Raw genomic sequence first — 57,671 nt, 5'->3', positions numbered from 1 at the left:
ATCGCCCAGAAAGTCTGGGATGAGCACTTCAACGCTACACAATGGCAAGCGCCGCCGTACGGCCTTTACCGTCTCTGCAAAAATCGTAGCTCCTCCATCCTTCAGATCATCACGGGCTACACTTGTAATGACGCAGTGTTGCAGATTCATCTGCTCTGCTGCTTCTGCCACACGTTCTGGTTCCTGCAAATCAAGCTCCGTTGGCAAGCCTGTATTCACCGCGCAAAAACGGCATGCCCTTGTGCAAATATCGCCCAATATCATAAAAGTGGCCGTTCGATTGGCCCAGCATTCATAAATATTCGGACACCGCGCTTCCTCACATACCGTATGCAGCGTTTTGGAACGCATCATCGTTTTCATTTCCTGATAGTTATCGCCGGTTGTCAATTTGATCCGAATCCAATCCGGCTTCGGTTCTTTAACACGTTTTGCCAATGCATAAACCTTCTTTCTAACTGAAGTTAGGCTGTTGCTCGGAACATATTATACCATGAAAGCGTTGGAAAAACCCCCATTTGTCACATCTTGTGCATTCATACCCGATATGGACAATTTGGTTCATTCGATTCATTCCAAGTGCTTACATGGATAAAACGAGAACTTTTGAAGAACGCTAACCTTTAGCTTGGTTCATCGGGTACCTTGTATCATTCTATTGGAAAGGGGCTGCTTCCCAGTGCAACAACGCTTGACCTCCAGGCTCACGTACCGATTTTGGATCAAAACCTTACTTGCAGGTACGCTGCTTCTCCCATGTTTATCTGTTGACGTTTACAGTGAACCTGTCGGGGCTACTCCGAAACCACAGGCCACCGAGTTAAAACCCGCAGAAATTTTCGCTGCACGTCGCCATTTATATGAGACCATCGGTCAGATGACTCAGATTCCCTGGTATAGGCTAGCCGCAATTGATCAGTATGAACGAACAATTACTCGCGCACATCCAAAGGATCGCAAACATCCGGAGCGGCTTACAGGTATTTTCATGACTCCTCCGGCCTGGAGAGGATGGCTAAATCCTGATGAGACGGATCAACATCCGGAATCCATTCTTTTTTTCAAAGGATATGGACGTGATGGTTCAGGAGACGGGATCGCGGATGCCAACAATGATCAGGATGTACTATACAGCATAGCTTCTGTGATTCAGGGTTACGGAAACAAGCAAGAGGACTTCAACATTGCCTTGTGGGAATATTATCACAACTCCCGTGCTGTGCAACGGATACAGCAATTCGCGAAGTTATATGAGCATTTTGACAATCTCGATCTGTTTGGACATGCCTTTCCGGTTCCACTCGGAACCAATTACTCCTATCGTAGCACCTGGGGGACGAAACGAAGCTGGGGCGGCTATCGCATTCATGAGGGAACGGATATTTTCGCTCCGCATGGTCTACCTGTGCGTAGCACCTGTTACGGCGTTGTGGAAATCAAAGGCTGGAACCCGTTTGGCGGCTGGCGCATCGGTATCCGGGATTTGAACAATCATTATCACTATTACGCGCACCTGTCGGGTTTTGATAAAAGTGCTCGCATCGGTGAGGTTGTTATTCCCGGTCAGGTTGTTGGTTGGGTTGGCAGTTCGGGTTACGGTAAACCGGGAACACAAGGGAAATTCCCTCCGCATCTGCACTATGGGATCTACCGGGACAGCGGACTGCACGAATGGTCGTTCGATCCTTATCCGCAACTGAAACATTGGGAACAGGAAGAACGTAAACAAAAGAACAAGAAAAGCAAGTGAGATGAGAATATGTCCATATAAACGTTTCCGCTAGGAGTTCGATGAGCATTCGAAAAAAAGGGACCTCTTCATTAGAGGCCCCTTTTCTGATTTTGTGCCGAAAGTCTTTTACTAGTAATTAGTGTGTGTCACGGGTGTACGTCCTTGTTAGACTGAACGCCCCCATTCACATCAGGCAGATCATCCGGCTCAAATTGTTCAAGCTCGTTCCCTTGCAAAGGGTCTGACGGCGTCTGTTGCTGGTTCTGGCTAGGGGGATTCGCAGTCACTCCACTACCGCTTGATACACCCGTATGACCTGATGGCAGCGCAATAGCTGGGGCATTACTTCCGTTACTGCCTACCGGCTTGCCCTGATTATCGTAATAATACATCGGCACATCCCCGACAACCAGCAGGTAGGAGATCGGGATTTCCGTATCAACCGTTTCGGGCTCCATGTCGAAGGGCACCACGACGGCGACCTCAGCAATGATGTGAATGTACACTTCCACCAAGATCATGTTAATCCCCGCATTTTGCTGACGGGTGTTCAGGTCCACTTTAACAGCCCCTTGAGGCTCAATACGAACCGGTATACTCGGGCCAAATGAAGCCATCACCGGACTGCCCAGCGCCTGCCCCAGCGGGATTTTTTCTTTTAACATGTGTACATTCTGCAGCGTGGATTGCACAATATTCATTGTACTTGCGGTGATTCGCATATGCTCATTGTAGTTCAGCATGAAACCGGACACTTTCCCGGCGGTATCCGTCTTCCAATCAATCAATCCTTCGTTGGTTTTGCCATCAGCAACCTGTGCTGTAATCGCCTTATTGATTGCTTCGGTCGCAATCTGCTTCACTCTGATCTTGGCCAAGTGCATGATGGGGGGCTTCATTTTCTTATCCACATAAGCAAAGCCCTGCATCAAACAAAACGCAGTGACCAATAAAATGATCAACCACATTTTACGCTTGCCGCTTGGCGGCTTACGGCGTTTCCGGCTTCGCCATTTTCTTCTCATCATCGAAGTGTCCCTCCCCTGCGGGATGAGCTATAGGCTATAGTTAACCTTATGCACCGTTGTCCCGAAAAAGAAGGACAGTACGTGGACACTGGACAGAAAGTAACAACAACATTAATGAGACAAGTATCCCTCAACGACAACCTAACCGGAAATCTAAAACTACGTCAAAAGAGATAAAAAAACCTTTCGCCCGCAGATTACTCTGCAATGCGAAAGGTTTTATGTTCAGGCCGCCCAAAGACTTGGGCACTGGTAGCCATTTATTTCGGTACAGATTCCCAGTCTTTCAGGAAACGTTCAATCCCGCTGTCCGTCAGTGGGTGCTTCCAAAGTGTCGGCAGAAGCGAACCTGGAATGGTGGCAATGTGCGCACCGGAAAGGGCTGCATCTTCGACGTGTTTGATATTGCGAATGCTTGCTGCGATAATCTCGGAAGGCAGATCATACATGTCCAGAATCAGACGCAGATCACGAATCAGTTTCATGCCATCCACCGCAATATCATCCAGACGCCCAACGAATGGACTGATGTAGGTTGCACCAGCTTTCGCTGCCATCAGACCCTGTGCTGCGGAGAAGATCAGCGTGACATTGGTTTTAATCCCTTTTTGCGTTAACTCATGACAAGCATACAGCCCATCTTCGGTCATCGGCAGTTTAATAACTACATTCGGTGCCCATTCTGCAATTTCATAAGCTTCCTTCAACATATCCTCGGCTTTGAGACCGATAACTTCAGCACTGACCGGGCCTTTAACAACACCACAGATCTCCTGAATGACTTCTTTAAATACGCGACCTTCTTTGGCAATCAAAGACGGGTTAGTCGTGACTCCATCCACCAGACCCAGACGTTCGATCCGTTTGATTTCTTCCACATTCCCTGTATCCAAGAAAAATTTCATGATATGTTCCCTCCACTTGATGAATTCGTAAACACGATATAAGTTATTACCCGATGTCCATCATATGTTAACAGTTATATATAAAATTATTTTTTCTCTACAGCGTGACCGCCAAATTCATTACGCAATGCCGCTACCACTTTACCTGTAAATGTGTCTGTCTCCAGGGAACGATAACGCATCAGCAAGGACAAAGCGATAACCGGTGTAGCCGTTTGAAGGTCAAATGCCGTTTCTACCGTCCAACGTCCTTCACCGGAAGAGTGCATTACGCCTTTAATTTCATCAAGGTTTGCATCTTTGGAGAAGGCACGTTCTGTCAGCTCCATCAACCAAGAGCGGATAACAGAACCATTGTTCCATACACGTGCGACTTGTTCGAAGTCGAAATCAAATCCACTTTTCTCCAATACGTCAAAACCTTCACCGATGGATGCCATCATACCGTACTCGATACCATTGTGGACCATTTTCAGGAAGTGGCCGCTGCCCGCTTTACCAGCATACAGGTAGCCATTCTCTACGGAAGTATCTTTGAATGCCGGTTCAACGATAGCCCAAGCTTCAGGATCTCCACCGATCATATAACATGCGCCATTACGTGCGCCTTCCATACCGCCAGATGTACCTGCATCCATGTAGTGAATGCCTTTGGTTTTCATCTCTTCGTAGCGACGGATGGATTCTTTGTAGTGGGAGTTACCCGCTTCAATAATGATGTCGCCTTTGGACAACAATGGGCTAACTTCAGCCAATACAGCATCTACCACGTTGTGAGGAACCATGATCCACAATACACGTGGGGATTCGAGCGAAGCCACCATCTCTGCGTATGAAGATACGCCTGTAGCGCCGTATTCTTTCATTTCATTTACTGCTTCAGCGTTCAGGTCAAAAGCAACCACTTCATGTTTGTGATCAATCAAGTTTCTGCCCAGGTTCAATCCCATTTTTCCTAATCCGACTAGTCCAAGTTTCATTTTAAAATCCTCCTGTTATGAACAATTGTTTAAATTTAATCTTTGTTGCAGAGCGCCAGACTACATTCCCGTTTGCAGCAATCGTTCCGGTTACGGATCGTTCTTTCGATCGCTGTTGTATTCAAATTTCTTTTCATCAAGCTTTAAATTGATGAAATTTGGATACAAAGGCGAACGCTTTGCTTCTACAGAATCGATTCCGTCCCCTACACTACGTCGCTACTTAGGCAAAAAATTCAGTGCGTCCGCTAATCTATATTTAAAAATTTTCACGGCCTTCCGGTCACATAACCGGAAGGGCTTATGCAAAATTGGAACGGTAAAATTCATAATAAATACTTCATATATATCAGCATTTTGCTTCATCAATCAGTTCGCTCCAAGCACAAGCTCTAGGCGCATAGAAGCTTGTCGTTCTACATCATGCAACTTGGAAGACGCATTTGGATTGTGCAAAATGTATGTTCATTCGTGAGCAGAGCGGATTATACCGCCCCTATCTCTGTGCTCACTTCTTCGTTTCACTTACCACCAACGGAAGCCATCTGCTGCTGTCAGGCGATCTGCTGACTCTGGTCCATGCGAACCTGCACTGTACGTATCCAGTGGCACGCTGCCGGCTTCGAATGCTTCTTGAATCGGTTGAACCCACTGCCATGCCAGCTCCACTTCGTTCCAGTGAGCGAAGAAGGTGGAGTCTCCACGCATAGCGTCAAAGATCAGATTCTCATACGCTTCAGGAATGTTACGTTTACCTGAGTTGAAGGTCATATGCATTGGTTCAACTTCACCATGGTTCAATGGATTCTTCGCATTTAATTGAAGGGAAATACTTTCTCCCGGACCAATTTCAATCGTAAGCAGGTTAGGTTCCGTTGTGTTCTCGGATTCATGACCTGTTTTGAGTGGCGATTTGAATTCAACAACGATTCTCGTGGATTTCTCAGCCAGACGTTTACCTGTACGGATGTAAAATGGTACCTCGCTCCAGAATGGATCATCGATCCACAATCTCGCGGCAACATAGGTCTCGTTCTGAGAACCGGCAGGGATGCCAGGCTCGTCCAGATATCCAACAACCGGAGTGCCTTGCAGCTCACCTGCTGCATATTGCGCTCGAACCACTTCAGAAGCGATATTTTCTTTGGTCAAAGGACGAAGTGCTTCAGCAATTTTTTGCTTTTTGAATTGAATTTCTTCCGGTGTGCAACGTTTTGGCAAATGCAAACCAATCATCATCAGCAACTGGAGCATATGGTTTTGGAACATGTCACGAAGCGCACCACTTTGATCGTAATACGCGGCACGCTCTTCAACGCCCACCGTCTCACTTGCTGTAATCTGTACATTGGCAATATAGCGGTTAGACCACAACGCCTGAATTACCGGATTCGCGTAAGTGAGTGTCTCAATATTTTGAACCATCGGTTTACCAAGGAAATGGTCAATGCGGTAGATCTCTTCTTCCGCAAAGGTATTGCTCAGTTTTTCGTTCAGATCACGAGCCGATTGCAGATCGTGTCCAAATGGTTTTTCGATAATCAGTTTCTTCCAGCCTTTGGTGTTACCCAAGCCACTTTCTTGAATGTTTAATGCGATCGGCTCAAAGAATTCCGGTGCCACCGACATGTAGAACATGCGATTTTCGGGAATGTTAAGCTCTTGTTCACGCTGTTGAACGAGTTCCAACAATTTGGTGTAATCTTCAAGCTTCGTATTATTTAAGGAACAATAACGGAAAGCGCCAATGAAATCACGAACCTGAGATGCTTCTTCAGGGGTCTGACGAGAGAATTCATGAAGTGACTTTTCTACATTTGCCTGAAAGTCCGCATTCGACAATTCACGCCGTCCCAATCCGATAACGGAGAAGGATTTCGGCATTTTCTGATCCATGTACAAGTTATATAATGCAGGGTAAATCTTACGTTTGGCTAAATCGCCTGTTGCCCCGAACAGGACAAATGTCATTGCATCCATTGGAGTGCCTCCTGTGATCTGTGCAGTATAGTATATGATGTTGCAAAATGTTCAAATCCAAGCATGACAAAAGACGGAATAAGTGGGTGTCGTCCCCGCCTTGCCTCCGTTTATATAACACACCTGAATTTAACCATGGAACATTCCTTCTCTCCACAACCTGTATTTAGGTTATAAATTGTAACCTTTTGAATTAACGTTACCCATATTACACCTGTCGTCACAATTCGTCAATAATCGTGTCGAAGCTGTGAACTCCAGTGTTTATAGGCTTTTTATTTGATGATAACGCTTTATGTGGTAAGATTAATAACAATTGGTATGTGACATTTTACACATATGGCCTGTGGACAAGTAGGTTACAATAAGTATACTAATGATATTACAGGCAATACTAAATCAAAGGAGTACAATCATGAGCGATGATGAGAATGCCAAGCAAATATGCACAAAAGTGGAACAATCTTATCAGATCATTGGTCGAAAATGGGTAGCCCTCATTATTCATGCATTGATGGACGAGCCCAAACGCTTCAGTGAGATTCACGCTTATATCCCTGACTTGAGCAAACGTGTGTTAAATGAGCGAATGAAGGAATTGGAGGAAGAAGGACTTGTGGTTCGCCATGTGGTCACAGAACGTCCAGTTCGGACTGAATATATGTTGTCACGAAAAGGCACGGAACTGGGGAGAGCACTAAGCGCTGTGGAACGTTGGGCTGATAAGTGGCTATAACCTTTTGAGAGAGCCTTATCATATTAATTTAAATTTAAAATAATAATTGTGCATAGTAAGATAACGTAATAACGTCATTTCACAAATGTGAATGGATACAATTATTGTATTTTTAGAGCAAGAAGGTGTCTCAGACCTAAAAAAGATGCCCATTCTCACTTTTTTTTGTGAGAAGGCATCTTTTTCACATAAAAATACTATGAGTCCAACTTGCTACCCAGCGTAATACTCGAATCCTCGAAGTTCTCCACCGTCGTCTTTTTTTCATAAAAGTGTACAGCATGTTGCATAATTCCTTCTCTTGTGTAAAATGCGTCTTCCGCCCCTAGTGGAAAAACAACCTTTTCTCCCGTACTAGCAGATTTGTAGATGCCTACAATCAGTTCAAGTGTATTCCGACCACTTTGACCATCCACCAGAAGGGGTGATCCTGTCTCCATCGCGTTTAACACATTCTCCACTTGCCCAGCGTGACCGACATGAGTCACATCCGGCAATTCGTCAACAAGCTTCTGAATCTGTTGTTCCAACTCTCGATTGGGTTCCGGAAATCCGTTATTCCGTGCGTTAGAAGCAACCACTTTCCAAGGTGCCGATACACGGGCTTCTTTACCCTGAAAAATTAACTGCTGTTCCTCTCCGTGATGTACAACGGAACTGGTAATCATGCCAAGCGCCCCTTCCTGAAAGCGCAGCATCGCCATGGATATATCCTCAACTTCGGCATTGTCATGTGCCGTATTCGCCATCATGGCCTGCAATTCCACCGGAGGTCCCATCATCCATAACATCGCATCAATATGATGTACCGCATGATTAAGGGTACAGCCTCCGCCTTCTTTTTCCCATGTCCCGCGCCACCACAGATCATAGTAATTGTGGCCCCGCCACCAAAATGAATCAACCTGCACATGTACAATAGGCCCCATCCGTTTACTGTCCAGCACACCTTTTAAATTCATCATCGGTGTCGTAAATCGATTCTGTGCTACTACGGATAGTAACTTGCCACTTTCTTGCGCTACTTTCAGCATCAGATCCGCTTCCTCCAGGGAAGAAGCCATCGGTTTTTCGACCAATGCATGTGCACCTGCTTGCATGAAATCACACGCAATTGAAGCATGCGTATACGGCGGCGTACAGACGGATACCAGATCAATATTTTGCGCAAATAGCTCTGTGTAATCCGTAAAAGCTTGTGCTCCTTCCAGTCCATATTCGTTAATTCGCTTCTGTGCCTTATCCACGTACATGTCCACCACAGCAACAATCTGACATCGCTCAGGGAATGCCAAGTATGCTGATATATGCGCTCCACTAATTGCACCTGCTCCGATAATCGCCACTCTTAACATCGTTATATACCTCCCTTGTTCCCTTCACAATACACAATAATAAAGCGCTTTTATGTGTTCATCTTGTGGTAAAATATAACTATCTTGCGCATGATAGGGAGGTATTCATGATGTCCATCATTCTGGGAAACCAATTTGATCTGACCTGTCGTCGCATTACATCTAACACTACGTTTCGCGAAGTGTTCCATGCTCATTCCCAGATGGAGATAACCTATATCCACGAAGGTTACGGGCAGTTAATTATCGAAGGTCAGGTTTTTTCCCTTGAACCCGGTATGCTTTTGATTTTTCGACCTTTTCAATTGCACCACTTTCAGATTCAAATATCCAGTCAGCAGCCTTTCATCAGAAACGTGCTTATGTTTGAACTTGAAATATTAAAGACACATTGGTCGCATTTTATGACGACTCAGCGTTTCATACATGACCTGCTAGGAGAGCAATCTCCGATTCAGCCGATCCGACTTCCTGCCACTTCCCCACTCATTCAACGAATGGAACAATTTGATAAGACCTATCCGGAACTAATGCCTCATGAAGCTGTGGAGGATACTTGTCTCTTTATACTTGATACACTTACGCAACTTCGTTACTTATGGAAAGATGTTGTCATTCAGGATCTAAAGGCACATTCCGCGTCCAGTTCAGTAATGCTTCATCCTCATGCCGAAGCCATCATGCAGTGGATTGAACAGCATTACCACGAACCTTTTCGTTTGGATCATATCGCAGATACACTTCACTTATCCCCCTATCATCTATCTCATGTATTCAAAAAAGCGACTGGCACCACAATCGTTGCTTATGCCCAAGCTACCCGCATTCGTCATGCGTGTGTGCTGCTCACCCGTTCCTCGCTCACCGTTCCAGAGATCGGTCACCGTGTTGGTATGACGAGTCCGTCCTACTTTTGTAAAGTATTCCGTAAAGCCACAGGTTCTACACCGCATCAATATCGTTTGAAGGTGCAGGGGAGGAAGTAATGGATTACAATATTTAGATCACAACATAAAGAAAGAAGCGAAAGAATTCCCCCCGCTTCTTCTCCACTCTCACAGTTCACCTGACTCAACGCAAATTGAGCTCTAACCGTTTCAAATAGGGGATTAGGCGTCTCTCTAGCTGGTTTAAATCATCCTTCTGCTCCGCCGACAAACGTTCCTCATGAATACTTCCATCCTTGTCCATCACCATAACTTTGTATTTCTTCATTTGTTCATAGACAGACTTGAACTCACGATATTGTTCCTTGGTAAATGTCTTCTCTGCCTGTTCCAACTGTTCCGTCCAAAATTGCTCCTCGTCCATCCGTTTTTTGGAGGACCCTACACTTACAGCTTCCAGCTTCTCGAAAAACGGTTCCAGCTCAGCTGCAAGAAGGTTATATCGTTCCTGCTCCACTGTACTCCACTGCTCTGGATGCATGTTGCCTTGAGAATCGGCATACTCCAGAGCCATTTGTCCCATTTGCTTCAACAGGTTCATATATTGAACAAATTCTTCTTCGCTGAAATGCGCCTTGGCCGTCTGCAGCTTCGCTTCCAACCTCATATAATCCTCAGCTGTTCCGCCCATAGCAGCGATATTTTCCTGTGAACCATATATTCCGTCTGCGAGATAGGTGTACCCTGCGTAGGCTCCGGTGGGAATAATGAGTACAGCAGCCAATAGCCCAGTGACCAGCCATTTTTTTCGGTTTCTTTTGATGTGTGAGTCACGTCGAATACTATCCATCATTTTTTGTTTAATGCTCGCAGGAACGGACCAATCTTTGGTTTCTTCCTGGTAGGCTGTTCGCAACTGTTCATCGAGTTTCATGCAGATCCTCCACCTTTCCCCGCAACCTTGGATTCATCTTCTCTTTTTGTCTCAACTTCGCCAGCGCCGCATGAATGCGCGATTTTACGGTTCCAAGCGGAATCGCCAATATGCCAGCAATCTCCTCTTGCGTATATTCATTCAAATAATGAAGTGTGACCACCTGCTGCAGCTTGTACGGCAAACGGCGGACCTGTTCCAGCAGAGGACGATTAGCCAGTTTGTTAACCAAATCCGTGGAAAAATCATATTCCAATCCCACGTCAGATTTTTCGATCCGTTTGCCAAACCGAAACTGCATCAATCTTTTGCGTCGATAATTCTGAACCTGCCGCATCGTCACACCCATTAACCAGGGACGAAAAGCACGCTCCGCATCATATCGCGCCAATGATCGATACGCCTGAATGTAAATTTCCTGTACGACATCCTCCGCTTCAGACTTGTCCTTAATGAGAAATCGCACAGTTTGATATACACCCGTCACTGTTTTCTCATATAGTTCTCCGTATGCTTCTTCATGCCCCGCACGTATTAACGTTACAAGTTGTATGTACTCATCTTGATCACTCATTATCCATCCCCTTCCTCCTTACACTATATATTGGCATGCCCGCATCATATCGTTCGAATTATTTGCCTATTTCTAAATCCCACGAATTTATTGGTGTTTATCATGATATAATATACCTATTTTTGATATAAATGGATGTAAAACATCTGCATTATAAGATTATTTTTAAGTCTTTAATATGATTTAGAGAGTAACCTAGCGGAGGATGGTACTATGATGATTTTTTTCACCAAGTTGTACTCAGAATATTTACTGATTCCACGACCTTTACGTTTGCTATTTCTATGGGGATGGATAGCTTTGTTTGTTGTTGCAAGCATAAAATTTGGCTGGTTCTATTTCCTACAATAAATGGATTCCGAATATAGTCGCTTTTCATGGGACATACAGAAGAGCCGGGACGTCATTATGACGTCTCGGCTCTTCATTTATGCGCATCTATTCCGTGCTGATGCTCCTGAATATCCACCTATTCAAGTCTTGCCAGTACATGGGCAAGGCTTTTTCTCTTAAATCTAGTTGTTTGGCTTTGCTTATGTAATCTTTAGTTTTTCTTCAGAAATATACTCATTAATTCCTTAGTTTTATTCATTAAGATTGCTATATCAACTAGAGAGGAGGCAAAACAATGATCAGTAATACGATCTTAGAGCTGCTTCATCAGTATGGATATCTGATTTTTTATTTTGCCTTCTCATTAGGGCCTTTCGGCATTCCAATTCCGAATGAGATCACGATTATCAGTGGTGCCATTCTAGCCCACACTGGAGTTATCAATTCATGGATCACATACTTCTGTATTTTATCAGGACTACTAACGGCCATTACCTTTGCTTATTTTGCAGGGAGATTATTTGGAACCAAGATAAAACCCAAATTTCAACATCATAAACACTTCGTCAAGGCCGAACTGATTTTGAATAAGAGTGGTCAATGGGCGATGTGCATTGGTTTGTTCATTCCAATTGTGCGATATGTTCTTCCTTTGCTTATTGGAATGAGCGGTGTGCATTATCGAAAATTTGCTCTCATCTCATATTCCAGTGCTTTGTTATGGACCATAACGTATTTTACAGCGGGAATCTACTTCGGCGGTCCTATTTTATCCACGCTTCAATTATTACATCTCTAACTGGTTTTGCTAACACACCATCACATATACGGAGGAACCACACACATGAATTCCAATCAACCACTATTATTTCTGAAAAGCTTTCTTCAAAGCCCCAAACATGTTGGCAGCATCATTCCCAGTTCCCGGTTTCTCGCCAACAAAATGGTGAATCAAGCCTCTTGGCTGGAGGCAAAAGCAGTTGCCGAACTCGGATCGGGTACAGGGCCGATCACTCGTTATATTCAACAACAGGTGCAGGACTCCACCAAAGTCCTATTGTTTGAGATGAACGACACAATGAGGAATAATCTTCAGACAGCATACCCGGAGTTCTTCTGTTATCCAGACGCCGCTCGATTGGTAGAATCCATGAATCAAGAGGGCGTTCAGCAATTGGATTACATCTTTAGCGGGTTGCCCTTCTTCAATTTTGAGCCTGAATTAAGAGCTACGTTGGTAGAGCAGATCCATAAAGCACTCAAACCTGGAGGATTATTCATCGCCTTTCAATATTCACTTCAAATGAAAAAATTATTATCCGAACACCTTATCATCGAAAAAATAGAATTAGTGCCTTGGAATGTGCCACCTGCGTTCGTTTATGTCTGTCGCAAAAAGGAAACAATTTAAACATTCCTGACTATCGCTTACACTGATGTTATCCTCTTGATAAGAAGTTAAAATGTTATCTAGATTAGAGCAAAAAAGGAGTGTTGAATCATGAGTACCATTCTTGTTGTTGATGATGAACCCGATATCCGTGATGTCATTCATGTCTATTTACGTAACGAAGGATATCAGGTCATTGAAGCAGCCAACGGCGAAGAAGCGCTAAATATTATTAATACAACATCAGTCCAACTCGTCATATTGGATGTCATGATGCCCATCATGGACGGAATCAAAGCCTGCTTCAAAATAAGAGAAGTATCGACCACTCCGATTATTATGTTATCCGCCAAGGAAGAAGACATTGATAAAATTACAGGCTTGACTACAGGGGCCGACGATTACATGGTCAAACCCTTTAATCCGTTAGAATTACTGGCTCGCGTTAAGGCTCAGCTCCGACGTCAAACATTGATCGGGAAAGCTGAATTTGATTCACTTATTCTGATTAAAGACCTTGTCATTGATACAAGCAAACATTCTGTGAAGCTCAAAGAAAATGACATTTCACTAACCCCTCTGGAGTTCTCCATTCTGGTGTTGCTTGCCAGCCATCCTGGACAAGTATTCAGCTCCGAGAAGATTTACGAAACCGTATGGAAAGAACCTTACGGGTATTCAGATAATACGGTGATGGTCCATATCCGTAATCTGCGAGAAAAGCTGGAAGTGAATCCAAGAGAACCTCAATATATTAAAACGGTATGGGGAGTAGGTTATAAAATTGATTAAACGATTACAGCAATCCAAGCAAACGAAAAAGATACAGATTCATATCCTCAATCGAATGGTGATCAGTTTTGTAATTACAATTGTCGGATCAGTGATTATAAATAATATTCTTATTACGATTGTGGCAAAAATCAGTGAAGGCTTGGAATGGAACTGGCTTCTCAATTACTTCCCTTATATTGGGACACCTATATTTATCTTAATCTTTACGTTTACTTTTTTGGGTTCCACACGAAAAATTGTAAGAGACATCATTTCACTGGAGCAGGGGCTCCAAATCATATCTGAAGGTAATTTAAACTACAGGGTTCCTGTAGTTCGACAAGATGAACTTGGCCGAGTCGCTTCCAATATTAATCACATGACTGAACAGTTACAGATACAGATCATCAAGGAGCGCGAGTTGGAAAAATCCAAGATGGACATGATCACAGGCATCTCACATGACCTGCGCACACCGCTTACCAGCATAATCGGGTATATTGAACTACTTAGAACAGAATCCTTTCAAGACAAAGTAGAGTATGACCGCTTCATTCAAAACACCTATAACAAAGCAACGCATTTGAAGAAGTTACTCGATGATCTATTTGAATACACACGTCTTACCTCTGTAGATACCCAATTGGATTTGAAAAAAGTTGACCTGTATCAGCTATTAGATCAGTTATTGTTTGAGTTTGAACCGTTAGCTCAGGAAAACGGTATTCATATCGAGAAAGAGATTGGTAATGCTCCAATTATGGCCCACCTGGATAGTGATAAGATAGCTCGGGCTATCGATAATCTTCTCATGAACGCTCTGAAGTATTCCTTTAAACCTGGTGTAATTCATATTCGAATGGGCATGCACCATGAGCACATTACCATTCAAGTCGAAAATAAAAGTGCGCCGCTTACAACGGAGCAAAAAAACAAACTGTTTGATCGTTTTTATAAGGTGGATTATTCAAGAAGCAGCGAAGGCATTCAAACGGGGTCAGGTCTGGGTCTTTCGATAGCAAAAAATATTGCAGAACTCCATCAAGGTACCTTGACGCTTCAACACACGCATAACATATTTACCTTCGAGTTAAGCTTGCCTTGCAACATCAAGTGAACCATTCAATGAATTCAATCATGGAGGATACTACAATGAAAACACCCGAACCATTTCTTTTCCTGCAAGGATTTCTGAGGAATCCCAAACGAGTAGGCAGTGTCTTGCCCAGTTCTAAAGTTCTGGCTCGTAAAATCGTGCAATCTATACGATGGGATGAGATCAGAACTATTGCTGAGTTGGGGCCAGGAACAGGTGCCGTCACACGTCTCATGAGAGCACATTTACCGAACACGGCAACTGTATTTTTATTTGAAAGAGACCCCAAAATGAGAAGTAATCTGAAGAGGACATATCCTGAATTCAAGTTCCATTCGAATGCATCCTATCTGTTGAAAAGAATTCATCAAGAACATGTGCAACAGCTGGATAGTATCATTTGCGGACTGCCCTTCTTTAATTTTTCGAGAGAAATGAGACAAAATATCCTGTCACAGATCCATACAGCGCTGCGACCTGGAGGGACATTAGTTTTGTACCAGTACTCACTTCATATGAAGAAACAATTAGCTGAATTATTTGAAATGGAGAAAATTCAATTTGAACCCTTCAACTTCCCGCCTGCTTTTGTTTATGTTTGTCACAAAAAACAAGATGAAGGAACCAGTAAAACGAACGAATTGAGAGAAAGCTAATTGTTTTATTACTACAGAACTCAATTGATTTATACAAATGATGCTTTGCTACCTACTCATTTTACGGTTGCCAGCCAATGATATGCCTCATCTATGTCATGAAACTCTTGAGATGGATTGGATATGTCCATTCCTGAGAGCATTCGGTTTGCACTCGATTTAGCTATCGCTTTATGAGGAACAAGCAGTGCTGAATACTTTAGTCCTGCTTCGAGTGATCTCAGATACCACTCTTTTGCAACCCATTCTTGGTCATCTGGCGAAATAACAGCCAAGTGACGGCTATCGTATAACGCCTTATTCGAGCGTTTTAGCACCGCTAACTCCAACAATTTATTTAGCGGTGTACGATAATGTTCACCTTGTGCATAGCTCTTCCATTGCAAAACAGCTACCTTATTTTCCTCATTCCATGAAACGGTTGCTTGGGGGGAATCATAAAAGATCAAATCCACCAGCTCCTTTTTAAATATTTAATGTCCTGTCTTATCCTGTGAGGATCTAATCATGCGAGTCATCATCTTACGCGGCAACAACCGCGGCATAAACGCGATGAATCGGTTCCGAGCACCAGGCATAATTAACGTCTTGCCACGCAAGAAACCTTGGTACCCTTCTTCAGCCACCTGCCCCGCTTCCATGATAGGGCCCTGCAACATCTTCGAGACACCCATACCCGAACGATCAACAAAGCCGGTGGATGTCAGGCCTGGACACAGTGCCGTTACCGTAACACCCGTTCCGCTTACTTCATTCTCCAAAGCTTCGGTGAACGATAACACGTATGCCTTTGTTGCATAATATACCGACATCATCGGTCCAGGGAAAAAACCTACCAACGAAGCCACATTCATCACGCCGCCGTGCCCACGTTGAATCATATCCGGTAAGAACAGCTTGGTCATGATGGTTAAAGCCTTGATATTCACGTCAATCATATTGACTTCCTGTTCCAGTTCCGTTTCCATAAACGTCCCGAACAGACCGAAACCTGCATTGTTGACAAGATAATCAACAACAATCCCCTTTTCCTTCAGCTCATGATAAATCACCTGTGGTACCCCAGGTGCTGCCACATCTTTGGCGATAACCGTCGCCTGAATGCCATACTTTTTCTGATACTCCTGAGCTAGATCCTGTATTTTACCCTTGCTTCGTGCTACCAGCACAATATGATGTCCGCCTTCGGCAAATCGATCTGCTAACTCTTTACCAATCCCACCGGAGACCCCTGTGATGAGAACTGTCTTTCTCATGTCGTTACCTGCCTCTCTTTTCTTTTCTATAACATATGTTCATCTGAAACACCCATATTAGAACGAACATTCTTTAAAAGGCAGAAAAAAGACTACCTTAGTATGAGATCCATAGATAGCGTCCCTATACGAAGAAGTTTTTCCTCGGTTATTGAAGTCTTGGCCATCACCCTTAGCCCAACGCCTACGTTATGCAAATATTCCGCCAATAGCTCGGCGTTGTACTCCATTGTGAATTCACCTTCTTGCTGTCCCCACACAATCATGTCCTTGATGAGTTTCTCCGTATTTGCAAACATCTCCGTCGATCGGTTGTTCATGTCGTCATCGCGTGCCGCCAATTCTACCGTCGAATTGACAATCAAGCAGCCTGATGAAGGATGCTCCTCTTCATGAATTAAAGAGGAAAATATAAACTGAAGTGCTTCCGTTGCCGTTGTAGAACGCTTTACACCTGCCGCAAGAGCTGAGCTGATTTTGTGATCATACAGATCTACTGCCTTCAGAAACAAGGTATGTTTATCACCAAATGTGTCATACAAGCTTTTACGATGAATTCCCATATGATGGACCAGATCCATCATAGACGTCTTCTCATAACCTTGTTCCCAAAAAAGTCTCATTGCTTTATCCAAAACAACAGACTCTTCGAACTCTTTGCTTCTCGCCATTGGCTTCCCTCCTGTTCAGAAGACGAGCATTGAATAGCATGAGCATCATCTTAACGATCCTTTAAAAGGTAACAATGACTTTGCCCTGAGAGTGACCCGTGGATACTTTAATCAATGCCTTTTCAATATCATCAAACGAATAAGCGGAATCGATCGAAGGCTTAATGTCTTCTTTTTCTACAAGAGCTGTAATCTCTTGCAATTGAACCCCGCTGGAGTGCACGAATAAAAACCGATATTCATTTTGATTTTTACGTGCTAACGAATCCAGGCGTGCACCCACAAGACCAAACAAAGCTCTTTTCCACAACGGGAATTGACTGTCTACTGCAAAGCGATAATTGGGTCCAGCCTTCAAAGAAACTAACTTGCCCTGTGGTTTCAAAATGCTAAGTTCGGCTTTGATCTCATCCGCACCCAAGGTGTCGATCACATAATCGATTTCGGACAGAATGTCAGCATAATGTTGAGTTTTATAATCAATGAATTGATTTGCTCCAATAGATAGTGCACGTGCTCTGCCTCTTTCGCTTCCACTTGTAATCACTGTTAGCCCCATGGACTTGGCAATCGGGATAGCCATCGCACCGAAACCACCAGTTCCTCCAGGTATAAACAGCTTTTTATTCGGTTCAGCTCGAAGTACATCATGCAATGCTTGATAAGCGGTCAGGGCAGTAAGAGGTACTGCAGCAGCTTCAATAAAGGACAAATTCTCCGGCATCATGGACAAAGCATCCTCATGTACAGCTGCATATTCAGCAAAAGCACCAATTTTATCTAGAGGCAATCTGGCATAGACTGAATCCCCCACTTTAAATTTCAGTACATCATCACCGACAGCTTCAATGACACCTGATAATTCATTGCCTAAAGTTAAAGGTAACGTATAGTCGGCAATCATCCGAACACTGCCATTCATATTCAAAATATCCAGTGGATTTACACCTGCAGCTTTTACTCTGACGAGGACCTCATGTCTCTGAATCTGAGGTATATCAATATTATTGATCTCCACTTGGATTTCTTTGGAGTACTTCTGAATCTGAGCTGCTCTCATCAGTTATCCTCTTCCTTTGCTTATAGACTATAGAAGTTGAACTAAAGATTATTTACACTGACACTACGATGACAGAACAACCCTCCAATCGCTGTTATCCCCAGATTTTTTGATCCCCTTTCTAAAGGGAAAATCCGGTGATAAAGGCGAGGGAAGTAGCTTTCTTTCAGAAAGCTTGTAGCTTCGCTTTTTCAGGTTCTTTCTGTCCTCTGCGTTATCGTGTAAATGATTCGTTCAACTTATGTAGAAACATGGCTAACAAGGTTCAGTTGTACGCCATGCTCCATGGTTGGTGCTAGTGTTGCCCCTCTTGTGACTTCAATTCATCCAACGTAGGATAATCCGTGTACCCTTTACTTCCTGAACCAAAGAAGGTTGCAGGATCTGCTTCATTCAGTGGTGCACCTTGTTGAACACGTTCCACCAAATCCGGATTGGCCAAAGACCATACACCAACCGGTACCAGATCAGCCAGACCTCGATCTAGATCTGCACTGAGATCTTCTAACGTTCTTCCGGCCCGGTTGACCAACAATGGATTTTGCCAAATTGAACGAATGTCCTGGAGCAGTTCTTCATTTCCAAGATGCATAACATGAAGGTACACCAAGTCCAATTGGGCTAATTCTTTGGCAAGATAACGATAAAGTTTAGGACCTTGTTCCCCATCCTGAATTCCGCCAAGAGGTGTTCCTGGAGAGATTCGGAAGCCGGTACGTTCTGCTCCAATTTCTTCGACAACAGCTTTCGCTACTTCAATTGCAAACCGAGCACGATTTTCTATAGATCCCCCATACTCATCTGTCCGCGTATTTGAATTCTCTCCGAAGAACTGATTGATCAAATATCCATTGGCTCCATGAATTTCGACGCCATCCGCCCCTGCTTCGATCGCTGCGGCTGCTGCTTTACGGAAATCGGCGATGGTCGTTTGAATATCCTCCTGACTCAATTCCCGGGGAACGGGGATATCCTGCATCCCTGTAGCCGTAAACATTTCTATACTCGGTGCGATGGCAGATGGAGCAACCGGTTGGCGATGATGCGGGGTATTGTCCGGATGTGACATGCGACCCGCATGCATTAATTGGATGTATACATATCCGCCAGCTTCATGCACCGCATCCGTTACCTTTTTCCATCCATTAATATGCTTGTCGGTATAGATGCCAGGTGACCACAAGTACCCCTGTCCATCATCCGAGGGTTGTGTACCTTCCGTAATCAGGAGTCCCATGGTCGCACGCTGAGCATAATAAAGTGCAGCCAACTCTCCAGGTGTACCATCTTCTTGCGCCCGACTGCGTGTCATGGGTGCCATCGCTAGTCTATGAGGCAATTCCATGTTGCCAATCTTTGTTTTACTCCATATCTTTTCCAATGGGATGTACTCCTCTTCTTATTTGAGTTTGGTAAAAAGATGTATGCGTGGATGCTTCTGAATTAACTTAGTTCTGAGATCACTGGGTACATCGGAGCCGTCAGTTGGAAATCATAGTTCTGGTCTACAATCCCCACAACCACATCGTTGCGAGCATACAAATCTAACATGAAGCCCGCCATTTCTTTAGCTGTATGGTATTTGGACATATTGGCTTTGTAATCAAATCCTTCAGCATCGATTGATTTTTGTACAAACTCTGTTTCCGTGATCGCTGGTGCAAGCACCTTCGCTTTCAGTTTTGCACCTTTCAGTTCCAGTTCTTTGGCAAGACCTTCGGTGAAGGCACTAACGTAGTATTTCGATGCAGAGTAAGCAACACTGCCTACAGCAATGGCATATCCAAGTGCGGATGAGACGTTAATCAATTGAGTACCTTCGACATTCGCATAATCTCGTACATACAGTGTAGATAGGATGGTCAACGATTCGATGTTAACACGCAGCATGGTTTCTACTTTATCCAGATTCTGTTCAGCAACGAACGAACCTTCTCCAAGCCCAGCATTATTAATCCAAGTCTCGATTTCATATTCCTTCAAATCGTTATACAGTGCGTAAGCCTCTGCCGTAACAGACAGGTCACTTGTGTGAACAATAACACTCACTTTAGGATTGATACTCTGAATGGTGGATTTAAGCTCTTCCAACTTATCCAATCTTCTAGCTACCAAAATCAAGTTTTTCCCTCGTGCTGCAAACGCCAATGCCGTCTCATATCCAATCCCTGAACTTGCTCCTGTGATTACGGTATATTTCATCTTATTCTCTCCCTCGTATTCTTTAGATTAGTATGATTCCAGTTTCGAGAACGATCGTTCTTAAATGTGTAAAAAAAATGATTTCAACTCTGGATTCTTCGCTTGTTTGCTTGTAACCAATCCGGTATCCAGCCTTTTTCCAGAGCATCCAGGGTTACACCTGGCGGAACGATCGCATCGATCGCATCCAAGATATCGGCGCTCAAACGGATGTCGCTGCCTTTTAGAGTTTCACGCAATTGCTCAATGGTTCTTGCCCCAACTATCGCGGAAGTAATTGCTGAATGAGCTTGTGTAAATGCCATCGCAAGATGCGGCAACGTTAATCCTGATTCATTTGCAAGGGCTTGGAGCTTATCCACCGCTTCAAACTTGGTACGGTTTTCCTCTCGATTTGGGTCCACAACAGTAGAAAGTTTCCCAAGTGATGCCGCTGCTCTGGAACCTTTGGCAGCCACTTCGCCGGAGCGGTATTTTCCTGTTAGCAAGCCGCCAGAAAGTGGGCTCCATACCAATACACCCATTCCATATTTTGAGGTTGCAGCGAGCAAATCAAATTCAATACTCCGATTCACAATGGAATAAGGTGCTTGTTCGGATACAAAACGTGCTGTTTTGTTACGTTCGCTATTCCATTGTGCTTCGGTTACTTGCCAGGCTTGAAAATTAGATGTACCAATATAACGAATTTTACCTTCTCGAACCAAATCTGTAAGTGCATCAAGACTTTCCTCAATATCGGTTTGAAGATCTGGCTGATGTAGTTGATACAGGTCAATATAGTCCGTTTGTAACCTCCTCAAGCTATCCTCTACTGCACGTTTAATCCAAAATTTTGAGTTGCCGGATTGATTAAGTCCACTGCCCATAGCCATTCCGCCTTTTGTGGCGAGAACAATATTTTGTCTACGCTCTTTCAAAAGGTTGCCGAGAATCTCTTCAGATTGACCAAGGGAATATACATCCGCCGTATCGATATAATTAATACCGCCTGCCAACGCTTCATCTAAAAGAACAGCTGCTTCACTTTCCGTAACTTTCCCCATAAAACCCCACGTACCTGTACCTAATGCAAAACTGCTTACTTTGAGACCCGTATTTCCTAATACACGATACTCCATGTTTCATTTACCCTTTCTTCATTTGGCACATCGAGAACGATCGTTCTAAAATAATTTCAAAAAAAGTAGCTAGATTTCATATCACGTCCCATAACTTTCTGCTACCTCAACAATATAACATATATAGAACGATCGGTAAAGAATATTAAAAAAATTTATTTTAATAAGAAAGACATCTCAAACACCCTTATTGATGTTTGTGATGTCTTTTTGCATTGTTACAATTCTATTTACTACCTACACCATTCGCTGCCTCATCGCCTCAAATAACAAAATCGTCGCAGCCATTGCCGCGTTAAGCGACTCTGCCTGCCCCTGCATCGGAATCGTAATTGCATCATCCACCAAGCGTGCCGTAGCATCCGAGATGCCTTTGCCTTCGTTGCCAATCACAAGCCATACCGATTGCGTAAAATCATAACTATAGCATGAATGCTCTGCCTGCAAAGAAGTACTGACCAGCTTCACACCCGCAGCCTTCGCTTCGGGAAGCAAGGACTCCAACTGGCCCTCCACAATAGGCAAATGAAACAATGATCCCATCGTCGAACGAATCGTCTTCGGGTTATATACATCCGCACAGCCCGCGCCAAGTACGACACCCGCTGCTCCAGCTGCATCCGCACTCCGAATAATCGTCCCCACATTTCCAGGGTCCTGCACCCCATCCAGCACCACAACAAGTCCGCGCGCTCCGTCAATGAGGCTTTCCAGTGGTTCACTGCCAGTACGCACAATTGCGAATACAGGCTGCGGTGTCATCGTATCCGTACATTTGGCGATAACCGCAGGTGATACACTAACCCATTCTACACGCTGTAGCGGGTTCTCAAGCCCGGCCAGTGCGCTAGGTACGCCTTGCTCTCCGTCGTACACAATGCATTCCAGATCTGCTCCGGCGCGCAACGCTTCCTGTACCAGATGAATGCCTTCAATGATATATTTATGTTGACGGGTACGATGCTTTTTCTCCAGCAGCTGTGCCCATTCTTTTACACGTGTATTTTGCGGTGATACAATATCCATCTTTCCATCCTTCCCATCTGCATCCATCACTTCGGATATGCAAGCTCCATTTTCGTCAAATGATCCTTGTGACCCACAATGACCAGCACATCTCCAGCTTCGATCCGGTCCTCCGCGTACGGAGAGATGTTCATCGAGTTCCCACTACGAATCGCCATGACGTTGCATCCAAAACGTGCCCGGATGTTTAATTCCATCAGGTTTTTGCCGATCATTTGCTCGGAAGCTCTCATCTCCAGAATGCTGTAATCCTCAGATAACTCAATGTAATCCAGTATGTTAGGCGAGGTCAGATGATGGGCTACGCGTAATCCCATATCCCGCTCAGGATAGATGACCTTGTCTGCTCCAATCTTCTGCAGCACCTTACCATGAAGCTCATTTTGAGCTTTTACGATTAGGACCGGTACACCCATATCTTTCAATATCAGGGTTGTCAGAATACTCGCCTGAATATCTTCACCAATTGCCACAACGACAACGTCGAAATTCCGTATGCCCAGCGCACGCAGCGCTTCTTCATCTGTTGAATCTGCCGATACCGCATGAGTCACCACATTGGACATTTCCTGTGTCCGCTGCTCGTCCGCATCAATTGCCAGCACGTCGAATCCCATACCGCTCAATGCATTGGCAACACTTGATCCGAACCGTCCCATGCCAATTACGGCATACTGTTTCTTGGCCATTAGGGTCTTAACCTCCCGCTGCACTTCAGCATGACGCATCATTACCGATACCCATGCTAACGTAAATAATCCTTCGTAGTATACCACAAAGCCCGATAAACTTGAATGCGCTCGCGCTTCCCAGGGAACAGTATAAGAGCAGCCGAATATACGAGGAGGGAATTGCGATGCCCATTACATTAAGCCTGCGTGAAGCGATTGTTCATAAAGTTCATGACAAGAGTGATGATCAGCTCCGGGAGATGATTGAAGGTTCAGTAGATGGACCGGAAGCTGCATTACCTGGACTTGGCGCCATTTTCGAGATGATCTGGAAGAACACGGAACCTGCCAAGCAGGAAGAACTCATTCAAATCGCGCAGGAGCATCTGCACACCATTCCCGTTCAACCGCTTCGCTAATCGAAGCATTGGAGGGTAAGGTAACCATCAAACCGTTTGTTCTGTCTGCAAAAGAAAGCTTTCCCTTATTCGGCTGGATCATACCCGCCTCCAAGTAAGGTGTATAGCAATAGATCCCTCCGCCAAACGGCGGAGGGATCTTATTTCTTAACAAGCTCTATTTCATCACATGAACTTGTCGCGTTTAACTAACCCTTCAATGATTCACGATAAAATACGTCGGCCTTACTTAAGGTGCAGTCTCCAAGAACTTGGCTGTAGGATTTTTATCCATAGCCGTTCTCATGGCGTACTCATTTTCGAAGAGTACGACATAATTTCCTTTTTTATCTTTTACAAGCGCAGAGTTAATCCGGAATTTGCTTGGGTCCAGATTCTCGTCCACGATCCAGCGGGCGAACTGATAAGGCATGCGCTGCAATTGCACGTCTACCCCATACTCGCCTTTCATTCGGTATTCAAATACCTCGAACTGCAGTTGACCAATTACGCCGAGAATCGTCTCGTCGAAACTTGCCGTCTGGAACACCTGAATGGTTCCTTCCTCCGTCAACTGGTCAATGCCTTTTTGGTACTGTTTATGTTTCAATGCATTTTTTACAGTAACTTTGGCAAAAATCTCTGGCGAGAACGTTGGCAACTCCTCAAAGACAACCTCGCTGCCTTGGCTCAGTGAATCCCCAATCCGGAAGATACCCGGATCGAACAAACCGATAATATCGCCGGCATATGCCTCTTCAACAATATCCCGATCCTGTGCCAGGAATTGCTGTGGCTGTGACAGCTTGATCTCTTTACCTACACGAGTATGCTTCACACTCATTCCACGTTGGAACTTGCCTGATACAATACGCAGGAACGCAATACGATCCCGGTGTGCAGGGTTCATGTTCGCTTGAATCTTGAATACATACCCGCTGAATTTTTCATTCGTTGGCTGGATTTCTCCTGCCGTACTGCGACGTGGTTCGGGCTTCGGTGCCAGTTCCAGGAAGTTCTCCAGGAAGGTCTGCACACCAAAATTGTTGATCGCACTACCGAAGAAAATAGGTGTCAATTCGCCGCGTTGAACTTTCTCCATATCAAACGGATCTCCCGCAACATCCAAAAGCTCCAGATCCTGAATTAATTGATCATGCAGATATTCCCCTGCCATCTCACGGATAATTGGATCTGTATAACCGTCTACTTTCTGAACTTTAATTGTCGAGTGATCGTCCCCTTGGAACAACTCCACCTGATTTTTCATCCGGTCATATACACCGCATAGTTCACGACCTGTACCAATTGGCCAGTTCATTGGAACGGAACGAATACCCAGTACATTTTCAAGTTCTTCCATCAAGTCAAACGGGCTTTTACCCTCACGGTCGAGTTTGTTGATAAACGTAAAGATTGGAATGCCACGCTTCGCACACACCTGGAACAATTTAATGGTTTGTGCCTCGACACCCTTCGCTACGTCAATCAACATGACCGCACTGTCGGCAGCCGTCAGTGTACGATACGTATCTTCACTGAAATCCTGGTGACCCGGTGTATCCAGAATGTTAACGCGATGGTTCAGGTAATCAAATTGCATTACGGAAGAAGTAACCGAGATCCCCCGTTGTTTCTCAATTTCCATCCAGTCACTTGTTGCGTGTTTGCTAGCTTTCCGAGCTTTTACCGTTCCCGCAAGGCGAATCGCGCCCCCGAACAGCAACAGTTTCTCGGTTAATGTCGTTTTACCCGCATCCGGGTGAGAGATAATGGCAAACGTCCGGCGTTTGTCCACTTCCTGTTGAAGAATATCATTTGCAGCTTTGCTCATAGGTTTAATCCCTTTCGTCCGTTCATTCACGTTAATCCGGCATGGCCGGTCCATCATTCAATCTTTATGCAATCCGGCGAGGCCGGTTGATTGTACACTGGTCATTTTGCATATGAGGTATGCATACACTAGATTAATTTTACACATTTACAATGGAGTTCATCCTCCTCAAAATCTGTGCTTTCATCGATACCGTGAACTGCTTCTTAACCCAACTCTCCTATTGTACCATAATCTGTACCGAAAATAACCGATTACTACCGCAGATTATTCTCTTTTCATTTGCAAAAAAAAGCACCCTTCAGCCATAATTATGGCATCCAGGCACTCCTCATTTATTTCATGTTATTGTGTTTTAGAAAATTAATGCATCCAGCGCGTACTGTCCGCCACCCGTCAGGGCTAGCGCTACACCAATCACCAGAATCGCGAGATTATATTCGAACCCGTTCTGCGTGGACCAGTAACCGTTCGCACCATGGACTTTCACAATCGCAATGACCATCGTCAATGCAATCAGAATGCCGCCTACCGGTGTGAGCAGACCCAGCGCCAACAGCAATCCGCCACCGAATTCCGCGAGTCCAGCCAGTAAAGCCACCAATGCACCGGGCTTCATGCCCATCGACTCAAACCAGCCGCCTGTACCCTTGATTCCGTAACCTCCGAACCAACCAAACAGCTTTTGAGCCCCGTGCGCCATGAACGACAATCCAATCACCAAACGAATCAACAACAACCCTACATCCAACATCATTTTCTTTTTCCTCCATTCGATATATACAAAATAGTATTCTCAGATTAAAGATATTATGCACATTTTTTCATGATTCTCTGTGACGCAAACCCCTTCAACTGGTTTACATTTTATCTCATGAATGATCACTTATATCCGAAACGTTGGCCCGGATGAAGTTTGTCATTGGCGTAACTCTTTAACTCATGTGTTGAGTATAAGTTACATACTTACTTTTTGTCAACAACTTAATTTAAATTACTTATTTCCTTTTGATGGATGCCTTCCTTTTCCCCGCTAAAAAGCCTGAGTACACCGCAAAATTTGCGATCCCCAGGCTCAGTCATGTTGTCTATGCTGTTAATGTCCTTACCCTACCCATTCACTTGCCAGATCACGCTGTCCTCGTCCTGACCATTCACTGGCCACCAGTGGAATCCGTCCTGCTCCAGCAGCTTGTCTGTCGCTTCTGGTCCCCAAGTTCCAGCAGGGTACGTATGAAGCTCTCCCTGATTCTGTCCCCAGGCTGCTGCGATCCGATCCACGAAAGACCAGGCTGTCGCCACTTCATCCCAGCGGGTAAAATACGTAGAATCCCCCTCTGCCGCATCGTGCAGCAGACGTTCATATGCTTCAGGCGAGTTGATTCCAATCATGCAGCTCTGGCAGAAATCCATCGCGAGCGGCTGAATCTCGGAATCCGAGCCTGGTTTTTTGGCATTGATCTTGATATATATGCCTTCCATCGGATTCACCCGAATGACCAGCAGATTTGGTTCCAATTTATACTTCTTCCCAAGATACACGTTGTTCGGCATCGACTTGAACTCAACTACGATCTCCGTCGTTTTTACCGGCAGACGCTTGCCTGTCCGAATGTAAAATGGGACACCTGCCCAGCGGAAATTATCCACGAATACACGTGCTGCAAAATAAGTCTCCGTATTCGACTGCGGATCAACCTTGTCTTCCTGGCGATACCCCGGAAGCTGCTTGCCACGGTACTCCCCTTCGGAATACTGTCCCCGCACAACGTTGTTGCTCACTTCCTCATCCGAAGTAAAGGCTCGCAATGAGCGCAATACCTTCACCTTCTCATCCCGAATGTCCTCCGGAAATAGGCGACTTGGCGGTTCCATCGCAATCATCGTCAGCATCTGAAGCATATGGTTTTGCCCCATATCACGCAGTGCCCCAGAGTGATCATAATAACCGCCACGTTCTTCCACGCCTACTGTCTCACCCAGCGTAATCTGGACGTTAGCAATATGTTTGTTATTCCAGAGGGGTTCAAAAAAAGCATTTCCGAACCGAATGACTTCGATATTTTGCACCATTTCCTTGCCCAGATAATGATCAATCCGGTAGATTTCCTCTTCACGGAATACCTCACGAATCTGCTCATTCAGATGTTCAGCCGATTGCAGATCATAACCAAATGGTTTTTCGATCACCAAACGGTTCCAACCCCGACTTTCCAGCATACCGCCGTCCCGCAAACTGTACGAGACACTGCCAAACAGCTCAGGTGCCAGTGCCAGATAGAACAGCCGGTTCCCCGGCGTGTTAAACTTCGATTCCAGATGCTCCGTTTGCGCACGCAGCTCTTTGAATCCGTCCACATTATTGATATCCAGTGCTTTGTATTCAAAATGATCGACAAAAGCGTTCCACTCATCAGGTTCCCCCGCCGGATAGCGGCAGAACTCTTTAATGGATTCATAGATGTCTTCCCGGAATTCTTCTGGGGACCTCGGACGACGTGCTACGCCAATAACCGCAAAGTCCTCAGCAAGCTTGCCTTCACGGTAAAGACTGTAGATAGCCGGAAATAGCTTCCGGCGGGCCAGATCACCCGTTGCTCCAAAAATGAAAAATACTGCACCTGGTGTCTGTACTTCATCTTGCGATTGTTTTTCAACCATGGGCTCCTCTTTCTTCCGGGAAGATAACCTATATGCTCTCCCCGAGCTATGTAATGGTGTTATATATGCACGACATACAACCGTCAATTACCAGCAAGTTCCTTCTTGGATGTGATGCCATTTTAGCATATCAACTGAACGGATGCACTATTTCCAACTGATTTTTCTAGTAAAGATTCTCACTTCACTGTCTGAATAACTAGAAAATTCCAGCCTTAATACTCAATCGTAATCACCGGAAATCCCACTGTAATTCGATTGTGCATCTCATCACCAATCTGGTGAACTGCGAGCTGCATATTCAACATATGCGATCCACTCCTAATCGACAATGGCAGATCAGCCGACTCATAAGAGACACTTGCGCTGGTTACATCCTTATAACGTTCAACGGAGGTGATATCCACCTTTGTGGACAGCTGTTCTTCGATCAGTTCCAGTTGCTGACTCGCATCATGTGCAGTAGCATTAACTGCTGTACCTTGTACAGACATATTCCAGCTTGCCTTCATCCCTGAGCCTACAAGCAGCTGACCGATCTGTTCATGTGCTGTCAGGAATGTGTTCCGATCCGTGTGCGCATCCCCTGAAAGTTGTACGATGGCGTAATAACCGTTGTCTTCTGACTCAACGACATTGACCAATACACCTGCTTCTCCAGTAGTTTCATTGACAACCCTCTCACTGCGATACACATTATGGCCCGTCTGGCGAACCCGTACTGGTTGTTCCAGCCCCAAGTGATTAGCCAATAATACAGCCTGCGCTTGTGCATCTCCCCGGCCTTTTCCTTGCCATTTAATAACCAGACGATCCACATTATCAATCACGCTGTCAGCAGTATGAATTAGTTGTTCGAGTTGCGCTGCTTTGGGTTCGTTCTTCTCTGCATATACCTGTGTCACACCGATAAGAATAATGATAGCCATTGCCAATATACCTGCTGTCATCCAACGATTTAACATTTGAATCCCCCGTTCCTTCTTGCATTCTATGAATCTATCAACAGCATGCCCCTTTCCCACATCAGCTATACTTCGTCCAAACACATCAAAAAAAGCCCCACCCACCACTTGTATGGCAGATCAGAGCTTTCCATTCAAACTTTTCTATCTAAATTGAACTCATCACTATTTACACTAGCCACTCCGATGACAGAACACCCTTCCGATCGCTGTTATCCCCAGATTTTTTGATTCCATTTATAAATGATAAATCCGGGGATAAAGGCGAAGTGTATGCTTCGAAGTAGCTTTCTTTCAGCAAACTTTTACTTCGCTTCTTCAGGTTCTTTCTGTCCTCTTATCTATTACTTCCGTACATTACTGCACGGTTCTTTGGCTTAATTATGTGATTGCATATATTCTTGTTATTACTCTGCAAGTCCGTTTTTATAAGCATAGATCGCGGCCTGTGTACGGTCGTCTACGCCCAATTTGGCCAGTAAATTCGTGACGTGAAACTTGACTGTCTTAATGCCGATGATCAGGTCATCTGCGATGTCCTGATTCGACTTGCCTTTGGCCAGCAACCGGAGCACATCCATCTCACGGTCCGTCAATTCATCATGCAAAGGAGCTGCTGCCTGTGGCTGTCGGAATCGATTCATCATTTTGGAAGCCACCTGTGACTCCAGAACGGATTGCCCGCGTGCTGCTGCGCGAATTGCATCTGCCACTTCATTGGCTCTTGATGTTTTTAACAGATAACTGAATGCGCCTGCTTCAATGACAGGATACATTTTTTCATCATCCAGGTAACTCGTCAAGACGATGACTTTGCACTCCGGATACATTTTAAGTACCTGACGTGTAGCCTCGATGCCATCCATGCCTTCCATCACCAGGTCCATCAGAACAACATCAGGCTTATATTCCTGCGCAAGCCGAATACCTTCTTCTCCACTGCCTGCTTCACCAACAACTTCAATTCCATCTTCGGTATCCAGTACCGCTGCCAGACCAATACGTACCATCTCATGATCATCCACGAGCAATACTTTGATCGACGTTTCCGTCTCCGTTTCGACTTCCGGTTCCATTGACATGTTCTTCCTCGCTTTCATCGTTCATCAAAGGTATCGTAATCTCAATCCGCGTTCCCTTACCAGGCGCTGTTACAAATTGTATGGCTCCACCAATCTCCGTAACACGTTCACGCATGTTAGCCAGACCGTAGGAGGCTTGTTTATTCTCATCCAGATCAAAGCCTTGCCCATCATCACGAATCAGTACCCGAATCGCATCTGTGCGGCGCTGGAGCCGTATCTCCATTTTTTCCGCTTTTGCATGCCGTAACGTATTGGACATAGCCTCCTGAACGATCCGAAACAGATGATTCTCGATGCCTTTGATGAGATCGATGTCTTCATCTATTTCGAGCACAATATCCATGGGGACTTTCGTTTTCAGTTCCATCACAAGATCACGCAGACCTTGTTCGAGTTGTTTGCCCTCCAAATAGACTGGCCGCAGATGTAACAATAACGCACGCATCTCGGATTGTGCTACCGAAGCCATCTCTTCAATCAAAGCCACCTGACGTTGAGCACGTTCAAAATCCTTCTCCATCTTCCGTCCAACGGCCGTTGCTGTCATAGATATCGCGAACAATTGCTGCGATACCGCATCATGCAGTTCCCGTGCCAGTCGCTGCCGCTCTTCCACAATAGCCGTAATTCTGGCTTGTTCAGCAAGCTGTGCATTATGAGTAGACAATCGCTGGAGCGAAGATACCTGATCTTCCCACTTTTTGCCGATTCGTCCGAGTTGCTCACTTAAACGCCCCACATCATCATCGCCCAGATCAGGTACAGTGCGTGATAGAGAGCCCTTCTCCCACAGTAGAAGAGTTTCCCGCAGCAGTTCTAGCCGGCGTTTAACCCGATAACTCTGATAGAATCCAAAGACCGCTCCGATCCCAATCAGAAGCAGCAATAAGGCAAGACCCGATTGAATCAGATGACTCCAGCCTTTAAACGGAGCAAGATAACCATATGTATACAATACATACAAAATAACAGCAAGGACAATGAAAACCAGGAGGATCCCTTCACCCATACTTCGGGTTACCATGTCGGTATGTCGTTTTGTCTTCATCGGGGTCTCCTCCTTCTCTTCATCTATTTTACTACGGATTACTTATGCTTAGGTCGCCAACAATATAAGAAATGACAAATTTTGCTTTATGTTCACTGGATTCATAACCAGGAGTTCTCCATACTAATTTGTTCATCATGCCGCTATCTTGTTCACCATGAAGATTAATTCGGCCGAAAAGAACCGATGCTTCAATCTCCACACCATAATCTTCTGGCAGCGTAAGGCGAACATTCCCCATAACGCCTTGCAGCAGCACGATTGTTTCTTTCTCCTCCGGAATCGAAAGAGACAGATCGGCGTTAACTTCACCCATGGCGTGCCACAGACTCATACTCCGTAACGTCCAGGATGATTGATCCCAGTAGTACCGGGCCATGAAATTTTGTTTTTTCATAACTGCTTCGTCCAGATGAATCTTTTTGTTTTTTGAATAAAAATAAGCTAAAGAAGCCAGTACAATCAAAAATACAATCATTAAATTATCCAGCAATAACAGTGCCGCACCAATGCCAAGATACCGATAACCTTTCCGAGTATCTCCTTTGCGGACCTGAAGCATTCCAACCGTTAACAGAATTAGTGCGGCAGCGGTCAGCAAGTTAATATTCTGATTTAATAACATCATTGTGCCAATAATAATAATGACAACTGCTAGCCATTTACTCTTCTTATTCATCCCCGCCGCACCTCCTCTGTAAGTTTATCTTTCTTTATTCAACGGAAAAGCCATACCAGGCAATGAAGTCCTGTATGGCTTAACTTTTGTTCTACCAACCGCACATTATACACGATTTATAGAATATCATATTGTCCACGGGGCGAACAGTTATTCTTTTGAAGTTCCGTTCGCTTCATTCTTGGAACCACTGCCCATTTTGTTTTTGAGGGCTTGTAATTGCTGATCCACTTTGAACTGTTTTTCCACATCTACAGGGTTCGTGTACGTGGATGATGTGTTGCGATAAGGTGCACGAGCTACGTCCGCTTCAGCTTCCAGCTGCATGATTTTCTCTTCCATGCGGTGGAATCCTAGTGATGCGCCACCACTTTCAATGGAATGCAGGCTGTTAATGGAAGACATTTGTTTTTTGGCTTTTGCCATTTGTGCACGGGATACGAGTTCATTACGTTTGTTACGCATTTTGTAGAACTCATCTTTCATATCATGCAACTGTTGCAACAGGTCTTTTGCTTGTGCTTCGGACTGTGCATGCAGTTCATTGTACTCCGTAATTTTTTGATCAAAGTAGATTTTCTCTTCAAGCAATTTGCGTGCCACTTCTTCCTGACCGTTGGCCAGAGCAGCTTCTGCTTGAGACTCACGTTGTACCGAAGTACGCTCTGCTTCATCCAGACGTTGTTTCATGCGACGCTCATTCGCCATTTGTTTGGCAACTGTTACCTCTGCCTCATGAATCTCAGCCTCCATATCACGCAAGTACTGGTTCAACATTACAATCGGGTCCTCTACCTTATCCAACATATCATTTACCGATGCTTTCGTCATATCCTTAATCCGTTTAAATACTCCCATTTTAATTTTCTCCCTTCTCGTAACGAGATAATTTTTGGCGAAGCTCTTCAACTTCTTTTTTCAGTGCTTTTTTCTCGATATCTTTCATCATGGAATCAAGTTCACTTTCTTGTGGTGCACCTGCTCCGTAGGCATTGTTGTCATAAGAACGCGGACCGGAGTGAGGTCTGCTGTTGTATCCAGGGCCGGGACCGAAGTTACCAGGACCTTGTTGATTGTGATTATTTTGAAAAGGACCTCTTGGCGGCTGATGATCATAGTTGTTGTATCCTCTGCCAGGACCAGGGCCAGGGCCGTAACCATACGGATCATAAGGCGGATACGGTTCCTTTGGCACCACCAGTGCTGCAATAAAGTATATTAACAACGACGTGCCGCCAGTTACGAAGATACTGATGACGAAGATGATACGCAGCAGGGTGGAATCCATTCCAATACTTTCGGAAATTCCGCCGCATAAGCCGGTTAACATCCGGTCACGCGTTGAGCGGTATAATTTGCTCATGTTCTTGCTCCTTTCGTTTACTTGTATCCTCTTACGTTGGGATCATAAGCATATGGATCAACGTGGTTGGATTCCTTTGGTACCACCAATGCAGCGATGAAGTAGATCAACAATGAAGTACCTCCCGTAGCAAAAATACTGATGAAGAAAATGATACGCAGCAGCGTGGTGCTCAATCCGAGATTTTCAGAAATGCCGCCGATCAAACCTGTTAGCATTCGATTACGCGCCGAGCGGTATAATTTATTCATGTGACTACTCCTTTCTGTCATTGTTCAATTTCTGTCTTAAGCGCTCCAGTTCCTTATCCAGCGTGGAGGATGACATGCTGCCAGTTACTCCTGAACCATCTTGGCCCATTCGCCGGATATCCCGGAGACTTTGTGCTTCATATTCGAGATCAGAGACTTGGTCATCCAGTCGGTTAAACATACGGGGTACATTCTGACCGTTGTGATTGCCTCTCTGGTTCATACGTTGTTGTAACTGAATCGTCTGCATACGAGCGTAGTAATATTGGCGTTTGCTGTATACATTCTGATATTCAACTTTGAGCTGGTCGATCTGTTCATCCAGCTCCTGTAATGCCGCATAACTTTGTGCATACAATTCATTGTACTGTTCCATTTTTTCCTCGTGGAGGATTTTCTCCTGCAAGGCCAGCTTAGCGAGATGCTCTTCTCCTGCTTTTAGAGCCATGGACGCTTGTTCTTCCCGTTTGTTCACCATACCTGCTGCCTGATCGGCTTGTTGTTTCATTTGTCTGGTATGACTTGCATATTGATGACGAAGTTTCTCGGCTTCACCGATGTCTTGGCGGGTCGAGACCAGGAACTGATCAATCAGTTTGACTGGATCCTGACTTTGCTCCAAATGTTCGTTTAGATTGGCTACGGTAATATCCCGCATTCGACGAAATACACTCATTATGTTCTGTCCCTCCTTTTCATAATCGTGAAAGCTTAGTACCGGCGATGACGACCGCGGTTATTGCTTAGCATTGAGATACCGAAGATGATTAACCCGATCGCGATGATCGGTCCGATCAACCATGCCAGTTTTCCCATCAGTGAGATGATACCGATGATAAGAACGATCCATCCGAGCATCACATTTCCTCGCTTGACTCCGTAGTACCCCAGTGCAATCATCAGGACCGGAATCAGATAACCCATTAAGTGTCCAAGAAGTGGAGTTAACTTTCCGAAGAGGAGTAGTGCACCCAGTGCAATCAATACAATCGCCCAGCCATTTCCCTTATTCAATCTCATAATTGTTGTTCACCGCCCTTTCCATTCATTCATTTTAATGTGTTGAGTCATTTGTTCGTTTGTTTCTTGTTTTTTTGTTTCCGTGTTTCTTGTTTAACCTTATGTCCTTATTCTAGGGGAATTTGAGACTTTTCAAAACAGACCGTGGACGGTTTTTCATCCTAGACTCAGGTCGGGGATCTAGTTGGACCTTTGACTGTCCCTATATAAGACCAACGTTCCGCCCATGCTGAACAGCACTCAGGATACCTTCTATATCTCCGTATTCAGACTACCTTTTACCCGAAATGAACCTGTAGAGAGAATGATGTCCATGTTTCTATTTACGTTCTCACTGCCATTTCGTTTCTTATGATTCCGTTTAGAAGAGTCGGACCAAGCCGTTTCTATAGTCTTTTCTGCAAGATCTTCCATCAGCAATCCCTTAACTCTGTTTCTATTCCTCTTTTAAAAATTACTTTTTTATCCAAATAAACAAATTTTAGATTGTTCTATATGTAAGCGTTTACTAAAATAGAAAGTGTTACTATTACTTATGTCAGGAGTGGAACTGGAACTGTGCGACCAATCAGCTATCTCCACAAAATGATTATCTTCGGAATCCTGTTAAGCACCCTGCCCATTTTGTTAACGGGAATTGCTGCATTTATCTATTCATCGAACCAATCTGAACTGCATCGTACGCAGGCCAACAGACAGTTGCTGGAACAAATGCAATCCAACGTAGAGCACAAACTCGCTACAGTCAGTTATATGCTTGATCAGGCCGTCCGCTCTCCAGTAACCCTCAGGTCCCTGTCTGCTTCTTCTTCACTACAAGGGAAAGGACCTTTACTTGCCGACAAGCTGCAGAGCGAGTTTCAACATATGAGGTCATGGGAACCTCTGCTGGATATTAGCCTGGTGAACCAATCACAGAATTGGCTTATTGATCATGCCGGATTATATCGTAATACGGGTTTTCCACTGGCTCTTCCCATGAAGGAATTGATATCGGATACGCTAACCTCTGGGTGGCAGCTCTCCCCTTCATCGGTGTTCAGTAATGACGAGCGTTCACCCGGTACAGGCTGTATTTATCATATTGCCCTTGCCAGAACTATTCCGAATCTGAATACGTCTTCTGATGCTGCCCTCATAGCGGGAATTCCTGCATGCTCTTTGCAAAATACATTTGGAGAAGTCTCCTTAGGCAATACTGCCTCAGGACTGATCATTTTGAATCGGGAACAACGTATCTTGGTCCATCCCGATCCTGTATACATTGGACAACCGTTGTCTGCCATTGGATTACAGGATCGGGATACCGAAGCCAACATAACCAAACTATCACCCATTACATTTTCAACAGGCTTTGAAAAACGAGAAGTTAAGATCGCGGGTACACCTTATTCCCTGACGTATAGCCCTACTACCTTAAAAGGATGGACTTATGTTCTAATCTCACCTACGAACGTTCTGACACAAGAATATATCGATATTGGATTACACACTTTGTATATCAGTCTCTTCCTGCTTTTACTTTCATTATTGCTTGCCTGGCTCGGTTCCAAACGAATGCTTGTCCCGATTCGGAAGCTTTTAACCCAACTTGGTGACAACAGGCTGTCCAAAGACGAAGGCACCTTCACTCAGCAACCAACTGAGCTGTCTGATGAGTTCGAACAGATTAGAGCAGGTGTGTCACAATTATCTGCATCTCGCTCCCAACTGGAGAACACACTCAATAGGCATCTTTTACAGATTCGCACTCATCTTATGATGAATCTGTTCCAGGGTAAAATCTCTGTTCATACTCTTCATGACACCCTGCATGAATATGGCTTCACGCGTCAGCTTCAGGAATGGCAACAAATTGCTGTTATCACACTACAGGCCGATCTCGTTAATCATACAAAATATAGTGCTAATGATCGTGACCTCCTGTTATTCGCTATTCAAAATATATTAGAGGAAACGGTGGTGCATGACCAACAATTGCTTCCCATTGTTATGGAACAAACCGTAGTCACGGTGATTGGCGCCGTTGAAGAGGATCGGTTTGTTTTTTCACAGCAGCTATATGTATTAACAGTCCAGTTACAACAACAAATTAATAAAATTCTAGCTCTTCAAGTTAGCATAGGCTTCAGCCAGCCGCATAACTCCTTATACCACATTCCTCAGGCTTATTCAGAGGCAATGGAGGCACTGAAGCATCGGATGAAGCTGGGCCCAGGTATTATCTTTCAGTATGAAAACATTGATCATTATGCTTCCACTTGGTCCATGACCTACCCAGAATCATTGGAATATTCGTTGATCCAAGCTATTCAAAGTGCGGATGAAGTCCAGGCACCTACTCTTCTGCAACAACTTCTTGAAGTGATCTTTGGTATGGAGTGTTCCCCAGAAGAGTATCAGGTGGCTCTTACGAGGCTGCTCACGCATATTTTGCAGATGACTCAGGATTCCGGCATACGTCTCGGGCAGATCTCACAAGGCCGTGGATCGATGTTTCATGAACTTCATCGTTTGCAGTACGCCGCTGAAGTTGAGGAATGGTTTAACCATCAGGTCATCTTGCCCGTCATTCAGGTTTTTAAAGCGAGACAGGTTGCCCAGTATCAGCATATATCAGAGAAAATGATTGCCATGATTCATCAAGATTATGATAAGGATCTGACGCTTGAGCAGTGTGCCTTGAAGCTTCACTACAATGCCAACTACTTAAGTAGTGTTTTTCGTAAAGAGACAGGCTGTTCATTTAGTGAATATTTAACCAAGTACCGATTTAACATCGCTAAAAAATGGCTGGACGAAAGTGATCTAACCGTTAAAGATATCGCAGCACGACTTCGGTACAACAATCCGCAAAATTTCATTCGGTCATTTCGTAAATGGGAAGGAATTACCCCCGGTCAGTATCGTGAGCGTAAGCAGAATACAGAACTATGCAGCAGGAAGTAAACTACGTGTTTCGTTTCGTGTCTCGTGTCGAGTTACAGGCTTAGTTTTTACCGTGGTCTCGATATTGGATTTAAGTATTCCTTTAGCCCATATGCAGTTCATTAATTAAGCTTTATAGGCTCAAGGAATCGAGGACTTGGATCAATGCACTTTAAGTTTTAATGAAATTAAAAAAAAGAGGGAGCAACGATCCTGCTCTCTCTTGTAATAACTTACCTTCAAACTTCATCTGTTCCACATATACATCTTCTTGTGTGCCAGCGTGAGGCTTCCTAGCGTCATCTCAGACGTTAGACCACGTTGTTCTCCCGATTGCTGATTCTCCTTGTACACATAACAAGCCTATACGATTTATCGCTTATCCTTAATATGAACTGTTTTCATGTTTGGCTGTTCAAGTTGGATCAGAATCTTCCCGAACCTTGCTCCACGTGAGAAGGTCATCATACGATCCTTGTATGTATCTTGGATGTATTTCTCAGCCAGACTGAGAGAATCTTCATCCGATGGTAACTCATACATATTAAGCAATTCTGGCAGCTTGTCGATAATCTCTTCCACTGGTACTTCAAATGAGTTAACTTCTCTCGTAATGATCATCGTGTATGAATAACCCTTTAAATACAGTAACTGTTGAATATATCCCATATCACCAGCCTTGTATGTAGAAGTTACCCCCAATACATCCTTAAGTTCATCCATTAATGTGTGTTCCTTCTGTCCAGCCATAGTGCTTATATACACATACTTCCGGGCACAGTTGATCGCCTGCTCGATCGTTTTCCAATCTGACATTGCCGGACACATGGATGCAAATGCAAAATCATATTTCTTCTCCCAGCCCTTATCTTCAATGGCGATTTCCTCATACCGTTCTTTAACGATTTCGATATTAGATTCAAGAGCTGTAGGTATCGTCTCTTTCATCAGGGAGACAAGCAACTCAGATGGTTCAACTGCAGTCACAATTGCTCCCTTCTCTGCAAAAGGAATGGTGAATATGCCCGAAGCAGCTCCAATGTCCAAAATGGATAATCCCTCGAACTCCACACCTTGGTTCTCAATCCAATTCATAATACGCTCAGAACGTTGCTTACCTTCTTCAGAGAACGACTGTACATGATAATCCCTAGCCCATCGTTCAAATGCTTCTTCTGTATTAAATGGGGCGCTTTTCTTTTTATATTTTGGACTTCTCGGACGATTTTTCCATGCCTCTTCCCATACAGAAAGATTAAATAACAGATCGGTATCCGATACATTTTTTTCATTATTCACTTTGCTTCACTCCCTCTAAATTAAAGACTTTACTTATCTACAATATACTGAATATAATCATACGTCAATGTTTATTAAAGTCCAATATTCTTTACTGTACAAAAATCTGTATAAAATAAAATAGCCCTACACATTGCATAAGCAACATGTAGGGCTATTCAATATACCGGCGAGAGGACTCGAACCTCCACGGTTTCCCACTCGATTTTGAGTCGAGCGCGTCTGCCATTCCGCCACGCCGGCATATACTGGAGGCGCCACCCAGATTCGAACTGGGGATAAAGCTTTTGCAGAGCTGTGCCTTACCACTTGGCTATGGCGCCATATTTTGGAGCGGACGACGGGAATCGAACCCGCGACCCTCGCCTTGGCAAGGCGATGCTCTACCGCTGAGCCACGTCCGCATAATGGCTGGGGATATAGGATTTGAACCTATGCATGACGGAGTCAAAGTCCGTTGCCTTACCGCTTGGCTAATCCCCAATAAAAAATGAAAAAACAAAGGGGCGATCGAGGGGAATTGAACCCCCGAATGCCGGATCCACAAACCGGTGCGTTAACCACTTCGCCACGATCGCCACAAAAGGTTAAATTTCTTAAAGTTAATTGGCAGGGGCAGCAGGAATTGAACCCACACCAACGGTTTTGGAGACCGTTGTTCTACCTTTAAACTATGCCCCTAAAAACTGGTGGAGGATGATGGATTCGAACCACCGAACCCGTACGGGAGCAGATTTACAGTCTGATGCGTTTGGCCACTTCGCTAATCCTCCAGGATTACATGGTGCCGGCGAGAGGACTTGAACCCCCAACCTACTGATTACAAGTCAGTTGCTCTACCAGTTGAGCTACACCGGCATATTAAATTGTTTTGAAAATGGTGGCTCGGGACGGAATCGAACCGCCGACACGAGGATTTTCAGTCCTCTGCTCTACCGACTGAGCTACCGAGCCATAATAAAGTCTAATCTTAATTCCTTACACTTTATATAGGGCATCAGTGCCATACAGCAGATGTAGTGAACAGTTTGCCTCATGTAAAGATTAAATGGCGGAACCGACGGGATTCGAACCCGCGATCTCCTGCGTGACAGGCAGGCATGTTAGGCCAACTACACCACGGTTCCATAGTACTTTCTCAAGGAAAGTTAATTGCGGGGGCAGGATTTGAACCTGCGGCCTTCGGGTTATGAGCCCGACGAGCTACCGGGCTGCTCCACCCCGCGTCGTTATAAAAAGTATATGGTGGAGGCTGAGGGGATCGAACCCCCGACCCTCTGCTTGTAAGGCAGATGCTCTCCCAGCTGAGCTAAGCCTCCGAACAACACATTTATGATCATATCATAATCTTGTTGTAAAAATCAACTTCTTTTTTCGAAGTTAATATGACCCGTAGGGGATTCGAACCCCTGTTACCTCCGTGAAAGGGAGGTGTCTTAACCCCTTGACCAACGGGCCTTGTTATTATGGCGGAGAGAGAGGGATTCGAACCCTCGAGACGCTTGTGACGCCTACACGATTTCCAATCGTGCTCCTTCGGCCAGCTCGGACACCTCTCCATATGGCTCCCCGAACAGGGCTCGAACCTGTGACAACTCGATTAACAGTCGAGTGCTCTACCAACTGAGCTATCAGGGAATATGCTTCAGAGATCGTTCTCTGAAAACTAGATTCGAAACGAAACATGCGATTTATAACTTGCTATTGGATAAGCCCTCGACCGATTAGTACTGGTCAGCTCCATGCATTGCTGCACTTCCACCCCCAGCCTATCTACCTCGTCGTCTTCAAGGGGTCTTACATACTGGGAAATCTCATCTTGAGGGGGGCTTCACGCTTAGATGCTTTCAGCGTTTATCCCGTCCGTACATAGCTACCCAGCGGTGCTCCTGGCGGAACAACTGGTACACCAGCGGTACGTCCATCCCGGTCCTCTCGTACTAAGGACAGCTCCTCTCAAATTTCCTACGCCCACGACAGATAGGGACCGAACTGTCTCACGACGTTCTGAACCCAGCTCGCGTACCGCTTTAATGGGCGAACAGCCCAACCCTTGGGACCTACTTCAGCCCCAGGATGCGATGAGCCGACATCGAGGTGCCAAACCTCCCCGTCGATGTGGACTCTTGGGGGAGATAAGCCTGTTATCCCCAGGGTAGCTTTTATCCGTTGAGCGATGGCCCTTCCATGCGGTACCACCGGATCACTAAGCCCGACTTTCGTCCCTGCTCGACTTGTAGGTCTCGCAGTCAAGCTCCCTTATGCCTTTGCACTCTTCGAATGATTTCCAACCATTCTGAGGGAACCTTTGGGCGCCTCCGTTACTCTTTAGGAGGCGACCGCCCCAGTCAAACTGCCCACCTGACACTGTCCCCGCACCGGATTACGGTACCAGGTTAGAACCTAGATACGATCAGGGTGGTATCCCAACGTTGCCTCCACGCAAGCTGGCGCTCCCGCTTCAAAGGCTCCCACCTATCCTGTACAGATCGTACCCAAATTCAATATCAAGCTGCAGTAAAGCTCCATGGGGTCTTTCCGTCTTGTCGCGGGTAACCTGCATCTTCACAGGTATTAAAATTTCACCGGATCTCTCGTTGAGACAGCGCCCAAGTCGTTACGCCATTCGTGCGGGTCAGAATTTACCTGACAAGGAATTTCGCTACCTTAGGACCGTTATAGTTACGGCCGCCGTTTACTGGGGCTTCGGTTCACAGCTTCGGGATTGCTCCCTAACCACTCCCCTTAACCTTCCAGCACCGGGCAGGCGTCAGCCCGTATACTTCGCCTTACGGCTTCGCACAGACCTGTGTTTTTGCTAAACAGTCGCTTGGGCCTTTTCACTGCGGCCCCCTCGTGCTATTCACACTACCGGGGCACCCCTTCTCCCGAAGTTACGGGGTCATTTTGCCGAGTTCCTTAACGAGAGTTCTTCCGCGCGCCTTAGAATACTCTTCTCGCCTACCTGTGTCGGTTTGCGGTACGGGCACCTTCACCTGGCTAGAGGCTTTTCTTGGCAGTGTGAGATCATGACCTTCGCTACTATAATTTTCGCTCCCCATCACAGCTCAGCCTTACGATGTGCGGATTTGCCTACACATCAGCCTCACTGCTTAGACGGACATCCATCAGTCCGCGTCACTACCCTACTGCGTCCCCCCATTGCTCATAACGGCTTACGGTGGTACAGGAATTTCGACCTGTTGTCCTTCGACTACGCCTTTCGGCCTCGCCTTAGGTCCCGACTTACCCTGAGCGGACGAGCCTTCCTCAGGAACCCTTAGGCTTTCGGCGGATCAGATTCTCACTGATCTTTTCGTTACTCATACCGGCATTCTCACTTGTATAATGTCCAGCGCTCCTTACGGTACACCTTCAACCCTTATACAACGCTCCCCTACCCCTGATGCAAGCATCAAGCCATAGCTTCGGTGGTGTGTTTAGCCCCGTTACATTTTCGGCGCAGAGTCACTCGACCAGTGAGCTATTACGCACTCTTTCAATGGTGGCTGCTTCTAAGCCAACATCCTGGTTGTCTGTGCAACTCCACATCCTTTCCCACTTAACACACACTTGGGGACCTTAGCTGATGGTCTGGGCTGTTTCCCTTTTGACAATGGATCTTAGCACTCACTGTCTGACTCCCGGAAGTAAGTCTATGGCATTCGGAGTTTGACTGAGCTTGGTAACCCTTGCGGGCCCCGCACCCAATCAGTGCTCTACCTCCACGACTCTGTTTTCCGAGGCTAGCCCTAAAGCTATTTCGGGGAGAACCAGCTATCTCCGAGTTCGATTGGAATTTCTCCGCTACCCCCACCTCATCCCCGCACTTTTCAACGTGCGTGGGTTCGGGCCTCCAGTGCGTGTTACCGCACCTTCACCCTGGACAGGGGTAGATCACCCGGTTTCGGGTCTACGTCCACGTACTATGTCGCCCTATTCAGACTCGCTTTCGCTGCGGCTCCGGCTCTTCACCTTAACCTTGCACGGGAACGTAACTCGCCGGTTCATTCTACAAAAGGCACGCCATCACCCCTAAAACGGGCTCTGACTTTTTGTAAGCACACGGTTTCAGGTTCTATTTCACTCCCCTTCCGGGGTGCTTTTCACCTTTCCCTCACGGTACTGCTTCACTATCGGTCGCTAGGAAGTATTTAGCCTTGGCAGATGGTCCTGCCGGATTCATACGGGGTTTCACGTGCCCCGCACTACTCGGGATCCGTCTCGGAGGGAACAGACTTTCAATTACAGGGCTTTTACCTTCTTTGGCGGGCCTTTCCAGACCTCTTCGCTTAACCGGTTCCTTTGTAACTCCATGTGAGACGTCCCACAACCCCAAAGAGCAAGCTCTCTGGTTTGGGCTTCTCCGCGTTCGCTCGCCGCTACTGACGGAATCACTATTGTTTTCTCTTCCTCAGGGTACTTAGATGTTTCAGTTCCCCTGGTATGCCTCTACACAACCTATGTATTCAGTTGTGAGTAACTGGAAATTACCCCAGCTGGGTTTCCCCATTCGGACACCCCCGGATCAAAGCTTGCTTACAGCTCCCCGAGGCAGTTTCGTTGTTCGCCACGTCCTTCATCGGCTCCTAGCGCCTAGGCATCCTCCGTGTGCTCTTAGTAGCTTAACCATTGCGCTCGTGTTCGAGCTGTCGCTCCGCTTGGTTTGCTTGCGCAAATCCAAAAGTCGCTCCATTTCGATCACTCGCTCCAGCAATCTACCTTATAAACACTTCACTTGTTTGCACAAGTTCAGCTTAAAGGAATGTTCTAATTCGCATTTACTTTCGTTTCGATATCTAGTTTTCAAAGAACAAGCTCCATGCAAAAGCAAGCTGTTTGAGAGTTTGAGCTCTCAAAACTGAGCAACGAGTGAGTAACTAGCCGACCTGGCTAGATTTTGTATTTGAATGTTTCCACGCGGGAAACGATTCTCCATAGAAAGGAGGTGATCCAGCCGCACCTTCCGATACGGCTACCTTGTTACGACTTCACCCCAATCATCTATCCCACCTTCGGCGGCTGGCTCCTTGCGGTTACCCCACCGACTTCGGGTGTTATAAACTCTCGTGGTGTGACGGGCGGTGTGTACAAGACCCGGGAACGTATTCACCGCGGCATGCTGATCCGCGATTACTAGCAATTCCGACTTCATGCAGGCGAGTTGCAGCCTGCAATCCGAACTGAGACCGGCTTTTTAGGATTCGTTCCACCTCGCGGCTTCACAGCCCGTTGTACCGGCCATTGTAGTACGTGTGTAGCCCAGGTCATAAGGGGCATGATGATTTGACGTCATCCCCACCTTCCTCCGGTTTGTCACCGGCAGTCACCTTAGAGTGCCCATCCGAAATGCTGGCAACTAAGATCAAGGGTTGCGCTCGTTGCGGGACTTAACCCAACATCTCACGACACGAGCTGACGACAACCATGCACCACCTGTCTCCTCTGTCCCGAAGGAAAGGTACATCTCTGTACCGGTCAGAGGGATGTCAAGACCTGGTAAGGTTCTTCGCGTTGCTTCGAATTAAACCACATACTCCACTGCTTGTGCGGGTCCCCGTCAATTCCTTTGAGTTTCAGTCTTGCGACCGTACTCCCCAGGCGGAGTGCTTAATGTGTTAACTTCGGCACCAAGGGTATCGAAACCCCTAACACCTAGCACTCATCGTTTACGGCGTGGACTACCAGGGTATCTAATCCTGTTTGCTCCCCACGCTTTCGCGCCTCAGCGTCAGTTACAGCCCAGAGAGTCGCCTTCGCCACTGGTGTTCCTCCACATATCTACGCATTTCACCGCTACACGTGGAATTCCACTCTCCTCTTCTGCACTCAAGTCACCCAGTTTCCAGTGCGATCCGGGGTTGAGCCCCGGGATTAAACACCAGACTTAAATGACCGCCTGCGCGCGCTTTACGCCCAATAATTCCGGACAACGCTTGCCCCCTACGTATTACCGCGGCTGCTGGCACGTAGTTAGCCGGGGCTTTCTTCTCAGGTACCGTCACCTTGAGAGCAGTTACTCTCCCAAGCGTTCTTCCCTGGCAACAGAGCTTTACGATCCGAAAACCTTCATCACTCACGCGGCATTGCTCCGTCAGGCTTTCGCCCATTGCGGAAGATTCCCTACTGCTGCCTCCCGTAGGAGTCTGGGCCGTGTCTCAGTCCCAGTGTGGCCGATCACCCTCTCAGGTCGGCTACGCATCGTCGCCTTGGTGAGCCGTTACCCCACCAACTAGCTAATGCGCCGCAGGCCCATCCCCAAGTGACAGATTGCTCCGTCTTTCCAGTTTCCTTCAGGCGAAGAAAACAACTATTCGGTATTAGCTACCGTTTCCGGTAGTTGTCCCAAACTTGAGGGCAGGTTGCCTACGTGTTACTCACCCGTCCGCCGCTAAGTCTCAAAGAAGCAAGCTTCTTATCAACTCCGCTCGACTTGCATGTATTAGGCATGCCGCCAGCGTTCGTCCTGAGCCAGGATCAAACTCTCCAATAAAGTATTGAAAAGAGCGATAAGCTCATTTTGAATCTGACGAGATTAAAAATCTCATTTGTGCTCCAGTCGATCCAAGCCAAGGCTTGTTTCAACTTTCGCGTTCATTCTGCAAGCAGAATGTTTACTCACTCGTTGTTCAGTTTTCAAAGATCAAACACGATTTGTTTCACTTCTTTTTCGTCTCAACCAAGTTTCGGCGGCGACTTAAATAATGTATCACATTTCGTTTGTTTTCGTCAAGAACTTTTTTTAATTTCTTTTTTTGATGCGTTAGTTCTTCACTTTTCCTCTGAAGAATTTATCGTTTGTTGGCGATAATCTCGTTTGAGGAACGAAATATAATGTATCATATATCGCGAATCAGAGTCAACATTTTTTTATAAATTATTAAACAAACAAAAAAGGAAGGTTTCCCCTCCCTTATGCGATCAATTATTGCCAGACTTTTGAAGAAGGTTATGTCTCAATCCAATACCGAATTTCCCGACCCTCTCCTTCGATCGATGGCCACCCTGGCGATTCTTTTACTATAGAACGAAAGACCAACTTGCGTATAACCAGAGGTAGATCTTCTCGAACGAATCTTAACTGCGGATGATGAACAAGTTCATTGATGCTCCAAGGCTCCTTGCGACTTCTTAACACACGTAGCAGCAGCTCTGAGCATTCACTCATTTTGGACATTACCGAAAACTCACAGGCAAGCAGTACAAGCTCTACTCTCTGCTCCAGCGTCTCCGAGCTTACCGTAAGCTCTTGGTATAGTTTCCACAAAGCACGATCCAGATTCTGCACATGTGTCCAGACGGCATGATCTGGGTATATCCCCTGTTCAACCAATACAATTCTTGCCCAGTTGCCCAGAGCTTCTAATACATTGTAGTAGGCATCTACAACATGACCTTCCTGGATATGACGTTTCGCCTCCACATACATCCTCAAGAAACTGGTGAATTCATGCAGGAGCTTCTGCTCACGTAATTCTGTACCAAAGGTAGATAGTTCTTGTCGCAAATCGCTTAAGGCGCTGTCCTCTTCCCATATAATCTCACCTTCAATCAGACACTCGGTAAGATTATTGTGATTCCCGGTAACTATACTACTCTTTAATTCATGACGGCTTGCATAGATCATTTGATAACGAAGATCACCATATCTGTAATGTCCCACCGCCGATTTTAATTGATCATCATTATGAACAACAAGTACCAATAATTCGAAATCTTGAATTAGGGAGCCGTGGAATCGCTCTCCCGGGTGGGAATAAGCGATAGCCCCAACTGCCCCTGTCTCTTCCGACTGTTCGGACAAAAAAGCAAGGTTCTTTAATTCCACGATTCCCTCCATACATTTCATGGCAGATAAGCGCCAAGTCAGTTATAATGTAATTCTACATCCAGACTAAAGTTTCCTTCTTTTCCAGGTCCGATACTACTCATACGATAGGAGCATTTTTCATGATTTTTAAATCAGCAAAAATTAATGCTTTTCGCACTTGGGGATTACTACTGACCATGCTAGGGATGGGCCTAATGATACTGGGAACAGCAGGAATTGTTTTCTGGGGACATGCTGGCAAGGTATTCGCAGCTGTAGGACTTGTCATCGGATTAGTCGCCATGATGGCCAGTCTAGCCATTTATTTCTGGGCGGGTATGCTCTCCACCAGCGCAGTACAAGTCGACTGTCCGGAATGCGGGAAGTTAACCAAAATGCTGGGCAAAACGGATCGTTGTATGTTCTGTCATACCATCCTAACCCTGGATCCTAATAAGGCCAATATGACCAGTCAACAACTGAAAGCGCCTTCCACAACAGTTCCCCCCACTGATGGTTAGCACGAAATGATCTCCAACCGCTAAATGTCTTTGCCCTAATTTCATTGAAGAACAAAAAAAAGGCCCGGTATGTCTACCGGACCTTTTTGGACGTTTCTTATCAGTAAGTCCTTGTTGCTGTTATCAATAGCTAAGATATGAAATTAAGTTATGATTCCTTATAGCTATAAAATGCTAGATTACATGTAAGATGGTATCAAGCGAGAGCGACTTCTGGCTTAGCAGAGAAAAACAAGAGAAGCCATTCGTCGAACACCGAGCATGAGCCTATTATTTCTGGTAACCGGCCTGCTTCAATACCTCCCATGCAGAGGCGTTAGCAAAACTCCGATTCCATGCCGCTACTCCGCCCAACTTCAAGGAAGCGATCAAATCCACACGCGCCTGAAGGGACACTGCATCTTCGATCCATATTTTCTTGGTAGCTCCTTCTTCCTCATATTCCACATAGTTTTGCCCACTTGCCTGATCCAGTTCGGGTTTGAGTTTCTTTTCTTGGATCAGTTCCACGATGGTATTCATGCCTACCGCTTTGGAAGACACTTTAACCTCCCCTTGATCATTCTTCTCTTCCGTCCAGATTCTTGTATAGAGCGGAACCGCCATGATCAATTTGTTAGAAGGCACTTCATCCTCCTCAAGTATGCGTCTCATGGAAGCCTCAGTCCATGGGAGAGACGCTACCGACCCAGCCTTGGGACTGGCCGCCCAATGTTCATCATAAGCCATCACAATGACATAGTCTGCAAAAGAACCTAATGCACGGCGATCCAGAAAGGCGGACCACATTTCACTGTTCGATTTTGGTGTTACATCGATCGATAACATCAATCCATGTATGCGTGCCATCGCCTTGATCTCGCGCACAAACTGCGTAATATTCGGCCCGTCATCGGTATACACGTTCTCAAAGTCGATATTGATCCCATCCAATTGATACGTCTGTGCATACTCCAACATCTGCTCAATAATATGAGTGCGTGTCTCGTAAGAAGCGACAGCTTCTTTGGTAACGTCCGGGTCAAAGCTGTTATCCATAAGTCCCCATACTTCCATACCCGAACGGTGAGCCCAGTTCACATAAGCTTGGTTTCCCTTGCTTTTCACCGTGCCCTGTCCATCCGTAATGTGAAACCATGTGGGGCTGACCACATTCACACCAGGCATTTTACCGATAGAGCCCACATCAGGCTGACGGTTGTACACGGCTTCCCAGACCAGGTTTACCGGTTTATTCTGCCACTTCTTCTCTGCTGCAGTCAGCGTAAACTTGGGCGTGTCCACCCTCTTTTTCTCCGTGAGTGCAATATGATCATTATCTACATATCCGGCATATCCATTATCGAGTTGGACAAAACTCTGTTCATCACCTGTCTGCCATACACGTACCCGTGCATCCTTTTCCATATCGGCAATGATTGGTGAGGATTCTCCCCCACGTTTATATAACGGCACCGTCTTATCTGCTTTGGATGACAGCGTATCAATCACTGCATATTGTATCGTGTCTCCTCCGCGCATCAGCAGTACAGCACCTGTTACCGAATCTTCCTGTATGGCGATGCCGTACACTTCCTTCAATGGTTTGAGCGGAATGTATGCTTCTCCATCCTTCACCTCAGGTTTTACCGTCATAGGATAATCTTTGTGATTAAGTTCTGCTTGTGTGCTGTCCTCTTTCATATGAAGAACTCGCTGAGGGGAGGCAATAATGATATCGCCTGACTCTGGTTCGTAACGTATGCCCGCATCAACTGCTTCTTGCAGCACCTTTACAGGTAACTTGAGTTGATCTCCTGTATCCAAGGCGTCTCCATCCATCAGTTGCCCATCTACAAAAATAGGCTGGCTTCTCCCTACCCAATCGGGGTCTTCATGGATCTGGTTCAACCATACATTTGTTATAAGCCAGTAAGCCCCTCCAGCGATCAGACAAGCTCCGAGAAAACCGGGCCAAAATGAACGTCGCTTCTGACGTGTATATCTGCTTTTTCTACCCAAACGTCTACCTCCGTTAATTATGCTGAATCATAAGGATGTGCGCATAAGTTGTTTTAAAAATGAATGTTTTGCATAAATGCTAAAAAAAAACGTGAAGAATCCATACTGAATTCTGCACGTTAATATTGTAATTCAACTCTCTTAATCCCTGCAACTTTTGCAAACGCCATACACTTCCAATCGGTGGCCGTGTACTTCAAATCCTGTACTAGACTCCGCCTGAAGCTCTACACTTTTCAGTGAAGGATAGCTAAAGTCTTCAATCTTGCCGCATTGATCACAGATAACATGATAATGATCCGTCACATTGGCATCGAAGCGGCTTGAATTATCTCCGTATGTCAATTCCCGGACCATGCCAGCTTCCAGAAACATCTTCAAATTGTTATATACCGTTGCCACGCTCATACTGGGAAATTGGGGTTCAAGGGCTCGGTAAATTTCATCGGCTGTCGGATGCCCCATGGATTCCATCAGATAGTTCAATATGGCATGACGCTGGGGTGTAATACGGACACCGGTCGTTTTCAGATGCTCCAACGCATGTTGGACACGTGTTGCCATAAAACCCACCGCCTTACCTTTCATTCTCTGGTGAAGAGTAATTAACTGTCTCCTCGCACAGAGTTGATTCCCGGCCATGAAGAACGACAATCCATCTTTCATGCCGTGTAATCTTGCCAGTGTATATTTATTGTACGGCGATTACAAGTTTATTGTCAACGCGGCAGTCAAGGAACCTCTGTAGAATCATCCTGGGAATTTGGTCCGTCCTCGGTAGTCTGTTCCAGGTTTTCAGCCGTATCTTCAGAATCAGGTAGGACTGTTTCAGGCGTAGATACAGCCGGGTTCCGCTGAATGGTAAGATCGCTATTTCCTTCGATTTTCACCCTATACTCACCTTCGCCCAGCTGCCCTTCTATGGTTTTGTTCTGTACTTTGAAAGGCAGATCGGTACTTAGATCTCCATAACTGCTGGAACCCGCAAGACTGTAGTCTCCGCGATCAGGAAGTAATACGTTAATGGCTCCCACAGCACTGTACACATCCCAGTCGCCACCGACTTTGGCAGATACGATGTTAATACTGCCATTAAGCGATTGAGCTTTGATACCCAGATTGGCTCCATCCAGTGTAATATTACCGTTACGTGTCTCTGCGGTGAATTCGCCTACGGAGTCTGCAATACTGATACTTCCCACTTGTGTGGTTAGATCGACATCACCGGATACCCCTCGAGCCTTCATGTCTCCACGGTTACTGTCCAGATCTACATTACCAATGGCGTTGGCTACAATGACATCTCCGTTTAACGTTTTCCCTGAGATATCTCCAACAGCATTGGTAATCCGGATACGTCCGTTACCCGTTTCGGCCAGTATGGTACTAATCGCTTCCGGACGGTTTAATAATATAGCTCCATTAGAAGTTCGAATATCCAGATTAAAACGACGATCATCTGGGATTGTGATAGTAAGATTCATACGTGGCTGCGTTTTTTCATTATCTCCATATGTCTTGCCTGTAGCCTTGATATGAATGACTTTTGTACCATCGGTCTCTACAAAAGAGGCTGCTGCAACCGCCTTTGCCTGTACTTCCGTCGTCTGATCTACCCAGACAACCGTTCGTACCTCAATCTCCTCCGTATCACCCCGTTGCACCGAGATATCTCCGTTGACACCTTCGACTACAAGATCCGACGTATCCATGCGAACAGGTACACGAATCGTGCCCTTATCCTCCATATATCCTGCCGCTTGACTGTAGTCCATGGATGCCGCTCCGAGATTTAGACTTACTCTATTCCATAAGTGCATGTAGTGATCCTGCTCGGTGACGATAAATACGGAAGCCGCCAAAATCAGTGAGGCCAGAATGCCTTTGGCATCGGGTCTGAAACGTACTTTGACTTGTTCATCAGGATTGCTCGGCTTATCCGATTGCACTATTTTCCTTCTGCGTGTCCAGAGGAACAGCACAATATATTCAACACCTAGAACCACGAGCAAAAATGGCCACCAGTCCACCATCTCATATACATAGTCAGTTCCCCACCGTTTATCCATAATCAACAGCACACCGACCGCTACGATTAAGGCGGCAGCCGTATAGCGGCCAACCCGGACTTTACGGTTCATCACGTTCCCTCCTTGTATCGCTTCGACTACAATTTTTTCTTGTTCAACATGACCCAGAACTCACGCCCAAACAGAAGCAAACCTCCTGCGATCATGAGAACCGCAAACGAATATCCGCCGTACATAGCAAGGATCTCTTGGAACCAGCGCGGTTTGCGAAAGAACAACACCATCAATGATCCTCCCACAATCAGAAGTAATCCGAACGATATACCTCTCTCCCAGACCATCATTGCATCTCGTATAGAACGTTCATTGGATAGCGGCTTGTCCGAAGTTGCCTGGGTTACTGCTCTGCGTCTGCGCATCATGACCCAATCCGCAGATTGCAACACATCATATACATTGTAAAAGTAAATAACCGGGATACACAAAGCCAGCAGGATAAGCAGTGGCACATTGATCTGTATACCAATGGATGAGAAATATAACACTGCTGACAGATCAAGCAAAACAAGCAGCATAAAGGTCAAACCTCTCATGTACAATCTCAGATAAATATGACCGAGGCCAGGAATAATGGCGCTTAGTAATCCCGCAATAAACTTGTGCGTCCGATTCCTGACCGGTTTGCTCTGAACTGTGCCAGACCTTCTGTTTGATTGACGTCTGCGTTTCATAACCTTCTCCTCTCTTCTGAACTGACCTTCCGCTCTTCATGCATTTGGTTAGATAGTACCCTAAAGAGCAAGGAGAGTAACTGGAAGAAATATGGATATGACCAAAAACCCTCCGGCACTACTGGCCTGGGGAGGGTTGTAATTCATTTATTCGACCGATACCTTGGTAACGTGTTCCCACTGTCTTAACTTGGATACCAAGCCTACCGTTTTGAAATCATGTGGTACCTGAACATGTAACACAATCTCAATTTTACGTTCAACTGAAACCATCTCGGCATATGCCAGGTCTTGTTCATTCACGGTGATTTTACGAATTTTGATCTTCTCCTGTTCCATGCATGAGGACAGTTGCTCTAGAAAACCGGGTTCTGACAAAGTATGAAGTGTAACCACATGCAGTTTGTTCCCTCGTAGATACCTCAACTCTAACTTATTGAAGACCCATAGATTAAGCAATACCAGGACCGTTGATACGATGGAGGCAAAAAAGAATCCCGCACCTGCTGCAAGCCCAATGGCTGCAACAACCCAAATTGAAGCAGCTGTCGTCAGTCCGGTAATGGATTTACCGGTGAAGAGAATTGTTCCTGCTCCTAGGAATCCGACACCCGTAATTACAGCAGTGGCCAGACGTGCTGGATCGATCCTTACATTTAATTCATTAGCAAAATCTTTAAAACCATAAACAGACAACATCATAATTAATGCAGAACCAAGACATACCAGGATATGGGTACGCAAACCGGCCGCATGATTGGACCGTTCCCGTTCCAGACCTACGAGCCCTCCAAGCAGCATAGCCAGCAATAATCGTAATAAAATGTGCCACTCATCAATGAACCAGGGATCGCCCAAAGTCGGTATTCCTCCTCAAGTTGTTCATATTATTAAAGTTTATTCTTGTGAAAAGTCGTTAATTCCACTCCAGGTGCAATCTGTGTGACTTCCACGGGATGAAAACCAAATCTGGTGTACAGATTGACAGCGGGTTGATTCAGCGTTCCTGTGGAGACGATATAACGCGGTAGATCCGCGTGCTGTTCCAACACGTACGTCATCAAAGATGCTGCGATTCCCTTACGAAAGTGATCCGGGTGCACCATCATACGTGTAATGGTCAGTGTATTCTCCTCTTCTTCCGCTACAGCGACAGCCCCGATAAGCTCTCCGTCATCATGGATACAGCCGTAAAAGCTCTCTCCACAATCCCGAAGTGTCTCCATCGTATCCATCAAAGGAGGAATCTCCTGAAATCCGATGATTTCGGCTTCCAATCGATAGGCCACATGTTGTAGTCTCCATAACTGCCCCAACATCTCCAGATCACTCAATGACAATGGTTGAATGTTCATATCCGATCCCCCGTCCCAAATACGTTTGTATCTATTAATACCAAAAAGAGGCTGTCACAGGGACGAGCCTCTTTCTGTCCGGCCTCACCGGAAGGATTAGCGGTTCAGTACATCTGCAAGCAGTTGGTTGGCTAAAGCAGGATTCGCCTTGCCTTTACTTTCTTTCATAACCTGACCAACAAGGAAGCCAATGGCTTTTTGTTTACCGGCTTTATAGTCTTCTACGGATTGAGGGTTATTCGCTACAACCTGCTCAACGATGGCAAGAATGGCGCCTTCATCACTAATCTGCACAAGACCTTTCTCTTCAACGATCTGCTGTGGAAGCTTACCGCTCTCCAGCATTTCCTTGAATACGGTTTTGGCGATTTTGCTGTTAATGGTGCCCTTCTCCAGCAGTCCGATCATCTCGCCCAAACCTTGACCTGTCAGTGGAACCTGAGTCACCTCAAGATTGCTCGTATTCAGGTAACCCAGCAAGTCACCCATAATCCAGTTGGATACGGATTTGGCATCCTGAGTGAATTTCAAACTATCTTCGAAAAGATCAGCGATAGCCTTGGAAGAAGTAATCACCTCTGCATCATAGCTAGGCAATCCGTAATCAGCTGTGTAACGAGCTTTACGTTCGTCTGGAAGCTCAGGTATGGTAGCCTTGATGCGCTCTTTCCAGGCTGCATCAATATGCAGCTTCACGAGATCCGGGTCCGGGAAATAACGGTAGTCATGCGCCTGTTCCTTACCACGCATCGACAGTGTTTTTCCTTGAGCTTCGTCCCAACGACGCGTCTCCTGAACCACTTCACCGCCATCGTCCAGAATTTCAGCCTGACGATATTGTTCATATTCGAGACCACGTTGAACACCACGGAAGGAGTTCATGTTTTTCAGCTCGGCTCTTGTTCCCAGCTTTTTCTGTCCATGTGGGCGCAAACTGATGTTGGCGTCACAACGCAGTGAACCTTCTTCCATCTTCACGTCCGATACATCACAGTACTGCATGATTGCGCGCAATTTTTCAAGATATGCACGCGCTTCTTCCGGAGAAGAAATCTCAGGTTCGGATACAATCTCCACCAGTGGAGTACCAACACGGTTGAAGTCTACCAATGACGCGTATCCTCCATCGACATGTGTAAGCTTCCCTGCATCTTCCTCCAAGTGAAGACGCGTGATGCCGATTCGTTTCGTCTCGCCGTTCACTTCGATATCAATCCAGCCGTTCTCACCGATCGGCTGATCAAATTGAGAGATTTGATAGGCTTTTGGTGAGTCAGGGTAAAAGTAGTTTTTACGGTCAAACTTGCTGACATCAGCAATCGTACAATTAAGGGCCATCGCTGCCTTCATGGCGTAGTCTACCGCCTGACGATTCAGTACAGGCAGTACGCCCGGATGTCCGAGACAGACCGGGCAGGTATGCGTGTTCGGCGGAGCTCCAAAAGCTGTGGAGCAGCCACAGAAAATTTTGGAGTTCGTATGCAACTCCACGTGGACTTCAAGTCCAACGACCGTTTCATATTTAGATGCGGACATTTCTATATTCCTCCGTTCCGGGCAGTCTACAGCTGCGGACGCTGCTTGTGGAATTCTGTATTTTGTTCAAACGCATGCGCTACACGCAATACGGTTGTTTCATCAAAGGCTTTACCGATAATTTGCAGGCCAACAGGCAATCCATCCGAGAAGCCACATGGAATACTCACGGCAGGTACACCAGCCAGATTGACCGGAATCGTCAAAATATCGTTCAGATACATCGTAAGCGGATCATCCACCTGTGAACCGAGTTTGAACGCCGTAGTTGGCGCCGTTGGTCCGATAATCACATCATATTTGGCAAATACATTGTCGAAATCCTGTTTGATCAATGTACGTACTTTCTGTGCTTTCAGATAATAGGCATCATAGTAACCCGAGCTGAGTGCATACGTTCCAAGCATGATACGTCGTTTCACTTCGGGACCAAAGCCTTGACTGCGGGACTGATGATACAGATCCAGCAGGTTATCCGGATTGTCTGCACGCACGCCATAACGCACGCCATCAAATCGAGCCAGGTTCGAAGAAGCCTCTGAAGATGCGAGCAGGTAATACGTAGCGACCGCATATTCGGTATGCGGAAGGGATACTTCTTCCCATGTTGCCCCAAGTCCTTCGAGAACTTTCAATGCAGACAGAACGGTCTCTTTCACTTGTGGATCGACGCCTTCACCGATGTATTCCTTCGGAACAGCAATACGAAGTCCTTTGACATCACCTGTCAGTCCACTCAAATAATCCGGAATCTCTACTTTTGCAGATGTCGAATCTTTGGCGTCATAACCGGCAATGGCTTGCAATACATAAGCAGAATCTTCAACATTTTTCGTCAAAGGTCCAATCTGATCCAAGGATGAGGCAAATGCAACCAAACCAAAGCGGGAAACAAGTCCATATGTCGGCTTCAATCCAACAACACCACAATACGAAGCAGGCTGTCTGATGGAGCCACCTGTGTCTGATCCGAGCGTGAAGTATGCTTCTCCCGCAGCTACAGCTGCTGCAGAACCACCGCTGGAGCCTCCTGGAACACGATCAAGTGCCCATGGATTACGTACAGGGGAGAAACTTGAGTTCTCATTGGAGCCACCCATAGCGAATTCGTCCATGTTGAGTTTACCAATAGTCACGGTGTCCGCAGCTTTCAATTTTTCGACAACTGTTGCATCATACACCGGGTCGAAATTACGTAGAAATTGGCTGCCGCACGTCGTACGCAGTCCGTTCGTCACGATGTTATCCTTAATTCCTACAGGCAGGCCGAAAAGCAAACCCTTCTCCTCACCGCTAACCAGACGGTCATCCAGTTGACGTGCACGAGCGCGTGCTTGTTCTTCATCCAGTGCCAAATACGCCTTAACCTTATCATCATGCGCACCAATATTCTGATACGCCTGATCCACCAGATCGCTGACCGACAGCTCTTTGGCATGCAGCTTGTTATGTAACTCAGGCAACGATTGTTCAAATAAACTCACAGTGTTTGTCCTCCTTCCGGTTGTCCGTTATTCCATTACAGCAGGCACTTTAAACTGCCCGTCTTCTTCTTCCGGTGCATTGCGCATCACCTGTTCAATCGACAGGCTTTCTTTGGTCTCATCTTCACGCATGACATTGCTTACGTGCAGAACGTGAGTGGTGGGTTCGATGTCTTCCGTATCCAGCTCATTCAGCTTTTCTGCATATTTTAAAATCGCGTTCAGCTGACCTGTCAGGGTCTGTTCTTCTTCAGCAGTCAAGTTGAGTCGGGCCAGCTTGGCCACATGCTGAACGTCATTATTCGAAATACTCATTAGCCGATGCCTCCTTCATTCGTTCTGATTCCCGAAACGACCTGAAACGAATCGCTCGTTTAACGGGCTAAAGTCTCAAGATAACTTTTTTCATTATAGGTGAGATAGTTCGACAATTCAATGCAAATGACCTGTCCTCCATACTATCCAATATTCGTTCTTGTTCATGACTGCCAAAAAGGCAGCGCTAAACGCACTGCCCTTGGTTACCAACCTGATTAGAATTAATACTAGTGCGTGTTCAAAAAAAGGGTGGACTTTTGGAATTACTTTATTAAATTAGACCTGATAACTGCAATAGCCGTCGAACAAGCACAGCCGTCTCTGCCCGAGTAATCATAAATTTCGGAGATATGTTCTCGTTACTTCGACCAGATACAACTCCAGCTTGCAGACTGATGTTCACCGCTTCTTTGGCCCAATCGGATACTTGATTCATATCGCTAAACCGTGAAAGATCTTGGCTCGCATTTATATCCAGCTTACGTTCCAAGCCAGTGATTTTCATCGTCCGATGAATTATCATCATCGCTTCCTCACGAGTGATATCCTGTGCAGGATGGAACGCACCGTCTGTATAACCATCGATGAGACCATAATCAGTCGCAGCGCTAACTACACCTGCATACCAATCACTTGGACTCACATCGCTAAACTGGTTATTAGCTGTATTGCTTTGCAGCCCCAACGCTCTTACCAGAACAGCCGTGAATTCAGCACGTGTAATACGCTCATCTGGGTTAAATATTGTATCTGTTACTCCACGAACAACCATACGTGAGCCCATATCGTTTACTTCTGCTTCTGCCCAGTGCCCCGAAACATCCGTGAAAGTTCGTGGATTCCAGACCAGGCCATATACACTATTGGTCAAACTATTGATCTTCGCATAGTTCACACCGTTAATATTCGAAATCTTGGTCGGTACATGACGCATGCTGCCATCCTTCTCAACAACTACTCCTGTCGTCACCTTCATGGAATCACTCT

The 57,671-nt window shown here is 45.7% G+C and carries 52 protein-coding genes, 15 tRNA genes and 2 rRNA genes (2 of these 69 cut by a window edge); 11 read left to right on the top strand and 58 right to left on the bottom strand.

Annotated features, from left to right (window positions below; genetic code table 11):
- On the bottom strand, positions 1-438 hold the start of the coding sequence (lipA, locus tag MKY73_RS03790; protein WP_253440726.1) for a lipoyl synthase. It extends 462 nt beyond the left edge of the window; 438 of the gene's 900 nt are visible here — the first part of the coding sequence; the start codon lies at positions 436-438; its stop codon lies off the left edge, out of view.
- Between the two features lie 241 nt (positions 439-679).
- Here lipA and MKY73_RS03785 point away from each other — a divergent pair, with 241 nt between their 5' ends.
- The gene (locus MKY73_RS03785) at positions 680-1,750 is read left to right on the top strand and encodes a M23 family metallopeptidase (RefSeq protein WP_339305736.1); all 1,071 of its coding nucleotides are present in this window, start codon (positions 680-682) and stop codon (positions 1,748-1,750) included.
- Positions 1,751-1,878: 128 nt separating this feature from the next.
- On the opposite strand, the gene yunB is transcribed toward MKY73_RS03785, so the two are convergent.
- From yunB to zwf (MKY73_RS03765), 4 genes are all read right to left on the bottom strand, one after another.
- Positions 1,879-2,760 carry a sporulation protein YunB gene (gene yunB / locus MKY73_RS03780; protein WP_339305734.1) on the bottom strand — a complete coding sequence of 294 codons (882 nt, stop codon included), beginning with the start codon at positions 2,758-2,760 and terminating at the stop codon, positions 1,879-1,881.
- Positions 2,761-3,020: 260 nt separating this feature from the next.
- Complete coding sequence (fsa, locus tag MKY73_RS03775) at positions 3,021-3,665, bottom strand: fructose-6-phosphate aldolase (protein WP_036605718.1); 645 nt, start codon at positions 3,663-3,665, stop codon at positions 3,021-3,023.
- Positions 3,666-3,751: 86 nt separating this feature from the next.
- Entirely contained in the window at positions 3,752-4,645 is an 894-nt protein-coding gene (gene gnd / locus MKY73_RS03770) for a phosphogluconate dehydrogenase (NAD(+)-dependent, decarboxylating) (RefSeq protein WP_339237600.1), read from the bottom strand.
- A gap of 525 nt (positions 4,646-5,170) precedes the next feature.
- On the bottom strand, positions 5,171-6,625 hold the full coding sequence (gene zwf / locus MKY73_RS03765) for a glucose-6-phosphate dehydrogenase (RefSeq protein WP_339305733.1): 1,455 nt from the start codon (positions 6,623-6,625) through the stop codon (positions 5,171-5,173).
- Between the two features lie 415 nt (positions 6,626-7,040).
- On the opposite strand from zwf (MKY73_RS03765), the gene MKY73_RS03760 reads away from it, so the two are divergent.
- Entirely contained in the window at positions 7,041-7,361 is a 321-nt protein-coding gene (locus MKY73_RS03760; RefSeq protein WP_339305731.1) for a helix-turn-helix domain-containing protein, read from the top strand.
- Positions 7,362-7,558: 197 nt separating this feature from the next.
- On the opposite strand, the gene MKY73_RS03755 is transcribed toward MKY73_RS03760, so the two are convergent.
- Positions 7,559-8,716 carry a Gfo/Idh/MocA family oxidoreductase gene (locus tag MKY73_RS03755; protein ID WP_339305729.1) on the bottom strand — a complete coding sequence of 386 codons (1,158 nt, stop codon included), beginning with the start codon at positions 8,714-8,716 and terminating at the stop codon, positions 7,559-7,561.
- Between the two features lie 107 nt (positions 8,717-8,823).
- Here MKY73_RS03755 and MKY73_RS03750 point away from each other — a divergent pair, with 107 nt between their 5' ends.
- Complete coding sequence (locus tag MKY73_RS03750; protein ID WP_339305727.1) at positions 8,824-9,702, top strand: AraC family transcriptional regulator; 879 nt, start codon at positions 8,824-8,826, stop codon at positions 9,700-9,702.
- 85 nt (positions 9,703-9,787) lie between these two features.
- On the opposite strand, the gene MKY73_RS03745 is transcribed toward MKY73_RS03750, so the two are convergent.
- Both MKY73_RS03745 and MKY73_RS03740 read right to left on the bottom strand, forming a co-directional pair.
- Positions 9,788-10,537: a DUF3600 domain-containing protein gene (locus tag MKY73_RS03745; protein WP_339305725.1), complete on the bottom strand. Its 750-nt coding sequence runs from the start codon at positions 10,535-10,537 to the stop codon at positions 9,788-9,790.
- Positions 10,524-11,111: a sigma-70 family RNA polymerase sigma factor gene (locus MKY73_RS03740; RefSeq protein ID WP_339305723.1), complete on the bottom strand. Its 588-nt coding sequence runs from the start codon at positions 11,109-11,111 to the stop codon at positions 10,524-10,526. Before MKY73_RS03740 ends, MKY73_RS03745 begins: the two co-directional genes overlap by 14 nt.
- 628 nt (positions 11,112-11,739) lie before the next feature.
- On the opposite strand from MKY73_RS03740, the gene MKY73_RS03735 reads away from it, so the two are divergent.
- The 5 genes from MKY73_RS03735 to MKY73_RS03715 all read left to right on the top strand — a co-directional run bounded on the left by MKY73_RS03735 (position 11,740) and on the right by MKY73_RS03715 (position 15,360).
- Positions 11,740-12,243 carry a DedA family protein gene (locus MKY73_RS03735; RefSeq protein WP_339305721.1) on the top strand — a complete coding sequence of 168 codons (504 nt, stop codon included), beginning with the start codon at positions 11,740-11,742 and terminating at the stop codon, positions 12,241-12,243.
- A gap of 45 nt (positions 12,244-12,288) precedes the next feature.
- Positions 12,289-12,855 (top strand): methyltransferase domain-containing protein, encoded by a 567-nt coding sequence (locus MKY73_RS03730; protein ID WP_339305719.1) that lies wholly within the window; start codon positions 12,289-12,291, stop codon positions 12,853-12,855.
- Positions 12,856-12,945: 90 nt separating this feature from the next.
- Positions 12,946-13,626 carry a response regulator transcription factor gene (locus MKY73_RS03725; RefSeq protein WP_339305717.1) on the top strand — a complete coding sequence of 227 codons (681 nt, stop codon included), beginning with the start codon at positions 12,946-12,948 and terminating at the stop codon, positions 13,624-13,626.
- Entirely contained in the window at positions 13,619-14,725 is a 1,107-nt protein-coding gene (locus MKY73_RS03720; protein ID WP_339305715.1) for a HAMP domain-containing sensor histidine kinase, read from the top strand. The genes MKY73_RS03725 and MKY73_RS03720 overlap by 8 nt, the downstream gene beginning before the upstream one ends.
- 35 nt (positions 14,726-14,760) lie before the next feature.
- Positions 14,761-15,360, top strand: coding sequence for a methyltransferase domain-containing protein (locus MKY73_RS03715; protein ID WP_339305713.1), 600 nt, complete (start codon positions 14,761-14,763; stop codon positions 15,358-15,360).
- Positions 15,361-15,416: 56 nt separating this feature from the next.
- Here MKY73_RS03715 and MKY73_RS03710 read toward each other — a convergent pair whose 3' ends face one another.
- The 9 genes from MKY73_RS03710 to MKY73_RS03670 all read right to left on the bottom strand — a co-directional run bounded on the left by MKY73_RS03710 (position 15,417) and on the right by MKY73_RS03670 (position 23,424).
- A complete protein-coding gene (locus tag MKY73_RS03710; RefSeq protein WP_339305712.1) occupies positions 15,417-15,809 on the bottom strand; it encodes a hypothetical protein in 393 nt (130 codons plus the stop codon).
- Positions 15,810-15,833: 24 nt separating this feature from the next.
- Positions 15,834-16,616, bottom strand: a complete 783-nt coding sequence (locus MKY73_RS03705; protein WP_339305710.1) for an SDR family oxidoreductase — start codon at positions 16,614-16,616, stop codon at positions 15,834-15,836.
- Between the two features lie 92 nt (positions 16,617-16,708).
- On the bottom strand, positions 16,709-17,287 hold the full coding sequence (locus MKY73_RS03700; RefSeq protein ID WP_339305708.1) for a TetR/AcrR family transcriptional regulator: 579 nt from the start codon (positions 17,285-17,287) through the stop codon (positions 16,709-16,711).
- A gap of 61 nt (positions 17,288-17,348) precedes the next feature.
- Positions 17,349-18,347, bottom strand: a complete 999-nt coding sequence (locus tag MKY73_RS03695) for an NADP-dependent oxidoreductase (protein ID WP_339305706.1) — start codon at positions 18,345-18,347, stop codon at positions 17,349-17,351.
- A 295-nt stretch (positions 18,348-18,642) separates the two neighbouring features.
- Positions 18,643-19,728, bottom strand: coding sequence for an alkene reductase (locus MKY73_RS03690; RefSeq protein ID WP_339305704.1), 1,086 nt, complete (start codon positions 19,726-19,728; stop codon positions 18,643-18,645).
- A gap of 62 nt (positions 19,729-19,790) precedes the next feature.
- A complete protein-coding gene (locus MKY73_RS03685; protein ID WP_339305702.1) occupies positions 19,791-20,549 on the bottom strand; it encodes an SDR family NAD(P)-dependent oxidoreductase in 759 nt (252 codons plus the stop codon).
- An 83-nt stretch (positions 20,550-20,632) separates the two neighbouring features.
- Complete coding sequence (locus MKY73_RS03680) at positions 20,633-21,670, bottom strand: aldo/keto reductase (RefSeq protein ID WP_339305699.1); 1,038 nt, start codon at positions 21,668-21,670, stop codon at positions 20,633-20,635.
- Positions 21,671-21,907: 237 nt separating this feature from the next.
- Positions 21,908-22,696 (bottom strand): RNA methyltransferase, encoded by a 789-nt coding sequence (locus MKY73_RS03675; protein ID WP_339305697.1) that lies wholly within the window; start codon positions 22,694-22,696, stop codon positions 21,908-21,910.
- A gap of 26 nt (positions 22,697-22,722) precedes the next feature.
- On the bottom strand, positions 22,723-23,424 hold the full coding sequence (locus MKY73_RS03670) for a TrkA family potassium uptake protein (RefSeq protein ID WP_278299144.1): 702 nt from the start codon (positions 23,422-23,424) through the stop codon (positions 22,723-22,725).
- 128 nt (positions 23,425-23,552) lie between these two features.
- Between MKY73_RS03670 and sspI the strand changes: the two genes are divergently transcribed.
- Positions 23,553-23,786, top strand: a complete 234-nt coding sequence (gene sspI, locus MKY73_RS03665) for a small acid-soluble spore protein SspI (RefSeq protein WP_036673259.1) — start codon at positions 23,553-23,555, stop codon at positions 23,784-23,786.
- A 229-nt stretch (positions 23,787-24,015) separates the two neighbouring features.
- Here the strand turns inward: sspI and MKY73_RS03660 are convergent, their stop codons facing one another.
- The 12 genes from MKY73_RS03660 to MKY73_RS03605 all read right to left on the bottom strand — a co-directional run bounded on the left by MKY73_RS03660 (position 24,016) and on the right by MKY73_RS03605 (position 34,671).
- On the bottom strand, positions 24,016-25,599 hold the full coding sequence (locus MKY73_RS03660; RefSeq protein ID WP_339305695.1) for a peptide chain release factor 3: 1,584 nt from the start codon (positions 25,597-25,599) through the stop codon (positions 24,016-24,018).
- Positions 25,600-25,954: 355 nt separating this feature from the next.
- Complete coding sequence (locus tag MKY73_RS03655) at positions 25,955-26,353, bottom strand: DoxX family protein (protein ID WP_024634146.1); 399 nt, start codon at positions 26,351-26,353, stop codon at positions 25,955-25,957.
- A 356-nt stretch (positions 26,354-26,709) separates the two neighbouring features.
- Positions 26,710-28,260 (bottom strand): glucose-6-phosphate dehydrogenase, encoded by a 1,551-nt coding sequence (gene zwf, locus MKY73_RS03650; RefSeq protein WP_339305693.1) that lies wholly within the window; start codon positions 28,258-28,260, stop codon positions 26,710-26,712.
- Between the two features lie 215 nt (positions 28,261-28,475).
- Complete coding sequence (locus tag MKY73_RS03645) at positions 28,476-29,225, bottom strand: YwmB family TATA-box binding protein (RefSeq protein WP_339305691.1); 750 nt, start codon at positions 29,223-29,225, stop codon at positions 28,476-28,478.
- 407 nt (positions 29,226-29,632) lie between these two features.
- Complete coding sequence (locus MKY73_RS03640) at positions 29,633-30,301, bottom strand: response regulator transcription factor (RefSeq protein WP_091020933.1); 669 nt, start codon at positions 30,299-30,301, stop codon at positions 29,633-29,635.
- Positions 30,243-31,358, bottom strand: coding sequence for a sensor histidine kinase (locus MKY73_RS03635; RefSeq protein WP_339237647.1), 1,116 nt, complete (start codon positions 31,356-31,358; stop codon positions 30,243-30,245). The genes MKY73_RS03640 and MKY73_RS03635 overlap by 59 nt, the downstream gene beginning before the upstream one ends.
- Before the next feature lie 31 nt (positions 31,359-31,389).
- Entirely contained in the window at positions 31,390-32,037 is a 648-nt protein-coding gene (liaF, locus tag MKY73_RS03630; RefSeq protein WP_339305690.1) for a cell wall-active antibiotics response protein LiaF, read from the bottom strand.
- Positions 32,038-32,187: 150 nt separating this feature from the next.
- Positions 32,188-32,895: a PspA/IM30 family protein gene (locus tag MKY73_RS03625; RefSeq protein WP_339237651.1), complete on the bottom strand. Its 708-nt coding sequence runs from the start codon at positions 32,893-32,895 to the stop codon at positions 32,188-32,190.
- Position 32,896: 1 nt separating this feature from the next.
- Positions 32,897-33,400 carry a PspC domain-containing protein gene (locus tag MKY73_RS03620; protein WP_339305688.1) on the bottom strand — a complete coding sequence of 168 codons (504 nt, stop codon included), beginning with the start codon at positions 33,398-33,400 and terminating at the stop codon, positions 32,897-32,899.
- 17 nt (positions 33,401-33,417) lie between these two features.
- Positions 33,418-33,651, bottom strand: a complete 234-nt coding sequence (locus MKY73_RS03615) for a PspC domain-containing protein (protein WP_091020938.1) — start codon at positions 33,649-33,651, stop codon at positions 33,418-33,420.
- Positions 33,652-33,655: 4 nt separating this feature from the next.
- A complete protein-coding gene (locus MKY73_RS03610) occupies positions 33,656-34,327 on the bottom strand; it encodes a PspA/IM30 family protein (protein WP_062838036.1) in 672 nt (223 codons plus the stop codon).
- Positions 34,328-34,362: 35 nt separating this feature from the next.
- Positions 34,363-34,671 (bottom strand): hypothetical protein, encoded by a 309-nt coding sequence (locus MKY73_RS03605; protein WP_339237657.1) that lies wholly within the window; start codon positions 34,669-34,671, stop codon positions 34,363-34,365.
- 558 nt (positions 34,672-35,229) lie between these two features.
- Between MKY73_RS03605 and MKY73_RS03600 the strand changes: the two genes are divergently transcribed.
- Positions 35,230-37,620, top strand: coding sequence for a helix-turn-helix domain-containing protein (locus MKY73_RS03600; protein WP_339305686.1), 2,391 nt, complete (start codon positions 35,230-35,232; stop codon positions 37,618-37,620).
- Positions 37,621-37,971: 351 nt separating this feature from the next.
- Here MKY73_RS03600 and MKY73_RS03595 read toward each other — a convergent pair whose 3' ends face one another.
- The 19 genes from MKY73_RS03595 to MKY73_RS03505 form a co-directional block, all read right to left on the bottom strand.
- Positions 37,972-38,898: a methyltransferase domain-containing protein gene (locus MKY73_RS03595; protein WP_339305685.1), complete on the bottom strand. Its 927-nt coding sequence runs from the start codon at positions 38,896-38,898 to the stop codon at positions 37,972-37,974.
- Between the two features lie 164 nt (positions 38,899-39,062).
- Positions 39,063-39,141 (bottom strand) — tRNA-Leu (locus MKY73_RS03590).
- Positions 39,142-39,147: 6 nt separating this feature from the next.
- Positions 39,148-39,221, bottom strand: a tRNA-Cys gene (locus tag MKY73_RS03585).
- A gap of 6 nt (positions 39,222-39,227) precedes the next feature.
- Positions 39,228-39,302, bottom strand: a tRNA-Gly gene (locus MKY73_RS03580).
- A gap of 4 nt (positions 39,303-39,306) precedes the next feature.
- Positions 39,307-39,381, bottom strand: a tRNA-Gln gene (locus MKY73_RS03575).
- A 22-nt stretch (positions 39,382-39,403) separates the two neighbouring features.
- Positions 39,404-39,476: transfer RNA gene (locus MKY73_RS03570), tRNA-His, on the bottom strand.
- A 29-nt stretch (positions 39,477-39,505) separates the two neighbouring features.
- A tRNA-Trp gene (locus MKY73_RS03565) sits at positions 39,506-39,579 on the bottom strand.
- A 6-nt stretch (positions 39,580-39,585) separates the two neighbouring features.
- Positions 39,586-39,671 (bottom strand) — tRNA-Tyr (locus MKY73_RS03560).
- Positions 39,672-39,680: 9 nt separating this feature from the next.
- Positions 39,681-39,756, bottom strand: a tRNA-Thr gene (locus tag MKY73_RS03555).
- A 20-nt stretch (positions 39,757-39,776) separates the two neighbouring features.
- A tRNA-Phe gene (locus tag MKY73_RS03550) sits at positions 39,777-39,852 on the bottom strand.
- A 95-nt stretch (positions 39,853-39,947) separates the two neighbouring features.
- Positions 39,948-40,025, bottom strand: a tRNA-Asp gene (locus MKY73_RS03545).
- A gap of 25 nt (positions 40,026-40,050) precedes the next feature.
- Positions 40,051-40,124: transfer RNA gene (locus MKY73_RS03540), tRNA-Met, on the bottom strand.
- 17 nt (positions 40,125-40,141) lie between these two features.
- Positions 40,142-40,217, bottom strand: a tRNA-Val gene (locus MKY73_RS03535).
- A gap of 67 nt (positions 40,218-40,284) precedes the next feature.
- A tRNA-Glu gene (locus tag MKY73_RS03530) sits at positions 40,285-40,356 on the bottom strand.
- Between the two features lie 9 nt (positions 40,357-40,365).
- Positions 40,366-40,457 (bottom strand) — tRNA-Ser (locus MKY73_RS03525).
- A 3-nt stretch (positions 40,458-40,460) separates the two neighbouring features.
- Positions 40,461-40,536: transfer RNA gene (locus MKY73_RS03520), tRNA-Asn, on the bottom strand.
- 66 nt (positions 40,537-40,602) lie between these two features.
- Positions 40,603-43,529, bottom strand: a 23S ribosomal RNA gene (locus tag MKY73_RS03515).
- A 310-nt stretch (positions 43,530-43,839) separates the two neighbouring features.
- Positions 43,840-45,391: ribosomal RNA gene (locus MKY73_RS03510) — 16S ribosomal RNA — on the bottom strand.
- Together the 16S and 23S rRNA genes with 15 tRNA genes alongside form the textbook arrangement of a ribosomal RNA operon.
- 456 nt (positions 45,392-45,847) lie before the next feature.
- Positions 45,848-46,726, bottom strand: a complete 879-nt coding sequence (locus tag MKY73_RS03505; RefSeq protein WP_339305683.1) for a nucleotidyltransferase-like protein — start codon at positions 46,724-46,726, stop codon at positions 45,848-45,850.
- A gap of 122 nt (positions 46,727-46,848) precedes the next feature.
- On the opposite strand from MKY73_RS03505, the gene MKY73_RS03500 reads away from it, so the two are divergent.
- Positions 46,849-47,229 (top strand): DUF2614 family zinc ribbon-containing protein, encoded by a 381-nt coding sequence (locus MKY73_RS03500; RefSeq protein ID WP_339305681.1) that lies wholly within the window; start codon positions 46,849-46,851, stop codon positions 47,227-47,229.
- A gap of 270 nt (positions 47,230-47,499) precedes the next feature.
- Here the strand turns inward: MKY73_RS03500 and MKY73_RS03495 are convergent, their stop codons facing one another.
- The 10 genes from MKY73_RS03495 to MKY73_RS03450 form a co-directional block, all read right to left on the bottom strand.
- Entirely contained in the window at positions 47,500-49,230 is a 1,731-nt protein-coding gene (locus tag MKY73_RS03495; protein WP_339305679.1) for a glycosyl hydrolase family 18 protein, read from the bottom strand.
- Between the two features lie 141 nt (positions 49,231-49,371).
- Positions 49,372-49,794, bottom strand: coding sequence for a peroxide-responsive transcriptional repressor PerR (gene perR, locus MKY73_RS03490; RefSeq protein WP_026081471.1), 423 nt, complete (start codon positions 49,792-49,794; stop codon positions 49,372-49,374).
- A 167-nt stretch (positions 49,795-49,961) separates the two neighbouring features.
- Complete coding sequence (locus MKY73_RS03485; protein ID WP_339305677.1) at positions 49,962-51,371, bottom strand: DUF4097 family beta strand repeat-containing protein; 1,410 nt, start codon at positions 51,369-51,371, stop codon at positions 49,962-49,964.
- A gap of 26 nt (positions 51,372-51,397) precedes the next feature.
- Positions 51,398-51,991, bottom strand: a complete 594-nt coding sequence (locus MKY73_RS03480; RefSeq protein ID WP_339305676.1) for a hypothetical protein — start codon at positions 51,989-51,991, stop codon at positions 51,398-51,400.
- 147 nt (positions 51,992-52,138) lie between these two features.
- Entirely contained in the window at positions 52,139-52,849 is a 711-nt protein-coding gene (locus MKY73_RS03475; RefSeq protein ID WP_339237672.1) for an MgtC/SapB family protein, read from the bottom strand.
- 32 nt (positions 52,850-52,881) lie between these two features.
- Positions 52,882-53,346, bottom strand: coding sequence for a GNAT family N-acetyltransferase (locus MKY73_RS03470; RefSeq protein WP_339237674.1), 465 nt, complete (start codon positions 53,344-53,346; stop codon positions 52,882-52,884).
- 96 nt (positions 53,347-53,442) lie between these two features.
- The gene (gatB, locus tag MKY73_RS03465) at positions 53,443-54,882 is read right to left on the bottom strand and encodes an Asp-tRNA(Asn)/Glu-tRNA(Gln) amidotransferase subunit GatB (RefSeq protein WP_339305674.1); all 1,440 of its coding nucleotides are present in this window, start codon (positions 54,880-54,882) and stop codon (positions 53,443-53,445) included.
- Positions 54,883-54,908: 26 nt separating this feature from the next.
- Positions 54,909-56,366 carry an Asp-tRNA(Asn)/Glu-tRNA(Gln) amidotransferase subunit GatA gene (gene gatA / locus MKY73_RS03460; RefSeq protein WP_036667997.1) on the bottom strand — a complete coding sequence of 486 codons (1,458 nt, stop codon included), beginning with the start codon at positions 56,364-56,366 and terminating at the stop codon, positions 54,909-54,911.
- Positions 56,367-56,393: 27 nt separating this feature from the next.
- The gene (gatC, locus tag MKY73_RS03455; protein ID WP_036607033.1) at positions 56,394-56,681 is read right to left on the bottom strand and encodes an Asp-tRNA(Asn)/Glu-tRNA(Gln) amidotransferase subunit GatC; all 288 of its coding nucleotides are present in this window, start codon (positions 56,679-56,681) and stop codon (positions 56,394-56,396) included.
- A 274-nt stretch (positions 56,682-56,955) separates the two neighbouring features.
- Positions 56,956-57,671 carry the end of an S-layer homology domain-containing protein gene (locus tag MKY73_RS03450; protein ID WP_339305672.1) on the bottom strand. Its footprint extends 3,412 nt past the window's final position, so 716 of the gene's 4,128 nt are visible here — the last part of the coding sequence; the start codon falls outside the window, past its right edge — the gene reads right to left on this strand; its stop codon occupies positions 56,956-56,958.

The organism is Paenibacillus sp. FSL R5-0519, assembly GCF_037974275.1.
Lineage (GTDB): Bacteria > Bacillota > Bacilli > Paenibacillales > Paenibacillaceae > Paenibacillus.
Note: the sequence above shows the minus strand (reverse complement) of the source record. Positions and strands in the feature narration are given on the sequence as shown.

What these genes read in the sequence shown, in the direction of transcription:
- MKY73_RS03760 (WP_339305731.1), top strand. Translation starts at nt 7,041, where the DNA reads ATGAGCGATGATGAGAATGCCAAGCAAATATGCACAAAAGTGGAACAA.
- MKY73_RS03695 (WP_339305706.1), bottom strand. Translation starts at nt 18,347, where the DNA reads ATGAGAGCAGCTCAGATTCAGAAGTACTCCAAAGAAATCCAAGTGGAG.
- gatC (WP_036607033.1), bottom strand. Translation starts at nt 56,681, where the DNA reads ATGAGTATTTCGAATAATGACGTTCAGCATGTGGCCAAGCTGGCCCGA.
- MKY73_RS03745 (WP_339305725.1), bottom strand. Translation starts at nt 10,537, where the DNA reads ATGAAACTCGATGAACAGTTGCGAACAGCCTACCAGGAAGAAACCAAA.
- MKY73_RS03705 (WP_339305710.1), bottom strand. Translation starts at nt 16,616, where the DNA reads ATGAGAAAGACAGTTCTCATCACAGGGGTCTCCGGTGGGATTGGTAAA.
- MKY73_RS03715 (WP_339305713.1), top strand. Translation starts at nt 14,761, where the DNA reads ATGAAAACACCCGAACCATTTCTTTTCCTGCAAGGATTTCTGAGGAAT.
- zwf (WP_339305733.1), bottom strand. Translation starts at nt 6,625, where the DNA reads ATGGATGCAATGACATTTGTCCTGTTCGGGGCAACAGGCGATTTAGCC.
- zwf (WP_339305693.1), bottom strand. Translation starts at nt 28,260, where the DNA reads ATGGTTGAAAAACAATCGCAAGATGAAGTACAGACACCAGGTGCAGTA.
- MKY73_RS03625 (WP_339237651.1), bottom strand. Translation starts at nt 32,895, where the DNA reads ATGGGAGTATTTAAACGGATTAAGGATATGACGAAAGCATCGGTAAAT.
- MKY73_RS03610 (WP_062838036.1), bottom strand. Translation starts at nt 34,327, where the DNA reads ATGAGTGTATTTCGTCGAATGCGGGATATTACCGTAGCCAATCTAAAC.
- MKY73_RS03730 (WP_339305719.1), top strand. Translation starts at nt 12,289, where the DNA reads ATGAATTCCAATCAACCACTATTATTTCTGAAAAGCTTTCTTCAAAGC.
- MKY73_RS03605 (WP_339237657.1), bottom strand. Translation starts at nt 34,671, where the DNA reads ATGAGATTGAATAAGGGAAATGGCTGGGCGATTGTATTGATTGCACTG.
- MKY73_RS03685 (WP_339305702.1), bottom strand. Translation starts at nt 20,549, where the DNA reads ATGAAATATACCGTAATCACAGGAGCAAGTTCAGGGATTGGATATGAG.
- MKY73_RS03725 (WP_339305717.1), top strand. Translation starts at nt 12,946, where the DNA reads ATGAGTACCATTCTTGTTGTTGATGATGAACCCGATATCCGTGATGTC.
- sspI (WP_036673259.1), top strand. Translation starts at nt 23,553, where the DNA reads ATGCCCATTACATTAAGCCTGCGTGAAGCGATTGTTCATAAAGTTCAT.
- MKY73_RS03645 (WP_339305691.1), bottom strand. Translation starts at nt 29,225, where the DNA reads ATGTTAAATCGTTGGATGACAGCAGGTATATTGGCAATGGCTATCATT.
- MKY73_RS03480 (WP_339305676.1), bottom strand. Translation starts at nt 51,991, where the DNA reads ATGAAACGCAGACGTCAATCAAACAGAAGGTCTGGCACAGTTCAGAGC.
- fsa (WP_036605718.1), bottom strand. Translation starts at nt 3,665, where the DNA reads ATGAAATTTTTCTTGGATACAGGGAATGTGGAAGAAATCAAACGGATC.
- MKY73_RS03680 (WP_339305699.1), bottom strand. Translation starts at nt 21,670, where the DNA reads ATGGAGTATCGTGTATTAGGAAATACGGGTCTCAAAGTAAGCAGTTTT.
- MKY73_RS03670 (WP_278299144.1), bottom strand. Translation starts at nt 23,424, where the DNA reads ATGCGTCATGCTGAAGTGCAGCGGGAGGTTAAGACCCTAATGGCCAAG.
- MKY73_RS03755 (WP_339305729.1), bottom strand. Translation starts at nt 8,716, where the DNA reads ATGTTAAGAGTGGCGATTATCGGAGCAGGTGCAATTAGTGGAGCGCAT.
- gatB (WP_339305674.1), bottom strand. Translation starts at nt 54,882, where the DNA reads ATGTCCGCATCTAAATATGAAACGGTCGTTGGACTTGAAGTCCACGTG.
- MKY73_RS03660 (WP_339305695.1), bottom strand. Translation starts at nt 25,599, where the DNA reads ATGAGCAAAGCTGCAAATGATATTCTTCAACAGGAAGTGGACAAACGC.
- MKY73_RS03750 (WP_339305727.1), top strand. Translation starts at nt 8,824, where the DNA reads ATGATGTCCATCATTCTGGGAAACCAATTTGATCTGACCTGTCGTCGC.
- perR (WP_026081471.1), bottom strand. Translation starts at nt 49,794, where the DNA reads ATGGCAACACGTGTCCAACATGCGTTGGAGCATCTGAAAACGACCGGT.
- MKY73_RS03635 (WP_339237647.1), bottom strand. Translation starts at nt 31,358, where the DNA reads ATGAAGACAAAACGACATACCGACATGGTAACCCGAAGTATGGGTGAA.
- gnd (WP_339237600.1), bottom strand. Translation starts at nt 4,645, where the DNA reads ATGAAACTTGGACTAGTCGGATTAGGAAAAATGGGATTGAACCTGGGC.
- MKY73_RS03675 (WP_339305697.1), bottom strand. Translation starts at nt 22,696, where the DNA reads ATGGATATTGTATCACCGCAAAATACACGTGTAAAAGAATGGGCACAG.
- yunB (WP_339305734.1), bottom strand. Translation starts at nt 2,760, where the DNA reads ATGATGAGAAGAAAATGGCGAAGCCGGAAACGCCGTAAGCCGCCAAGC.
- liaF (WP_339305690.1), bottom strand. Translation starts at nt 32,037, where the DNA reads ATGAATAAGAAGAGTAAATGGCTAGCAGTTGTCATTATTATTATTGGC.
- MKY73_RS03655 (WP_024634146.1), bottom strand. Translation starts at nt 26,353, where the DNA reads ATGTTGGATGTAGGGTTGTTGTTGATTCGTTTGGTGATTGGATTGTCG.
- MKY73_RS03740 (WP_339305723.1), bottom strand. Translation starts at nt 11,111, where the DNA reads ATGAGTGATCAAGATGAGTACATACAACTTGTAACGTTAATACGTGCG.
- MKY73_RS03485 (WP_339305677.1), bottom strand. Translation starts at nt 51,371, where the DNA reads ATGAACCGTAAAGTCCGGGTTGGCCGCTATACGGCTGCCGCCTTAATC.
- MKY73_RS03500 (WP_339305681.1), top strand. Translation starts at nt 46,849, where the DNA reads ATGATTTTTAAATCAGCAAAAATTAATGCTTTTCGCACTTGGGGATTA.
- MKY73_RS03640 (WP_091020933.1), bottom strand. Translation starts at nt 30,301, where the DNA reads ATGGAACCGGAAGTCGAAACGGAGACGGAAACGTCGATCAAAGTATTG.
- MKY73_RS03620 (WP_339305688.1), bottom strand. Translation starts at nt 33,400, where the DNA reads ATGAGCAAATTATACCGCTCAACGCGTGACCGGATGTTAACCGGCTTA.
- MKY73_RS03615 (WP_091020938.1), bottom strand. Translation starts at nt 33,651, where the DNA reads ATGAATAAATTATACCGCTCGGCGCGTAATCGAATGCTAACAGGTTTG.
- MKY73_RS03735 (WP_339305721.1), top strand. Translation starts at nt 11,740, where the DNA reads ATGATCAGTAATACGATCTTAGAGCTGCTTCATCAGTATGGATATCTG.
- MKY73_RS03470 (WP_339237674.1), bottom strand. Translation starts at nt 53,346, where the DNA reads ATGAACATTCAACCATTGTCATTGAGTGATCTGGAGATGTTGGGGCAG.
- MKY73_RS03700 (WP_339305708.1), bottom strand. Translation starts at nt 17,287, where the DNA reads ATGGCGAGAAGCAAAGAGTTCGAAGAGTCTGTTGTTTTGGATAAAGCA.